Annotated in this window: 55 protein-coding genes (1 of these 55 only partly in view); 26 read left to right on the plus strand and 29 right to left on the minus strand. The window is 71.8% G+C overall.

Annotated features, from left to right (window positions below):
* Positions 1-89 precede the first annotated feature (89 nt).
* Positions 90-962 carry a phosphotransferase gene (locus AB0J74_RS34360; protein ID WP_363455868.1) on the minus strand — a complete coding sequence of 291 codons (873 nt, stop codon included), beginning with the start codon at positions 960-962 and terminating at the stop codon, positions 90-92.
* A gap of 299 nt (positions 963-1261) precedes the next feature.
* On the opposite strand from AB0J74_RS34360, the gene AB0J74_RS34365 reads away from it, so the two are divergent.
* The gene (locus AB0J74_RS34365; protein ID WP_116074968.1) at positions 1262-1954 is read left to right on the plus strand and encodes a Crp/Fnr family transcriptional regulator; all 693 of its coding nucleotides are present in this window, start codon (positions 1262-1264) and stop codon (positions 1952-1954) included.
* A 53-nt stretch (positions 1955-2007) separates the two neighbouring features.
* On the opposite strand, the gene AB0J74_RS34370 is transcribed toward AB0J74_RS34365, so the two are convergent.
* Positions 2008-2316 (minus strand): hypothetical protein, encoded by a 309-nt coding sequence (locus AB0J74_RS34370; protein ID WP_363455872.1) that lies wholly within the window; start codon positions 2314-2316, stop codon positions 2008-2010.
* Between the two features lie 132 nt (positions 2317-2448).
* Here AB0J74_RS34370 and AB0J74_RS34375 point away from each other — a divergent pair, with 132 nt between their 5' ends.
* Positions 2449-6003, plus strand: a complete 3555-nt coding sequence (locus AB0J74_RS34375) for an adenylate/guanylate cyclase domain-containing protein (RefSeq protein ID WP_363455875.1) — start codon at positions 2449-2451, stop codon at positions 6001-6003.
* A 2-nt stretch (positions 6004-6005) separates the two neighbouring features.
* Here the strand turns inward: AB0J74_RS34375 and AB0J74_RS34380 are convergent, their stop codons facing one another.
* A complete protein-coding gene (locus tag AB0J74_RS34380; RefSeq protein ID WP_363455878.1) occupies positions 6006-6725 on the minus strand; it encodes a lysophospholipid acyltransferase family protein in 720 nt (239 codons plus the stop codon).
* Positions 6726-6888: 163 nt separating this feature from the next.
* Between AB0J74_RS34380 and AB0J74_RS34385 the strand changes: the two genes are divergently transcribed.
* Together AB0J74_RS34385 and AB0J74_RS34390 are read left to right on the plus strand one after the other, a co-directional pair.
* Complete coding sequence (locus AB0J74_RS34385; protein WP_363455880.1) at positions 6889-7734, plus strand: DUF308 domain-containing protein; 846 nt, start codon at positions 6889-6891, stop codon at positions 7732-7734.
* Positions 7735-8251: 517 nt separating this feature from the next.
* Positions 8252-9664 carry a trehalose-6-phosphate synthase gene (locus AB0J74_RS34390; protein ID WP_363455883.1) on the plus strand — a complete coding sequence of 471 codons (1413 nt, stop codon included), beginning with the start codon at positions 8252-8254 and terminating at the stop codon, positions 9662-9664.
* Here AB0J74_RS34390 and AB0J74_RS34395 read toward each other — a convergent pair.
* Positions 9661-11019, minus strand: coding sequence for a GH1 family beta-glucosidase (locus AB0J74_RS34395; protein WP_363455886.1), 1359 nt, complete (start codon positions 11017-11019; stop codon positions 9661-9663). The genes AB0J74_RS34390 and AB0J74_RS34395 overlap by 4 nt on opposite strands.
* A 171-nt stretch (positions 11020-11190) precedes the next feature.
* Between AB0J74_RS34395 and AB0J74_RS34400 the strand changes: the two genes are divergently transcribed.
* The gene (locus AB0J74_RS34400) at positions 11191-14589 is read left to right on the plus strand and encodes a discoidin domain-containing protein (protein WP_363455889.1); all 3399 of its coding nucleotides are present in this window, start codon (positions 11191-11193) and stop codon (positions 14587-14589) included.
* Between the two features lie 20 nt (positions 14590-14609).
* Here AB0J74_RS34400 and AB0J74_RS34405 read toward each other — a convergent pair whose 3' ends face one another.
* From AB0J74_RS34405 to AB0J74_RS34430, 6 genes are read right to left on the minus strand one after another with little or no spacing between them, the layout of a single operon-like run.
* Positions 14610-15419, minus strand: coding sequence for an alpha/beta fold hydrolase (locus AB0J74_RS34405; RefSeq protein WP_363455892.1), 810 nt, complete (start codon positions 15417-15419; stop codon positions 14610-14612).
* Entirely contained in the window at positions 15416-16837 is a 1422-nt protein-coding gene (locus tag AB0J74_RS34410; RefSeq protein ID WP_363455895.1) for an NAD(P)-binding domain-containing protein, read from the minus strand. Before AB0J74_RS34410 ends, AB0J74_RS34405 begins: the two co-directional genes overlap by 4 nt.
* Before the next feature lie 33 nt (positions 16838-16870).
* Complete coding sequence (locus AB0J74_RS34415) at positions 16871-17539, minus strand: endonuclease/exonuclease/phosphatase family protein (RefSeq protein ID WP_363455898.1); 669 nt, start codon at positions 17537-17539, stop codon at positions 16871-16873.
* Positions 17536-18483, minus strand: coding sequence for an ROK family glucokinase (locus AB0J74_RS34420; RefSeq protein ID WP_363455901.1), 948 nt, complete (start codon positions 18481-18483; stop codon positions 17536-17538). The genes AB0J74_RS34415 and AB0J74_RS34420 overlap by 4 nt, the downstream gene beginning before the upstream one ends.
* Positions 18484-18526: 43 nt before the next feature.
* A complete protein-coding gene (locus AB0J74_RS34425) occupies positions 18527-19144 on the minus strand; it encodes a hypothetical protein (protein WP_363455904.1) in 618 nt (205 codons plus the stop codon).
* Between the two features lie 11 nt (positions 19145-19155).
* Positions 19156-19611 (minus strand): SRPBCC family protein, encoded by a 456-nt coding sequence (locus tag AB0J74_RS34430; protein ID WP_363455907.1) that lies wholly within the window; start codon positions 19609-19611, stop codon positions 19156-19158.
* 122 nt (positions 19612-19733) lie between these two features.
* Between AB0J74_RS34430 and AB0J74_RS34435 the strand changes: the two genes are divergently transcribed.
* The 3 genes from AB0J74_RS34435 to AB0J74_RS34445 all read left to right on the plus strand — a co-directional run bounded on the left by AB0J74_RS34435 (position 19734) and on the right by AB0J74_RS34445 (position 23903).
* A complete protein-coding gene (locus AB0J74_RS34435) occupies positions 19734-21527 on the plus strand; it encodes a long-chain fatty acid--CoA ligase (RefSeq protein WP_363455910.1) in 1794 nt (597 codons plus the stop codon).
* A 65-nt stretch (positions 21528-21592) separates the two neighbouring features.
* On the plus strand, positions 21593-23227 hold the full coding sequence (locus AB0J74_RS34440) for a GAF domain-containing sensor histidine kinase (protein WP_363456067.1): 1635 nt from the start codon (positions 21593-21595) through the stop codon (positions 23225-23227).
* A gap of 7 nt (positions 23228-23234) precedes the next feature.
* Positions 23235-23903, plus strand: a complete 669-nt coding sequence (locus AB0J74_RS34445; RefSeq protein WP_203711293.1) for a response regulator transcription factor — start codon at positions 23235-23237, stop codon at positions 23901-23903.
* Here the strand turns inward: AB0J74_RS34445 and AB0J74_RS34450 are convergent.
* Positions 23900-24346, minus strand: a complete 447-nt coding sequence (locus tag AB0J74_RS34450; protein WP_363455914.1) for a DUF4395 domain-containing protein — start codon at positions 24344-24346, stop codon at positions 23900-23902. The two genes, AB0J74_RS34445 and AB0J74_RS34450, sit on opposite strands and share 4 nt — an antisense overlap.
* A gap of 117 nt (positions 24347-24463) precedes the next feature.
* Positions 24464-24970 (minus strand): thioredoxin family protein, encoded by a 507-nt coding sequence (locus tag AB0J74_RS34455; RefSeq protein ID WP_363455917.1) that lies wholly within the window; start codon positions 24968-24970, stop codon positions 24464-24466.
* Between the two features lie 130 nt (positions 24971-25100).
* Between AB0J74_RS34455 and AB0J74_RS34460 the strand changes: the two genes are divergently transcribed.
* Positions 25101-25658, plus strand: coding sequence for a class I SAM-dependent methyltransferase (locus AB0J74_RS34460; protein WP_363455919.1), 558 nt, complete (start codon positions 25101-25103; stop codon positions 25656-25658).
* 522 nt (positions 25659-26180) lie between these two features.
* On the opposite strand, the gene AB0J74_RS34465 is transcribed toward AB0J74_RS34460, so the two are convergent.
* The 4 genes from AB0J74_RS34465 to AB0J74_RS34480 all read right to left on the minus strand — a co-directional run bounded on the left by AB0J74_RS34465 (position 26181) and on the right by AB0J74_RS34480 (position 30279).
* On the minus strand, positions 26181-27305 hold the full coding sequence (locus AB0J74_RS34465) for a glycosyltransferase family 4 protein (protein ID WP_363455922.1): 1125 nt from the start codon (positions 27303-27305) through the stop codon (positions 26181-26183).
* A 5-nt stretch (positions 27306-27310) separates the two neighbouring features.
* Positions 27311-28567 carry a M48 family metallopeptidase gene (locus tag AB0J74_RS34470; RefSeq protein WP_363455925.1) on the minus strand — a complete coding sequence of 419 codons (1257 nt, stop codon included), beginning with the start codon at positions 28565-28567 and terminating at the stop codon, positions 27311-27313.
* Between the two features lie 40 nt (positions 28568-28607).
* Positions 28608-28829 (minus strand): hypothetical protein, encoded by a 222-nt coding sequence (locus tag AB0J74_RS34475; RefSeq protein ID WP_363455928.1) that lies wholly within the window; start codon positions 28827-28829, stop codon positions 28608-28610.
* Positions 28830-28902: 73 nt separating this feature from the next.
* The gene (locus tag AB0J74_RS34480) at positions 28903-30279 is read right to left on the minus strand and encodes an NYN domain-containing protein (RefSeq protein WP_363455931.1); all 1377 of its coding nucleotides are present in this window, start codon (positions 30277-30279) and stop codon (positions 28903-28905) included.
* A gap of 126 nt (positions 30280-30405) precedes the next feature.
* Between AB0J74_RS34480 and AB0J74_RS34485 the strand changes: the two genes are divergently transcribed.
* The 7 genes from AB0J74_RS34485 (at position 30406) to AB0J74_RS34515 (ending at position 37362) form a co-directional block, all read left to right on the plus strand.
* The gene (locus AB0J74_RS34485) at positions 30406-32121 is read left to right on the plus strand and encodes a DEDD exonuclease domain-containing protein (RefSeq protein ID WP_363455935.1); all 1716 of its coding nucleotides are present in this window, start codon (positions 30406-30408) and stop codon (positions 32119-32121) included.
* Between the two features lie 188 nt (positions 32122-32309).
* The gene (locus AB0J74_RS34490; protein WP_363455938.1) at positions 32310-34088 is read left to right on the plus strand and encodes a RelA/SpoT family protein; all 1779 of its coding nucleotides are present in this window, start codon (positions 32310-32312) and stop codon (positions 34086-34088) included.
* Positions 34089-34153: 65 nt separating this feature from the next.
* Positions 34154-34732, plus strand: coding sequence for an NUDIX domain-containing protein (locus AB0J74_RS34495; protein ID WP_363455941.1), 579 nt, complete (start codon positions 34154-34156; stop codon positions 34730-34732).
* Positions 34725-35540, plus strand: coding sequence for a sugar phosphate nucleotidyltransferase (locus AB0J74_RS34500; RefSeq protein ID WP_363455944.1), 816 nt, complete (start codon positions 34725-34727; stop codon positions 35538-35540). The genes AB0J74_RS34495 and AB0J74_RS34500 overlap by 8 nt, the downstream gene beginning before the upstream one ends.
* Before the next feature lie 33 nt (positions 35541-35573).
* Complete coding sequence (locus AB0J74_RS34505; RefSeq protein ID WP_363455946.1) at positions 35574-35861, plus strand: Lrp/AsnC ligand binding domain-containing protein; 288 nt, start codon at positions 35574-35576, stop codon at positions 35859-35861.
* Positions 35848-36684, plus strand: coding sequence for an alpha/beta fold hydrolase (locus AB0J74_RS34510; protein ID WP_363455949.1), 837 nt, complete (start codon positions 35848-35850; stop codon positions 36682-36684). Before AB0J74_RS34505 ends, AB0J74_RS34510 begins: the two co-directional genes overlap by 14 nt.
* A 144-nt stretch (positions 36685-36828) precedes the next feature.
* A complete protein-coding gene (locus AB0J74_RS34515) occupies positions 36829-37362 on the plus strand; it encodes an SRPBCC family protein (RefSeq protein ID WP_363455952.1) in 534 nt (177 codons plus the stop codon).
* Here the strand turns inward: AB0J74_RS34515 and AB0J74_RS34520 are convergent.
* The 5 genes from AB0J74_RS34520 to AB0J74_RS34540 all read right to left on the minus strand — a co-directional run bounded on the left by AB0J74_RS34520 (position 37359) and on the right by AB0J74_RS34540 (position 41946).
* Positions 37359-37541: a hypothetical protein gene (locus AB0J74_RS34520; RefSeq protein ID WP_363455954.1), complete on the minus strand. Its 183-nt coding sequence runs from the start codon at positions 37539-37541 to the stop codon at positions 37359-37361. The genes AB0J74_RS34515 and AB0J74_RS34520 overlap by 4 nt on opposite strands.
* A gap of 167 nt (positions 37542-37708) precedes the next feature.
* Positions 37709-39313 (minus strand): ubiquinol-cytochrome c reductase cytochrome b subunit, encoded by a 1605-nt coding sequence (locus AB0J74_RS34525; RefSeq protein WP_363455957.1) that lies wholly within the window; start codon positions 39311-39313, stop codon positions 37709-37711.
* On the minus strand, positions 39310-40446 hold the full coding sequence (locus tag AB0J74_RS34530) for a Rieske 2Fe-2S domain-containing protein (RefSeq protein ID WP_363455960.1): 1137 nt from the start codon (positions 40444-40446) through the stop codon (positions 39310-39312). The genes AB0J74_RS34525 and AB0J74_RS34530 overlap by 4 nt, the downstream gene beginning before the upstream one ends.
* Positions 40443-41273, minus strand: coding sequence for a c-type cytochrome (locus AB0J74_RS34535; RefSeq protein WP_363455962.1), 831 nt, complete (start codon positions 41271-41273; stop codon positions 40443-40445). Before AB0J74_RS34535 ends, AB0J74_RS34530 begins: the two co-directional genes overlap by 4 nt.
* Positions 41274-41346: 73 nt before the next feature.
* The gene (locus AB0J74_RS34540; RefSeq protein ID WP_363455965.1) at positions 41347-41946 is read right to left on the minus strand and encodes a heme-copper oxidase subunit III; all 600 of its coding nucleotides are present in this window, start codon (positions 41944-41946) and stop codon (positions 41347-41349) included.
* A 103-nt stretch (positions 41947-42049) separates the two neighbouring features.
* On the opposite strand from AB0J74_RS34540, the gene AB0J74_RS34545 reads away from it, so the two are divergent.
* From AB0J74_RS34545 to trpD, 3 genes are read left to right on the plus strand one after another with little or no spacing between them, the layout of a single operon-like run.
* Positions 42050-42973 (plus strand): cytochrome c oxidase assembly protein, encoded by a 924-nt coding sequence (locus AB0J74_RS34545; RefSeq protein ID WP_363455968.1) that lies wholly within the window; start codon positions 42050-42052, stop codon positions 42971-42973.
* Positions 42974-42991: 18 nt separating this feature from the next.
* A complete protein-coding gene (locus AB0J74_RS34550; protein ID WP_363455970.1) occupies positions 42992-43408 on the plus strand; it encodes a hypothetical protein in 417 nt (138 codons plus the stop codon).
* Positions 43409-43460: 52 nt separating this feature from the next.
* Entirely contained in the window at positions 43461-44522 is a 1062-nt protein-coding gene (trpD, locus tag AB0J74_RS34555; RefSeq protein WP_363455973.1) for an anthranilate phosphoribosyltransferase, read from the plus strand.
* Positions 44523-44683: 161 nt separating this feature from the next.
* Here trpD and AB0J74_RS34560 read toward each other — a convergent pair whose 3' ends face one another.
* Together AB0J74_RS34560 and coxB are read right to left on the minus strand one after the other, a co-directional pair.
* Positions 44684-45112: a cytochrome c oxidase subunit 4 gene (locus AB0J74_RS34560; protein ID WP_363455976.1), complete on the minus strand. Its 429-nt coding sequence runs from the start codon at positions 45110-45112 to the stop codon at positions 44684-44686.
* Positions 45113-45121: 9 nt separating this feature from the next.
* A complete protein-coding gene (gene coxB, locus AB0J74_RS34565) occupies positions 45122-46045 on the minus strand; it encodes a cytochrome c oxidase subunit II (RefSeq protein WP_363455979.1) in 924 nt (307 codons plus the stop codon).
* Between the two features lie 111 nt (positions 46046-46156).
* On the opposite strand from coxB, the gene AB0J74_RS34570 reads away from it, so the two are divergent.
* Together AB0J74_RS34570 and AB0J74_RS34575 are read left to right on the plus strand one after the other, a co-directional pair.
* Complete coding sequence (locus AB0J74_RS34570) at positions 46157-47296, plus strand: aminotransferase class V-fold PLP-dependent enzyme (RefSeq protein WP_363455982.1); 1140 nt, start codon at positions 46157-46159, stop codon at positions 47294-47296.
* 2 nt (positions 47297-47298) lie between these two features.
* On the plus strand, positions 47299-47511 hold the full coding sequence (locus AB0J74_RS34575) for a sulfurtransferase TusA family protein (RefSeq protein WP_363456070.1): 213 nt from the start codon (positions 47299-47301) through the stop codon (positions 47509-47511).
* Here the strand turns inward: AB0J74_RS34575 and AB0J74_RS34580 are convergent.
* The 4 genes from AB0J74_RS34580 to AB0J74_RS34595 all read right to left on the minus strand — a co-directional run bounded on the left by AB0J74_RS34580 (position 47508) and on the right by AB0J74_RS34595 (position 50759).
* Positions 47508-48011: an AAA family ATPase gene (locus tag AB0J74_RS34580; RefSeq protein ID WP_363455985.1), complete on the minus strand. Its 504-nt coding sequence runs from the start codon at positions 48009-48011 to the stop codon at positions 47508-47510. The two genes, AB0J74_RS34575 and AB0J74_RS34580, sit on opposite strands and share 4 nt — an antisense overlap.
* The gene (locus AB0J74_RS34585) at positions 48008-48985 is read right to left on the minus strand and encodes a carbohydrate kinase family protein (protein ID WP_363455987.1); all 978 of its coding nucleotides are present in this window, start codon (positions 48983-48985) and stop codon (positions 48008-48010) included. Before AB0J74_RS34585 ends, AB0J74_RS34580 begins: the two co-directional genes overlap by 4 nt.
* Positions 48986-49117: 132 nt before the next feature.
* On the minus strand, positions 49118-49483 hold the full coding sequence (gene erpA / locus AB0J74_RS34590; protein ID WP_363455989.1) for an iron-sulfur cluster insertion protein ErpA: 366 nt from the start codon (positions 49481-49483) through the stop codon (positions 49118-49120).
* Between the two features lie 148 nt (positions 49484-49631).
* Positions 49632-50759, minus strand: coding sequence for a glycerate kinase (locus tag AB0J74_RS34595; RefSeq protein ID WP_363455992.1), 1128 nt, complete (start codon positions 50757-50759; stop codon positions 49632-49634).
* A 68-nt stretch (positions 50760-50827) separates the two neighbouring features.
* On the opposite strand from AB0J74_RS34595, the gene nadA reads away from it, so the two are divergent.
* The 5 genes from nadA to AB0J74_RS34620 all read left to right on the plus strand — a co-directional run bounded on the left by nadA (position 50828) and on the right by AB0J74_RS34620 (position 55776).
* A complete protein-coding gene (gene nadA / locus AB0J74_RS34600) occupies positions 50828-51997 on the plus strand; it encodes a quinolinate synthase NadA (protein ID WP_363455995.1) in 1170 nt (389 codons plus the stop codon).
* Positions 51998-52183: 186 nt separating this feature from the next.
* Positions 52184-53539, plus strand: a complete 1356-nt coding sequence (gene murA / locus AB0J74_RS34605; RefSeq protein ID WP_363455998.1) for a UDP-N-acetylglucosamine 1-carboxyvinyltransferase — start codon at positions 52184-52186, stop codon at positions 53537-53539.
* A 106-nt stretch (positions 53540-53645) separates the two neighbouring features.
* Positions 53646-54236: a DUF3043 domain-containing protein gene (locus AB0J74_RS34610; RefSeq protein ID WP_363456001.1), complete on the plus strand. Its 591-nt coding sequence runs from the start codon at positions 53646-53648 to the stop codon at positions 54234-54236.
* Positions 54237-54697: 461 nt separating this feature from the next.
* A complete protein-coding gene (locus AB0J74_RS34615) occupies positions 54698-55108 on the plus strand; it encodes an IS110 family transposase (RefSeq protein ID WP_363456003.1) in 411 nt (136 codons plus the stop codon).
* A gap of 14 nt (positions 55109-55122) precedes the next feature.
* Complete coding sequence (locus tag AB0J74_RS34620) at positions 55123-55776, plus strand: transposase (RefSeq protein WP_363456006.1); 654 nt, start codon at positions 55123-55125, stop codon at positions 55774-55776.
* A gap of 483 nt (positions 55777-56259) precedes the next feature.
* On the opposite strand, the gene AB0J74_RS34625 is transcribed toward AB0J74_RS34620, so the two are convergent.
* Both AB0J74_RS34625 and AB0J74_RS34630 read right to left on the minus strand, forming a co-directional pair.
* Positions 56260-56568, minus strand: coding sequence for an AzlD domain-containing protein (locus AB0J74_RS34625; protein WP_363456009.1), 309 nt, complete (start codon positions 56566-56568; stop codon positions 56260-56262).
* Positions 56565-57120, minus strand: partial view of an AzlC family ABC transporter permease gene (locus AB0J74_RS34630; protein ID WP_363456012.1) — the 3' portion only. 140 nt of this gene lie beyond the right edge of the window; 556 of the gene's 696 nt are visible here — the last part of the coding sequence; the start codon falls outside the window, past its right edge; its stop codon occupies positions 56565-56567. Before AB0J74_RS34630 ends, AB0J74_RS34625 begins: the two co-directional genes overlap by 4 nt.

Consider the following 57120-nt stretch of genomic DNA (forward strand, 5'->3'; position numbering starts at 1 on the left):
CTCCATCACTACAATCACCACCGGCCCCACACCGCCGTCGGCGGCCGGCCACCCATCACCAGGTTGACCAACGTCCCTGGGCAGTACACCTAGGCAGTGAGCGGCGCGCGGGCGGCGGTCAGCGTCGCCCGCGCGGCACCGTCCGAGGGCACCGCGGCCAGCCTGCGGGCGGCGGCGTCGGCCCTGGCCGCCCAGTGGAAGCGGAGCAGCACCGGCAGCGCCGCGTCGATCTCGTCGCGGGACACCGCGCCGGCCGCGGCGTAGCCCTCGACGAGTTCGGTGGTGGGCTCGTCGCGCGCGTGGGTGACCGCGGCCGCGAGGTCGGCGACCAGCGGCCCGGTCGCCGCCGGCCCCCAGCAGAGCACCGCGGTGCGGCCGGTCGCCGGGTCGAGGCGGAACGCCGCGGCGCGCGGCCGGCCGTGCAGCACCCCGTAGCTGAGCCGGTCGGTGACGGTCAGCCGGGTCAGCGCGGCGCAGGCGGTCGCGACCGCGGGGCGCAGCCAGGGTTCGGCGTCGAGGTGCGGCGCGTCGGCCCGGACCCGGTGCCAGGGCGCGAGGCCGGCGTGCGCAAAGCCGTCCATCCCGGCGTGCAACCGGGCCAGTGCGTCGCCCCACCACTGCTGGTCGATCGGGTCGCGCGGGACCAGCGGACGGCCGGGCGGGCAACGGACCATGGCGTACGCGGCGCCGGCGTGCTCGGCGACCAGCGCGCCGGAGAGCGTGCGGACCGGCTCACCCGCGGGCAGCCCCCGCTCGGCGAGATACTGCACGGCGGCGAGCCCGGCCTCGAGCCGCAGCCGCTTGCCGAGCGGCACCCGGGTCACCAGGTGACAGGCGCCGGCGACGGTGGCCACCCAGGTGGTCGCCGCGGTGCCGCCGAGCGACACCGGATCGAGGCGGGACGGCACGTGTTGCCATCCACCGCGCAGGGCTGCGAGCGCAACCGCGTCGTCGTCTGCCACGGTGCGGAATTATGCGCCGCTGGTGGTCGCGCGGTCCGGGAAATGAGCGAACGGCCGGAAGAGACACCCCCCAGTGATCTCCTCCGACCGGTCCGCCCCCACCCCCTGCCGGCCCGCCGTTCCCCCGTATTGGCCCCCACCAGCAGCGGGTCTAGCAGTCAGCCTGCCCGAACGGACAACACGGGACTGTCACGGAAGCGATTTGAGGGGTGTACAGCACGCGACAGGAACGACATGATCTGATGTGTTGCCGGCCAATGGGCCGGTCACTGGGATGTGTCCTAGGGAGGGGTCAGGCCGTGGAGGGTCGCCTGCCAGATCCTGGCGACGCTCTGACGGGGGTCGAGCTGTTCGCCGGGCTCGAGCCCGAGGTGCGGCAGCGGGTCATCGCGGCCGCTGTTCCCCGCACGTATCGCAAGGGTCAGCTGCTGTTCGTCGAGAACGACCCGGGTGAGTCGCTGATCATCCTGCGCCGGGGTGCCGTCGCGGTGTTCGTCACCGCCCCGACCGGCGAGCGGGCCGTGCTCTCCGTCGTCCGTCCACCCGGGACGCTCGGCGAGGTGTCCCTGTTGGACGCTTCGACCCGGTCGACCTCGGCCGAGGCGATCGAAGACTGCACCGCGCTCGCGCTGTCCCGCTCGGCGTTCATGGAGTTGGTGCATTCCAACCCGCGGATCCTCGACGCGGTGATGCGCTCGCTGGGCGCGCTGATCCGCCGGCTCACCGAGCAGAACGCCGACCACGTCTTCCTCGACCTGCCCGGCCGGGTGGCCAAGACGCTGGTCCGGCTGGCCGGCGAGAGCCAGGCGCCGATGATCACCATCGAGCTCAACCAGAGCCAGCTCGCCGAGATGGCCGGCGGCTCGCGGCAGAGCGTCAACCAGGCGATCGGCTCGTTCGCCAACCGCGGCTGGCTGCGCACCGAGGGCCGGCGGATCGTCGTCACCGACGTGGCCGCCCTCCGCCGCCGCGCCGGGATGCCCGACCGCTGAGTCACCGAAGCCCCCGGCGAGCGTGTCGCCAGGGGCCCCGGGCCGCGGATCGGTCAGGCGTCGGTGCCGGTCGGGCCGACCCAGCCCTGCGGCTTGGTGTCCGCCGGCGGCGCCGTCGGCCCCACCCAGCCCTGCGCCTTCACGTCTTCGGGCGGCGCCGTCGGGCCGACCCAGCCCTGCGCCTTCACGTCTTCCGGCGACGACGTCGGGCCGACCCAGCCCTGCGCCTCGGCACCGTCGCCCACGATCCCCTTGGCCTGCAGCTGGGCCAGGGTGGCGGCGTCGACGTCGACGCTCGCCCCCGCGGCGTGCTCGACACCGGAACTGTCGGTCCAGTCTTTCTCCAACCGGACGAAAACCATCGCAGCACTCCTTCATGAGTCGATCTCGGCCGCGCCGACTCTACCCACGGCCAGCCGATATGGACTGTCCACTAGCCAACAGGACAGTTCCTGACAGTCACCTCCGCTCGGTACGCTGCGAGCCCTTGACCGATGGAATCGCGAGGGAGTTCCGCCATCTCCGCTGCCTGCTCCCGGTGCGGCCGGACCCCCGCCGAGAACGACCGGTTCTGTGGCGGTTGCGGTGCCGAGCTGGCTCCGCCGTGCCGTCAGTGCGGCCGCCCGATCAACGCCGACGCCTCGTTCTGCACCAACTGCGGCACGCCGCGCGACGGCGGCCCGCGGGGTGAGACGCGCAGCGAGCAACAGGAGGACCGGCGCCGGGTCAGCGTCCTTTTCGTCGACCTGATCGACTTCACGCCCTACGCCGAGCGGGCCGACCCCGAGCAGGTCCGGGCCATGCAGAACGGCTTCTTCTCGGCCGCCCGCCGGGTGGTCGGGCAATACGGCGGCGTGGTCGAGAAATACATCGGCGACGCGGTGATGGCGCTGTTCGGCGCCCCGGTCGCCACCGAGACCGACCCGCTGCGCTGCGTCCGCGCCGGCCTCGAGCTGCAACGGGTGCTGGCCCGGTTCGCGCCCGACGGCGCCGACGCGGTCGGCATGCGCTTCCGGGTCGGCGTGGCCACCGGCGAGGCGCTGGTCGACGTGGCCGCGGCCCGCGACGGCGGCCAGGCCATCGTCGCCGGCGACGTGGTCAACACGGCGTCCCGGCTGCAGTCGGCGGCACCGCCCGGCGGCGTGCTGGTCTGTGGCAGCACCTACGCGCTGACCAAGGACGCGGTCCGCTACCAGGACCAGCCCGCGGTCACCCTGCGCGGCCGGTCCACGCCGACCGAGGTCTGGCTGGCCGTGGCGCCGCGCCGCCGGCAACACGTCGACAAGGAACCCGACTCGACCCCGCTGGTCGACCGCGAGCACGAGCTCGGGCTGCTGGTCAACGCGTTGCACCGGTCACTGCGCGACAAGCTGCCGCAGGTGGTCACGGTGTTCGGCCGGGCCGGCATCGGCAAGAGCCGGCTGGTCCGCGAGCTGCTCAAGCACGCCGAGCGGCTGATCGACGACCCGGTCACCTGGCGCACCGGTCGCTGCCCGCCGTTCGGGGAGAACGTGGCGTTCGCCGCGCTGGCCGACATCGTCAAGGCCGAGGCCGGCATCCTCGACACCGACCCGGCCGAGGCGGCGGCGCAGCGGCTCACCAAGGCCGTCACCGACCTGGTCGGCGCCGGCGAGGCCGAGCGGCTGATCGACGCGCTGCGCCCGCTGGTCGGGCTGCCCGCCAACCGGCTCGCGGCCGAGGAGGCCGAGTCCGCCTGGCGGCGGTTCCTGGTGGCGCTGGCCGCGCGCCGGCCGACCGTGCTCGTCTTCGAAGACCTGCACTGGGCCGACGAGAGCATGCTGCGTTTCGTCGAGTTGCTCGGCGCGTCCTCCCGCGACGTACCCCTGCTGATCCTCTGCACCGCACGGCCCGAACTGGCCGACCGCGACCCGGGCTGGGCGGGGTCGCTCGGCGGCTCGCTGACCATCACCCTGCCGCCGTTGCGGGCCACCGGCATCGCGACCCTCTACGCGCACATGTTCGGCCAGGCCGCGTTCTCCGCCGACATGCTCAGCCCGCTGGTCGAGCTCGCCGACGGCAACCCGCTCTACGCACACGAATACGTGCGGATGCTGATCGAGCAGGGCGCGTTGCGGCAGTCCGGCCGGGGCTGGTCGCTGGAGAAGCGGCTCGACCTGCCGATGCCCGACAGCGTGCACGCGGTCATCGCCAACCGCGTCGACCTGCTCGACCCGAAGGACCGCACGGTGCTGTTCGCCGCCTCGGTCGTCGGCATGGTCTTCTGGCCGGGCGCGGTCGCCGCGGCGCTGGGCCGCAACGTCGAGTCGGTCGAGCGGTCGCTGCGCCGGCTGGAGCAGCGCGACTTCGTGCACGAGCAGTCGACGTCCACGATGGCCGGTCAGCCCGAGTTCCGGTTCGGCCACGTGCTGGTCCGCGACGTCTGCTACCAGCGGCTGCCGCGCACCGAGCGGGTCGCCCGGCACGAACGGACCGCCGACTGGCTCGACGCGCTGTCCCGCAGCCGCGACACCGACCTGGCCGAGGTGCTGGCCCACCACCGCTGGGCCGCCCACGAGATCGCCCGCACGCTCGGCGTCGACCCGAGCCCGTTCGCGCCGCCGGCCCGCGAGGCGCTGCACCGGGCCGCCCGCCGGGCCTACGCCCTGCACGCGCTCGACGCCGGCGCCAACCACGTGGAGCGCGCGCTGTCCCTGGCCGACCAGTCCGATCCGGTCGGCCGCCTCCAGCTCGAGCTGCTGCGCACCGAGATCACCTTCTACCGCGACCGCGCCGAGTTCCTCACCGGCGGCGGGCCCGACCAGCTCGTCACGCTGGCCGACCGGCTCTACGCGGAAAAGGACGCGGCCAGCGCGGCCCGGGCCTGGACCCTGCTCGGCCAGGCGGCCTGGTTGCGCACCGACCGGCGGGCGGCACTGTCCTGCCTGGACCGGGCGGTCGAGCTGTTCGACGGTGTCCCCGACAGCACCGAGAAGGCCGACGCCTACGCCGAGCTGGGCCGGCTGCACATGCTCAACTACGAGCGCGACCCGGCGATCGCCGCGGCCGGCGCGGCCGCCGACATCGCCGAGCGGCTGGGCAGCGTGGAGACCCGCACCAACGCCCGGATCACCGTCGCGATGTCGCTCTACCAGGCCGGCGACCGGGGGGCGCTGGCCGAGCTCTACGCGGTGACCGAGTTCTGCCGGGCACACGGGCTGCTGGCGCTCAACCGGGCGATCCAGAACCTGGCCTACGCGCTCAGTGAAGAGGGCGACTGGGTGCGCTCCAAGGAGCTGCTCTCCGAGGCGGCCAGCAACGTGCAGGGCGGGCACACGCTCAACACCGGCTTCTCGGGCGAGGCCATGCGGGCCTACTTCGCCGGCGAGTTCGACCGGCTGCTCGCGGCCGCCGACGCGTTCGTCGACACCCCCGACGGGCGCTGGGACATCCAGGTCCGCGGCCTGCGCGCCTGCCTGCGGGTGCTGCGCGACCAGCCGGTGCCGACCGTCGGCGACACCGACGACGTCGGCGATGCGCTGGAGACCGCGCGCACCGGCGGCTTCTACCGGCCGCGCTGGACCACCCTCGGGTTGACCGCCCAGGTCCGCGCATTGCAGGGCCGCACCGAGGAGGCCGGCGAGCTGCTCGACGAGCTGGCCGAGTCGTGGTCGACAGTGCCGGCGCTGGCCAGCGGCGAGTGGGTCTCGGCGGCGGCGTTCGCGGCGGCGCTGACCGGCCGGGCCGCGGCCGTGCGGGTGCGCGGCATGCTCGACCGGGTCAGCCACCGCACCCCGTGGGCCGAGGCGGCGCTGCGGATCGTCAGCGCGGCGCTGGCCGCGGCCGGTGACGACCCCGGCCGGGCCGGCCAGCTCTACGCCGCGGCGGCCGGCATCTACGGGCAGATCCCCGACGTGACCGACCGGATGCTGGCCCTGGCGCTGGCCGCCCGCAGCTTCCTGGTCGCCGGCGAGAGCGCCGCGGCCGAAGTGGCGCTGACCGAAGTGCGGGCGTTCGCCAGCCGCAACCGGGCGCCCGGGCTGCTCAGGTTGACCGGCAGCCCGACGCCGGAGGCGACGCTGGCCAGCTAGGCCTACGCCGCGACGGCCGTCGGTTTCTCGGCCGGCGCCGGCACCCGCGCGGCCAGGTTCTTCGCCTTCTGCGCGTAGATGTCGACGTACTCGCGGCCGGAGAGCTCCATCAGCTCGTACATGATCTCGTCTGTCACCGCCCGTTCGACGAACCGGTCACCGGACATGCCCGCGTAGCGGGAGAAGTCGATCGGCTCGCCGAACCGGATGCGTACCCGCTTGATCTTGGGAAGCACCTTGCCGGGTGGCTGGATCTCGTCTGCGTTGAGCATCACAACCGGAATCACCGGGGCGCCGCTGAGCAGCGCGAGCCGCGCCACACCGGTCTTGCCGCGGTAGAGGCGGCCGTCGGGCGAACGGGTGCCCTCGGGATAGATGCCGGCCAGATTGCCGGCGCGCAGCACCCGGAGTTGGGTGTCGAGCGCGGCCTGGGCGGCCCGGCCACCGGAGCGGTCGACCGGGATCGTGCCGGTGCCGACGAAGAACATCTTGACCAGCCAGCCCTTGATCCCTTTGCCGGTGAAATACTCGGCTTTCGCCACGAAAGTGACTTTTCGCCGAACCTCCAACGGCATGAAGATCGAGTCGGAGAACGACAGGTGGTTGCTGGCGATGATCGCGGGACCGGTCGCCGGGACGTTGTCACGCCCCTCGACCACCGGGCGGAAGACCAGTCGTAGCCACGGGCCGAGGATCACGTACTTCAGCAGCCAGTAGAGCAACTGATGTCCTTCCCCCTCGAGCCCACCGACCTGACGCTACGACATTGAGCCTACGAAGCGCGTACGCCATGCCACAACGGACTACTGGAACCGGCGGCGCGCGTGTCACGATTGGCGGCACGGCGCGCGGGCGATCCCCGGCGCGCAGTCAGGAGGGGATGCGGTGTCTGCGGGTGGCGCCCGCCGTGGCCGGCGGGACAACGGTCTCGACGCGGCCGACTTCGCCGTTGCCGGCGACGTCGACCCACGAGTCGGAGAGCACCTCCTCGACGTGCTGGGTGCCGGCGGCATCGCCGCCTACCTCCAACCGTCGTCCGACCTCAACCCGGTGACCCGCACCACGACCATGCCGCCCAGGCCGGTCGACCGCCTCTACGTCGACAGCGCCCACCTCGAGACCGCCCGCGGCTACCTGGCCAAGCTGGCCTCCGAGGAAGAGCCGCCGCAACGGACGAACGGCCACGACCCCGACGTCGAGGCCGCTTGGGCCAAAATCATCGCCGGCTACGACCAGGAACCCGAGCCTGCCGCGGCCCCGCCATGGCCGGCCGCCGAAAACCTCCCCGACCCGACCGCCGGCACCCTGACCGTCCAGGCCGACCCGACCCGCCCGGCCGACCCGCCCCCGTCGCCACCGGCCCGCCGCCCGTCGGCCACCGACTTCTCCGGCGTGTCCCTGAGCCCCCGCACCGACGACGGCGGCCCAAGCCTGCTCGACGGCCTCGACACCTTCGGCGACGCCCTGCCCGGTGAGCCGACCGACGACGAGGGCTACACCCCGCCGCCCCCGCCGCCGCTCCCCCGCATCTCCAAGTACGCGGTGGCCGGCCTGCTCGGCATCATCGTCGGCTTCGTCCTGTTCCTGGCCCCCGAGCTGATCCCGATCGACCGCGCGATCGTCACGGTCATCGGGTTCCTGGCCATCCTGGCGGGCTTCATCACCCTGATCTCCCGCCTGCGCCACGGCAACGACGACGACTACGACCCGTCTGACGGGGCGCGGGTTTAGTCGTCATTCCGTCCCACGATCGGTTCCGGTTTCCTCTTTCGGCTTCTGGCCGTCGGTGGTTGCGGTCACCGGCCGCGAGTGCGGTCACGGTCCGTTGGACACAGTCCATTGGCCGCTCCCCGCGGTGTCACAACCACAAGATCTTCGTGGAGCCCCGTCGGAGGTTCGCCCACCGGGCGCAAAGCCGAAAATCAGCTCACCAACCGGCACCCAGCTCGAACCAATGATCATCTGCGCCACATCGTCGGGCGCATCCGGTTCGACACGGCGCGGCGGAAGCCGACCTGAGCCACCCGGCCACGAATCCTGTGCACAGCTCCAGCGCATGACACCCTCCCCGGACCCAAACCGCAACCAGAGACGGCGCGACCCGTACCCCCGCGTAAACCCTTCATTCTGTATAAATAGGACACTAAGGGTCACCCGCGACACGCCAGGTGGTAATCGTCGCGTAACGTGGCGTCAGTAGGAATGGTGACGAAGCCCCTCGCCACCGCTGAGCGGAGCCTGCTGCCCCATGCGTAGAAGCGCTTTCGTGGTCGTCGCACATCGCCTGCCCGTCGATGACAGCATCGCGCCCGATGGCGCCTGTGAGTGGCGGCGGTCGCCCGGTGGGTTGGTCAGTGCCCTGCATCCGATCCTGCGCCGCAGCCCCGGGACCTGGGTCGGCTGGGCCGGGCAGACCGGGCCGGCACGGCAGGTGCCCGACATCGACGGTGTCCACATGCACTCGGTGCCGCTGAGCACCGACGACATCGCCGAGCACTACGAGGGGTTCGCCAACGCCACGCTCTGGCCGCTCTACCACGACGCGGTCGAGCAGCCCGTCTACCACCGGCGCTGGTGGGAGGCCTACCAGCGGATCAACCAGCGCTACGCCGACGCGGCCGCGGCGCTGGCCGAGCCGGGCGCGGTGGTCTGGGTGCAGGACTACCACCTGCAACTCGTCCCCGGCATCCTGCGCGAGCTGCGGCCCGACCTGACCATCGGGTTCTTCATGCACGTGCCGTTCCCGCCGCCGGAACTGTTCATGCAACTCCCCCGCCGGGCCGAGTTGCTGCGCGGGATGCTCGGCGCCGACCTGGTCGGGTTCCAACGCGCCCAGGCCGCGCACAACTTCGCCCAGCTCTGCGTCAAGGTCCTCGGCCTGCAGGCCAGCGACCGGCGGATCGCGGTCGACGACCGGATCGTGCGGGTCGGCGCGTTCCCGGTCTCGATCGACACGGCCGACATGGAGTCGCTGGCCGCGAGTCCCGCGGTCGTGGCCCGGGCCCGCCGGCTGCGCCGCGATCTGGGCGACCCGAAGCACGTGATCCTGTCGGTCGACCGGATGGATTACACCAAGGGCATCGAGCAGCGGCTCAAGGCCTACAGCGAGCTGCTCGACAGCGGCCAGATCAAGGTCCGCGACGCGGTGCTGGTGCAGGTGGCCGTGCCGAGCCGCGAGCGCGTGGAGCAATACAAGGCGCTGCGCGAACGGGTCGAGCGCGAGGTGGGCCGGATCAACGGCGAATACGGCCGGGTCGGCGAGCCGGCCATCCACTACCTCAACCAGCCGTTCGACCGGGCCGAGCTGGCGGCCCTCTACCGGGTCGCCAACATCATGGCCGTCACCCCACTGCGCGACGGGATGAACCTGGTCGCCAAGGAATACGTGGCGTCCCGCGTCGACGACACCGGCGCGCTCGTGTTGAGCGAGTTCGCCGGCGCGGCGGCCGAGTTCCCGCAGTCCTATCTGTGCAACCCGCACGACCTCGACGGCCTCAAGGCGGTGTTGATGGACGCGATGAAGGCCGGCCCCGACGACGTCGAGGAACGCATGCGCGCGATGCGCGAACACCTGCGGGTGCACGACATCCGCGCCTGGGCCCGCAGCTACCTGCTGGCGCTCGACCGCACCGGCACGCTGGCCGCGCGCCTGACGGCCTAGAGGCCGCCGCGGCGGATGACGTCGCGATACCAGAGCGCGCTGTCCTTCGGGGTGCGGGCAAAGGTCTCATAATCCACGTGTACGAGGCCGAAGCGCTTGCCGTACCCGAACGCCCATTCGAAGTTGTCGAGCAGCGACCAGGCGAAGTAACCGCGCAGGTCGACACCGGCCGAGATCGCCTCGTGCGCGGCGGCCAGGTGGGCCCGCAGATAGTCGATCCGGGCCGGGTCGGCCACCCGCCCGTCGAGCACCGTGTCGACGAAGGCGGCGCCGTTCTCCGTCACGTACAACGGAATCGGTCCGTAGTCGGCGGTCACCCGCACCAGCATGTCGCGCAGGCCCGTCGGGTCGATCGGCCAACCCATGTCGGTCACCGGGCCGGGCACCGGGTGGTGCACCACCTGACCGCCGGTCGGGTAGGGGCTGCCGTCCGCGACCGGCGCGGGCGCCGCGCCGACCAGGTCGGGCTGGTAGTAGTTGACCCCGACCGCGTCGATCGGCGCGCTGATCGTCGCGAGGTCACCGGGCCGGACGAACCCCCAGTCCGTGAACGCCGCCGTGTCCGCCACCACGTCGGCGGGATAGTCGCCGCGCAGCACGGGGTCGAAGAAGATCCGGTTGAGCAGGCCGTCGATCCGGCGGGCGGCGTCGACGTCGGCAGCGGCGTCGGTGACCGGCCGCACCGTTCCCGCGTTGAGCGCGATGCCGACCGTCGAACCGGGCGACGCGCCGCGCAGCACGGGCACCGCCAGCCCGTGGGCCAGCAGCAGGTGGTGTGCGGCCACGAAGGGGTCGTCGCGCCGGCCGGGCGCGTGCACGCCGATGCCGTGGCCGAGGAACGCCGAGCACCACGGCTCGTTGAGGGTGTTCCACATCGCGACGCGGTCACCGAGCCGGGCCGCGACCAGCCCCGCGTACTCGGCGAACAGGTAGGCCGTGTCACGGTTGGCCCAGCCGCCGGCGTCGTCGACCCACTGCGGCAGGTCCCAGTGGTAGAGCGTGGCGACCGGGTGGATCCCGCGTGCGAGCAGGGCGTCAACCAGGCGGTCGTAGAAGTCGAGGTTGGCGGCGCGCGGCCAGGCGACCGAGAACCGGTAGGCGGTCAGCCCCAGCGAGGCCATCAGGTCGACGTCGCCGGCCCACCGGTGATAGTGGTCGGTCGCCTGCTCGCCCGTGTCGCCGCCGGCGATCGTGCCGGGCCGCGCCGCGAACGTGTCCCAGATCGACGGGACCCGGCCGTCTTCGGTCACCGCGCCCTCGATCTGGTAGGCGGCGGTGGCCGCTCCCCACCAGAACGTCGACGGGAACCGCACGCCGGTCCCGGTCGAAGCCGCGGGCGCCGCGATCGTGTCCAAGCCGGACCACCTCTCTGGAGAGCGCTCTCCAATCGCCATCCAGGCTGCGGCACCCCCGCGAACCTGTCAAGACGCATGGCTTGACATCGATGAAATCCGGGCGCGACACTGCACCGACTGGAGAGCGCTCTCCAACGGAGTCCCGTCCCCACTCCGAAAGGCAGGGCACCTGTGAACACCGCCCCGTCCCGCCTCCTCGCGGCCGTCGCGACCCTCGCGCTCGCCGTCACACCGGTGGCGGTCGTCGCGTCCCCGGCCAGCGCCGCCGACGCCGTCATCTCCCAGGGCAAACCCGCTACGGCGTCGTCCACGCAGGGCGCCGACCTCTCCGCCGGCGCCGCGGTCGACGGCAACGCCGGCACGCGCTGGGGCTCGGCCTGGTCGGATCCGCAGTGGATCCAGGTCGACCTCGGCGCGACCGCCACCATCACCCAGATCACCCTCAACTGGGAGGGCGCCTCGGCGAAGGCGTTCCAGATCCAGACCTCGGCCAACGGCACCAGTTGGACCGACGTCTACACCACCACGACCGGGCCGGGCGGCGTGCAGACGCTGCCGGTCACCGGGTCCGGCCGGTACGTCCGGATGTACGGCACCGTCCGCAACAGCGGCTACGGCTACTCGCTGTGGGAGTTCCAGGTGCACGGCAGCTTCGCCGGAAGCCCGAGCGGTTGCGGCACCACCAACGCGGCGCAGGGCCGCCCGGCGACCGCCTCCTCGGTCGAGGGCGCCGGCGTCGCGGCGACCATGGCCGTCGACGGCGACCCCGGCACCCGCTGGTCGAGCCTGTTCGCCGATCCACAGTGGATCAGGGTGGACCTCGGCTCCAGCCAGAGCATCTGCCAGGTCGTGTTGCAGTGGGAGGGGGCGTACGGTCGCGCGTTCCAGATCCAGACCTCGGCCGACGGCAACGCCTGGACCGACATCTACACGACCACGACCGGCGCCGGCGGCACGCAGACGCTGAACGTGACCGGCACCGGCCGCTACCTCCGGATGTACGGCACCGCCCGCGGCTCCGGCTACGGCTACTCGCTGTGGGAGCTCAAGGTGTTCACCACCGGTGGCACCACCACGCCGCCCGACCCCGATCCCGGCACCTGGCAGACCGTCTGGAGCGACGACTTCACCGGGCCGGCCAACACCTCACCGTCGGCGGCCAACTGGCTGCTCCGCACCGGCACGCAGTACCCCGGCGGCGCGGCCAACTGGGGAACCGGCTCGGTCGAGACCGCCAGCGCGTCGACCGCCAACGTCGGCCTCGACGGCGCCGGCCGGCTCTCCATCCGGGCCACCAGGGACGGCGCGGGCAACTGGACCTCCGGCCGGATCGAGACGCAGCGGGCCGACTTCACGCCGCAGGCGGGTCAGCTCACCCGGTTCAGCGCCGTGCTCAAGCAGCCCGACGTGGCCAACGGTCTCGGCTACTGGCCGGCGTTCCGGGCCACCGGCGCCGCGTTCCGCGGCAACTTCACCAACTGGCCGGGCATCGGCGAGACCGACATCATGAGCGGCGTCAACGGCCGCAACCAGTTGTCGCAGACGCTGCATTGCGGCACCGCGCCCGACGGGCCGTGTGCCGAGTACAACGGCCGCACCAGCGGGCTGGCGTCGTGCACCGGGTGCCAGACCGGCTACCACGAGTACAGCCAGGTGGTCGACCGCACCAGGACCGACGAGGAGATCCGGTTCTACCTCGACGGGCGGCAGACCTGGGTGGTGCGGGAGAGCCAGGTGGGCGTCACGGCCTGGAACGCCGCCGTACACCATGGCTTCTACCTGCGCTTCGACCTGGCCATCGGCGGGCTCTACCCGAGCGGGATCGCCGGCTTCACCGTCCCGACGCCGGACACCACCTCGGGCGGCGTGCTCAGCGTCGACTCGGTGACCGTCGCCCGGGCCACCGGCACGACACCGCCGGCGATGACCGACCCGCCGGTGCCGGCCGGGCCCAGCGTCGTGCAGGTCACCGGCACGCAGGGCAACTGGCAGCTCCAGGTCAACGGGGCGCCGTGGGAGGTGCGCGGGCTGACCTACGGCCCGCCGCAGGGCGCCGCCGACGGCTATCTGCGCGACCTGGCCAACGCCGGCGTCAACACCATCCGGACCTGGGGTGTCGACGACGCGCAGACGCCGGTGCTGCTCGACACCGCCGCCCGGCACGGGGTCAAGGTGATCGTCGGGCACTGGCTCAACCAGGGCGCCGACTATGTCAACGACACGGCCTACAAGAACACCGTCAAGGCCGAGATCGTGGCCCGGGTCAACGCGCTCAAGGGCAAGCCGGGCGTGCTCATGTGGGACGTCGGCAACGAGGTCATCCTGACCATGCAGGACCACGGGCTGGCGCCGGACGTGGTGGAGGCGCGGCGGGTGGCGTACGCCAGGTTCGTCAACGAGGTCGCCGTCGCGATCCACGCGGCCGACCCGAACCACCCGGTCACCTCGACCGACGCCTACACGCACGCGTGGACCTACTACAAGCCCTACTCGCCGGCCCTGGACCTGCTCGCGGTCAACTCCTACGGCGCCATCGGCGGCGTCAAGGGCGACTGGATCGCCGGTGGCTACACCAAGCCCTACATCGTCACCGAAGCCGGGCCGGACGGCGAGTGGGAGGTGCCCAACGACGTCAACGGCGTGCCCGACGAGCCGACCGACCTGGAGAAGCGCGCCGGCTACGCCGCGAGTTGGGCCGCCATCAGGTCACATCCGGGCGTCGCGCTCGGCGCCACCGAGTTCCACTACGGACTGGAGAACGACTTCGGCGGCGTCTGGCTCAACGTGACCACCGGTGGCTGGCGGCGGCTGGGCTTCCACGCCCTGCGGCAGGCCTACACGGGCCAGCCGTCGGCCAACACGCCGCCGGAGATCACCACCATGACGGTCGGCTCGCAGACGGCCGTGCCGGCGGGCGGCACGTTCCCGGTCTCGGTGGCCGCCACCGACCCGCAGGGCGACCTGATCAGATACAACCTGATGTTCAGCAACAAGTACGTGACCGGCGGCACCGGCTTCTCCAACGTCACGTTCACGGAGACCGGCAACGGCCAGTTCTCGGTGCGCGCGCCGGAGCAACTCGGGGTCTGGAAGGTCTACGTCTACGCGTTCGACGGCCAGGGCAACGTGGGCATCGAGCAGCGCTCGTTCAAGGTCGTGCCGCCGACCGTCCCGGGCACCAACATCGCCCGCGGCCGGCCGGTGACCGCCTCCACCTACCAGCCGACCGGCACCAACGGCCCGCAGCTACCGGCGTACGCCGTCGACGGCGACTACAACACCCGGTGGGCCAGCGAGTGGGTGCCGACGGCCTGGGTGCAGGTCGACCTCGGCTCGGTGCAGTCGTTCAACCGCGTGCGGTTGGCGTGGGAGGCGGCCTACGCCACGGGCTACCAGGTGCAGACCTCGACCGACGGAACGAACTGGACAACGGTGTACGCGACCACGTCCGGCAACGGCGGTTTCGACGACCTCGTGGTCAACGGGACCGGGCGATATATCCGGATGAACGGGCAGACGCGCGCGACGGCGTACGGCTACTCGCTCTGGGAGTTCGGCGTCTACCGCTGAGGTCGGAGGGCGGCCACGGCTCAGTGGTCGCCCTTCTCCAGCCAGTCGAGGATGGCGTCGAGCGGCTCCTGCCAGCGGGCGTCCAGCATCAGGTCGTGGCCCATGCCCGGGAACAGCAGCGGCGCGCCGCCGTAGCGGCGGGCCACCGTGTCGAGCGCGGTGCGCGGCACGACCCGGTCGTCGGGCGTGCCGACCACCAGCACCGGCGGGTCACCGACCGGCTGCTCCGGCGCGCGGGCGCGCAGCAACTCCCACTGCGCGCGGGCGGAGGCGTGGCCGACCCGGCCCAGGTAGCCGCGGGCCGCCGCGTCGGGCAGGTCGCGGCTGAAGAGTTGCCGCCGGGTCAGCCGCAACCGGCCGCCGAACGCCGCCGGCAGGGTGCCGAACGGGTTGTGCTTCAGCGCCAGGCCGAGCGTCGCCCAGCCGCCGAACACCGGGGCTGCCAGCACCCCGGCCCGGGCCGGGTAGCGCGCCAGCGCGTGCGCCACCACCAGCGCGCCGGCGCCGTGGCCGACCAGCACCGCCTGGTGCGGCAGGGACGCCGCGACCTGCACCACGTCGTGGGCGTAGGCCCGTAGCGTCGCGCGCGGTGCCGGCTCGCTGCCGCCGTGGCCGCGCGGGCTGACCGCGTGCACGGCGAAACCGCGGCCGGCGGCGTGCTCGAGCCAGTGCTCCGCGAACGCCCACGCGCCGTGCCCGAAGCCGGGCACGAACAGCACCGGCGGCTTGGTGTCGTCGGGCAACTCCGGCGTCGCGGTGCGCACCTCGCGGCGGGCCGGTGGGACCGGGTCGGCCCAGTCGCGGGTACGGATGATCCGGACCGAGGTCATCGCGCACTCCTTGCCGTCGCGGTCGCCGGTGTGAGCTCGTCGAGAGCGCCCTGCAGGGCCTTCAGGTAGTCGAGGTGGCTGACCTCGAACCAGTGCCGGGTGGAGTCCTTGACCCGGGCCCGGTTCCACCGCTTGCCCACGTCGGCCGACGCGCGCGACCAGAACGCCGCGGCCCGGGTCAGGTCGCGGTCGCGCAGCCGGAGCCAGCGGGCGATCAGCACCGTCTGCCAGTGCACGAGGGGGAAGAGCCCGGAGTCGGGCTGCAGCAGCCCGGCGACGGCGAGCGTCGGATGCTCCCGCGGGAACGCGTGCAGGTAGAGGGTGGGCCGGCCGTGCTCGTCGGCACCGAGGATCTCGGGCGCCAGGAACTCGAAGCGCGGCAGATAGCCGGTGGCGAAGACGACCACGTCGGGCTCGATGTGGCGGCCGTCGGTCAGCTCGACCGAGCCGCGGTGGAAGCGCCGGATGTCGGGCACCGGCGTGATCGTGCCGTGGCCGAGGTGGTAGATCAGCTGGCTGTTGGCGATCGGGTGGGTCTCGAAGACCTTGTGGTCGGGCTTGGGCAGCCCGAACCGGCTCTGGTCGCCGACGGTGAGCCGCAGCGTGCGGGCGGCCAGCCACTGCCGCATCCCGAGCGGGAGCCCGGCCGCCAGCATCCGGTCGTTGACCTGGTCGGTCGGGCGGCCGAGCAGGTATTTCGGCAGGTACCAGTAGCCGCGCCGGGTGGAGTGCCAGGTCTGGCCGGCGGCCGTGGCCGCCTCGACCGCGATGTCGCAGCCGGTGTTGCCGCCGCCGACCACCAGCACCTTGCGGCCGGAAAACGCCTTGGCGTCCTTGTAGGCCGAGGCGTGCAGGGTCTGGCCGCGGAACTCGTCGATGCCCTCGTAGGCCGGCACCTTGGGCGCCCAGTTGTGCCCGTTGGCGACCACCACGGCCAGGTAGCGGTGGGTGCGCTCCGAGCCGTATCCGCCGCTGCTGCGGGTGGTCACGTCCCAGCTGGTGTCGTCGGCCGGCTCGACCTTGACCACCTCGGTGCCGAACCACACGTGCGGCTTGAGGTCGAAGTGGTCGGCGTAGCGCTCCAGGTAGGACAGCAACTGGCTGTGGTGCGGGTAGTCCGGCCAGGCGTCGGGCATCGGAAAGTCGGGGAACTGGGTGAACGGCTTCGACGAGATCAGGTGCGTGCTGGCGTAGACCGGGCTGCGGTCGTGCCGCCAGTTCCACGCCCCGCCGACGCTGGTCTCCCGCTCGTAGCAGTCGACGCCGAACCCGTGCTCGCGCAGGTTCTTGACGGCGGCCAGGCCGCTGGCGCCGGCGCCGACCACGCAGACGGTGTCGCGGCGGTCGTAGACCGGGCGGCCGTCACGCCAGAGGGTGGTCGAAGGGTCGAAGCGGTCGTTGGCCGTGGAGGGGGACACCGTGCGATCCTTCCGACTCCCGGCCGGTTCTGTCTAGTCAGGTACCACCAGATCGACGGCAATCGGCAGATGATCACTGGCCCGCCTGGCCATCGGAGTGTCGACCACCCGGAAGCTGGTCACCTCGACCCGCTTGTCGACGAAGACACCGTCGATCTGTCGCGTCGGGCCCGACGCCGGGTGGGTCGGTGCCATGCCGGCCACGTGCAGGCCGTCGGCCAGCACGCCCCAGGTCGGCTCGCCCGGCTCGGCGTTGAGGTCACCGGCCGCGATCACCGGCAGGTCGTAGCCGCCGATCGCCGCCCGCCAGGCCGCGCCCTGCGTGGGCCGGACCGCGGCGTCGGTGGACAGGTGCGAGCCGGTGACGACGAACCGGGCGCCGGGCACCTCGCAGGTGGCGAACACCGCGCCGCGCATGTGGTGGCCCGGCACCAGCGGGAACCGCAGGTCGCGGGTCTCCAGCACGCGGACCCGCAGCGTGGTCAGCACCAGGTTGCCCAGCGACCACAGGCCGCCGCCGCCGACCACCATCCGCAGCCGGTCGGCCAGGGCCGCGTTCTTCTGCCGCCAGCGGAACCGGCGGGCGCCCTCCTGCACGATCAGCACGTCGGGTGCGAGGTCGGCCACCACCGCGGCGAGCGCGCCGAGATCGTCCTTGAAGCTGTGGATGTTGTAAGAAACGACCCTCAGGCGGGCGCTCACCGGCGGCGGGCCAGGTCGGCGGCGCCCACCATGCCGGCGCTGTTGCCGAGCTTGGCGACCCGCAGGTCGGCGACGGGCCAGCGGCCGCGCTGGGCCAGCGACTCCTGGTAGGACTCGCGGGCCGGGCCCATCAGCAACTCACCGGCGTCGACCACGCCGCCCCCGACGACCAGCACCTGCGGGTCGAGCACCTGGACCATGTCGGCCAGGCCCATGCCCAGCCAGCTGCCGATCTGGGCGAACGCCTCGCGGGAGACGTCGTCGCCGTCGCGGGCCGCCGCGGTGACCATCGGGCCGTTGATCCGGTCCGGCTCGCCGCCGGCCAACCCGAGCAACCGTGGCGCCCGGTGCGGCTCCTGGCGGGCGCCGGCCCGGGCGAACCGGACCAGGGCGTTGCCGCTGGCGTACTGCTCGATGCAGCCGAGCCGGCCGCAGCCGCACTTGTGGCCGCCCGGCACCAGGCCCATGTGGCCGAGTTCGGCCGCGATGCCGTTGGTGCCGCGGACCAGTTCGCCGCCGAGCACGATGGCTCCGCCGACCCCGGTGCCGATGGTGAACATCACCATCGAGTCTTCGGCGTCGTGCGCGGCGCCGTGCCGGAACTCGGCCCAGGCCGCGGCGTTGCCGTCGTTCTCCACGATGACCGGCAGGCCGACCTTGTCGCTGACGTAGTCGCGCAGCGGCTCGTCGCGCCAGGCGATGTTGGGGGCGAACAGCACGGTCGAGCGGGACGCGTCGATCCAGCCGGCCGCGCCGATGCCGACCGCGGTGGCCGGGTGGCTGGCGGCGAGTTCGGCGGCGACCTCGACGATCGTGTCGCGGGTGCGGGCGACGTCGTCGGCCGGGGTGTCCCGCCGGATGGTCGCCACGATCGTGCCGTTCTCGTCGACCACCCCGCCGGCGACCTTTGTGCCGCCGACGTCGACTCCGATGGTCAGCGTCACCGCTGCCGCTCCCCTCTGCTGTGCTTTCCGTCCGGCGACGCGCTCAGGCGTCGTCGTCGGACCGTGGCGCCGGCGGCGCCGTTCGCTTGACGGCCTTGCGGGCCATCGGTTTGGTGGGTTTGGGCGGGGTCTCGACCTCGTCGTCGGCTGCCCCGCCCCCGGCGGTGGCCGCCGCCCATACGTCACCGGCCGCGGAGGCCGGAGCGACATCATCGCGGGTACGGGTGGCCGCGCGCCAGATCTCGTCGTCGGAGAAGCGCGGCGCCGGTGCCGGCGGCGGCTGCTCGCGGACCGCGCTGGAGCTGTTGACCGCTCGCAACAGGCTGGCCACCCCGGCGGCGAAGTCGCCGGCACCCGTCGCCAGCCGCTCGGCGAACTCCGGGCTCGGGTCCCGCAACGCCACGATCACCCGGCAGATCGGGCAGACGCAGCACTCCGGATCACCGGTGGCGACCCGTGGCCCGCCTCCGGTCGTACCCCCGGACGGGTGATGGTTCTGCCCGAACGCCCCGGACAGGACGTCGGTGAGCGAGCCGAGCGCGCCGAGGCCGGCCGCGAGGCCCGGGCCTTCGTTGGCGGCCCGGCGGGCCATGGCGAGCGCGGTCGCGACGAGGCGCTCGGCCTCGCCGCGGGCGGACGATGGGTCGGGTTGCGGTGCCATCCGTGTTCCTGTCAGTCGCGCGGGTAGAGCGACTCCACCCGTCCCTTGAGCTGCTTCAGCGCGGCGTCCATGATCATCTTTTCGGCTTTCTTGCGGAACATGCCAAGCATGCCCACCGCCAGGTCGACCTCGAGCGTGTAGGTGACCTCGCTCGCGTCGTCGCCGACCGGTTCGATGTCGTAGGAGCCGTTCTGCGTCTTCTGCATCTTCGAGGGGGCGACCAGATGCCATTCGATGCGCGAGATGTCCTCGGCGTACTCGTATTGCAGGGTGTATTCGTCCATCAGCACGCCGGCGTCGATCACGAAGCGCACCTGGCTGGCGTAGCCGTCTTCGTATTCCTCGACCACCTCGGCCGACTGCATCGCCGTCGTCCACTGCGGGTAGCGCACGAAGTCGCAAATCACCGCCGCGACCTGCGCCGGGGTGGCGTCGATCTGGATCGACTGGGTGGAGGAGTCCGCCATGTGGGGCAGGCTACCCCTTTGCGCCCGCCCGACCGGCTGACGGCTCGCTGGTCCCGGGGATCGGACTCGATGCCGATACGGGTAGGTTGCATTTAGCTGATCGCGTTCTGCTAGGAGGCCAGGTGCGCGAATTCTCCGTACCCCCGGTCGTGACGATCGGGGACGCGGCCAACCTGACCGATCCGGTGTGGGACAACGCCGCGGTGGCGCCCGACACGGTGCAGTTCCGGCGGTGCCGGGACGGTGCCTGGGCCGACGTCACCTGCGGCCAGTTCCGCGACGAGGTCGTCGCGCTGGCCCGTGGGCTGGTCGCGGCCGGCATCCAGCCCGGCGCGCGGGTGGGGCTGATGAGCCGCACGCGCTACGAGTGGACGCTGATCGACTACGCCATCTGGTCGGTCGGCGCCGTCACCGTGCCGGTCTACGAGACGTCGAGCGCCGAGCAGGTGCGCTGGATCCTCGAAGACTCCGGCGCCGTCGCCGTGTTCGTCGAGACCGACGCGCACGCGCTGCTGGTCGCCGGCGTCCGCGACGACCTGGCGGCGCTGACCGATGTCTGGCACATCGACAACGAGGATCTCGACCTGCTCCGCGAGCGCGGAGCGACCGTCGACGCGGCCGTGATCGACGAGCAGCGGCGCACCTCGACCGCCGACGACATCGCCACGATCATCTACACCAGCGGCACGACCGGCCGCCCCAAGGGCTGCGTGCTGACCCACCGCAACCTGCTCTCCGACATCACCAACGCGGTGCCGGTGCTGCCCGACCTGTTCCACGAGGGCGCCTCGACCCTGTTGTTCCTCCCGCTGGCCCACTCGTTCGCGCGGCTGATCCAGATCGGCATGGTGCAGGCCCGGGCCACGATGGGGCACCTGCCCGACACCAAGACGCTGGTCGACGACCTCAAGCTGTTCCAGCCGACGTTCCTGCTGTCGGTGCCCCGGGTGTTCGAGAAGGTGCACACCGCGGCCAAGCAGCGGGCGGCGGCCGACGGCAAGGGCGGCATCTTCGACAAGGCCGAGCAGGTGGCGATCGCCTACTCGACCGCACTCGAGGGCGACGGCCCCGGCCTGGGGCTGCGGATGCAGCACGCCCTCTACGACAAGCTGGTCTACGGCAAGCTGCGGGCCGCGCTGGGCGGGCACTGCACCCGGGCCATCTCCGGGGGCGCGCCGCTCGGTGCCCGGCTCGCACACTTCTTCCGCGGCGTCGGCGTCACGGTCTACGAGGGCTACGGGCTCACCGAGACTTCCCCCGCGGTCGCCGTCAACCTGGAGAACGCCACCCGGATCGGCACCGTCGGCCGGCCGCTGCCCGGCGTGACCGTGCGGGTCGCCGACGACGGCGAGATCCTGGTCAAGGGGCCGCTGGTGTTCAAGGAATACTGGCGCAACCCCGACGCCACCGCGGAGGTGCTCGACGCCGACGGCTGGTTCAGCAGCGGCGACCTGGGCACCCTCGACGACGACGGTTACCTCACGATCACCGGCCGGAAGAAGGAGATCATCGTCACCGCGGCCGGCAAGAACGTCGCGCCGGCCGTGCTCGAAGACCGGATCCGGGCGCACCCGCTGGTCAGCCAGGCGCTGGTGATCGGTGACCGGGAGCCGTTCATAGCGGCGCTGGTGACCATCGACCCCGAGGCGCTGCCCCGCTGGCTGGATACCCAGGGCCTGCCGGCCGGCACGTCCGTGGCCGACCTGCGCACCGACGAGAAGCTGCGCGCCGAGATCCAGTCCGCGATCGACGACGCCAACAAGGCCGTCTCGCACGCCGAGTGGATAAAGGAGTTCCGCATCCTGCCCGACGACTTCACCGAGGCGACCGGGGAACTGACCCCGTCGCTCAAGGTCAAGCGAGGCGTCGTCGTCAAGGCTCACCAGACCGTGATTGACGAGATCTATCGCCGATGACCTCGGAGGCGCCCACACCCACCCCGATCCGCGCCCACCCGCTCGCCGTGGCCGCGCGGATCGTGATGCTCGCGCTCGTCGCGGTGCTCGTCCTGCTCACCACCCAGGAGCTGGGGCAGCTGTGGTGGATCGGGCTGCTGATCGTCGCCGGGGTGCCCGCCGTGGTCACTCCCCGGCACCCGGTGCTGGCCCCGCTGGGCCGGTTCGCCGAGGTGATCATCGTGGGGTTCGGTGCCGCGCAGGTCGCGGAGCACACCGCCAACACCTCGATCGGCCAGGGCGTCGGTGCGGCCGCTCTGCTGCCCTACCTCTCGGTGCCGCTCACCGTGACCGCGCTGCGCCGGATGTCGCGGGAGAGCGCGGCGCTGCTCAGCGTGGCCACGCTCGCGCTGGTCGCGGGTGGCGCGGTCAGTTCCAGCGACGGCAAGCCGCTGATCTCCGAGCCGGTCTACCTGGTCGTCTCCGCGCAGTGGCTGATCCTGGCCTCGCTCGGCACGCTGGCCGCGTCCACCCTGCAGCGGATCATGCAGCAGCGCGAGAAAGCAGGACGCCCCCAGCCGTACGCGGAGGCGACCCGGCTGTTGACCCAGCTGCGCAGCGTCGCCCGCCAGCTCCCGGGCGCCACGCTCGACCCCGGTGGCATATCGGAGCACCTGGTCGAGGAGCTGCGCGGGGTGGCCCGCGCCGACCGCGCGGCCGTGCTCTCGGCCAGCGGTGGCGGCCGGCTGGTGGTGCTCGCCCAGGCCGGCGTCGACCGGGTCGACTGGGAGACCAGCCTCGACGCCGACTCGGCGATCGCCGAGGCCTGGGCCAGCCAGCAGCCCTACACCGCGAGCCGGTCGCAGGCCCGCTCCCATCGAAGGGGTGACGTTTCCGCCCTGGTGGTGCCGTTGGTGGCGGGCGTCCGTACCGTCGGATTGGTCATCATCGAGGCCGACGTGGCCGGCGCCTACCCGCCGGCCGTGGTGGAGCAGGTGACCGCGCAGACCGGTCCCGCTGCTCTGCGGCTGGAAGCGGCACTGCTCTTCGACGAGGTCCGGTCGTTGGCCACCAACGAGGAACGGCAGCGGCTGGCCCGCGAGATCCACGACGGGGTCGCGCAGGAACTGGTCATGGTCGGCTACGGGATCGACAACGCGCTGGCCACCCTGCCCGACGGGGCCAAGGAGACGGCCGAGGAGCTGCGCACGCTGCGCGGCGAGGTGACCCGGGTGATCACCGAGCTGCGGTTGTCCCTCTTCGAGCTGCGCTCGGAGGTCGACCGGCAGGGCGGGCTGGCGGCGGCGATCTCCGAGTACGCGCGGACCATCGGCGCCTCGGGTGGGCTGCGGGTGCACGTCACGCTCGACGACTCGACCGCCCGGCTGCCCGCCGCCACGGAGGCCGAGCTGCTCCGGATCGCACAGGAAGCGATTACGAACGCCCGAAAGCACGCCGGAGCCACTAACCTGTGGGTCTCGTGTTCCATCGATCCCCCATACGCCCAGATCGAAATCTCCGACGACGGTCAGGGCATCGCCGACCAGCGCCCCGACGGTCGCTACGGCCTTGCGATCATGGCGGAGAGAGCGGAACGTATCCGAGGCCGGTTGGAGATCAGTCCGCGGAGTCCGTCCGGCACGACCGTGGCGGTGGTAGTCGGTACGTCACCGCGCCGCGATAGCGTGCGCGATAGCGTCACCGCATCAGAAGGGGAGTAACCCGAGCATGACGACCAGCCCATCGCCGACCACGCGCACCAAGGTTCTCCTTGTGGATGATCACGACCTGATCCGCAAGGGACTTCGGCACGCGTTCGAGCGCGACCGCCAGTTCGAGGTCGTGGGTGAGGCTGCCACCGCCGCCGAGGGCGTCCGCCAGGCTGGTGCGCTGCAGCCCGATGTCGTGATCATGGATTTGCGGCTGCCCGACGGCAGCGGCCTCGAGGCCACCCGCGCGCTGCGCAAGTCGAGCGCCACGATGGGCATCGTCGTGCTGACCATGTACGCGGGCGACGACCAGCTGTTCGGCGCGCTCGAGGCGGGCGCGAGCGCGTTCGTCCCGAAGACCGCGCCGGCCGACGAGGTGGTGGCCGCCGCCCGGCACGCGGCGTCGTCGCCGTCGGCGTTCACCGCCGCTGATCTCGCCGAGGCGATGAAGCGCCGGCTGGCCCCGTCCGGCCCGCAGCTGTCCCCCCGCGAGGGCCAGGTCCTGCGCCTGCTGGCCGACGGCATGTCGGTGGCCGGCATCGCGAAGCAGCTGTTCGTCAGCGAGTCGACGGCCAAGACCCACATCTCCAAGCTCTACGAGAAGCTGGGCGCCGCCAACCGGGCCCAGGCGCTGATGACAGCGCTGCGGCTGGGCCTGCTCGAAGCGCCCGACGCGCCGAAGTTCTAGTCGTCGGTCTGGATCCGGGCGGCCAGCGGCCGTCCGGTCATCCGCCGCGCCGCGAGGTAGAGCTCGCAGCCCAGGCACAGACCGAACGCGCTGTTGAGGAACGCGGCCGCCAGCCCGAACGCGGCGGCGGTGACGCCGACCGCGGTGCCCGCCGTGCCACCGGCGCCGAACGCGATGGCCGCCGTCAGGGCGAACACGCCGCCGAGGGCCTGCGCGAACCGGACCGGCGCGGCGGGTTCGCGCTCGGTGGGCGGCTTCAGCCGGGGTGCGACGGCGCTGCGGTAGATCAGCGAGTAGGGACCCTTGCGCGGGTCGACGGCGGTGATGGCGAAGACGACGGCCTGGGCGAGGGCCAGCCACCAGGCGCCGGTCGCCAGGATCACGATGAAGACGATCGCGGTCAGGCCGGCGGCGAAGCGCGGGCCACGGGGGTCGAGCAGCATTCTTTCCCACCTCGGGGTGTCGTCGGACCGGGCCTTCTCGACAGCCGGGTCAGCGACAGAGGCTGGCGGCGAGGCGCCCGTGGTCGACGATGCGGCGGCGGGTGAGCTTGTCGTTCATCACGCGGCCCGTTCGAGAATCGGCGCGACGGCGGCGAGCACCTGGGCCTTGGCCGGTACCCCGCTGGCCCGCTGCACGATCCGCCCGCCGGCGACGATCAGCGTGGTCGGCGTGCGCCAGATGTCGAGCGCCCGCACCGCGTCGAGGTGGCTCTCCGCGTCGACCTCGAGGTGGGTGACCCCGTCGACGAGCCCGGCGACGTCGGCCAGCACCCGCCGGGTGACCCGGCACGGCGCGCAGAAGGCCGACGAGAACTGCAGCAGGGTGACCGGCGTCGACGGATCCACCCCGAGACCGCGCAGCGTCTGCCCGTCTTCGGCGTCGTCGGCGGCGGCCAGCGTCGCCGGACCCTCGTCGCTGGGCAGGGCACCCGGGTTGGCAGCCATCTGACCTCCGTCGCCCACGGCCCGCAGCCGACCGTCGCGGCGCTTGTGCCACACGCCGAAGACGGTCGCCACGACGAGCACGGCGACGGCCACGACGATCCCGGTCACAGCGGAGCCCACCGATCTACGGTGCCACGACCACCCCGACCGCCGCCATGACGTGGCCCACGTCTCACCGCGTAGTCTCGGCCGTCATGATCGAACCGGACTTCGTCACCACCAGTTCGCCACCGACCTCCAGGACCACCCGTTGGAACGGGCCCTGCTCACCTGGTTCGCCGAACTGGTCGGCGACGGCCCGGTCCTCGACGTCGGTTGCGGCCCGGGCCGCACAACGGGCTTCCTGCACGAACTCGGCGTCGACATCGCCGGCCTGGACCTCTCCCCCGAGTTCCTGGCGATCGCCCGGGCCGAGAACCCCGGCCTCCGCTTCGACGAGGGCTCGATACTCGCGCTCAACCACCCGCCTTCCACCTTCGCCGGCCTGTTGGCGAACTACTCGCTGATCCACATCCCCGACGAGACGCTGCCGGAGGTCCTGGCCGGCTTCCACCGCGCCCTGCGCCCCGGTGGCCACCTCTGGGTCGCCTTTCAGGTCGGCGACGAGCCCCGAATCATGACGGAGGCCTGGGGCTACGAGGTCGACCTGGTCTTCCGCCGCCGCCGGCCCGACCAGATGGCCACCCTGCTGTCCGCGGCGGGCTTCAACCTGTGCGCCCGCACCATCCGCGAGCCGGAGGCCGAAGAACTGACCCCCCACGCCTTCCTGGTGGCTCGCAAACGCCCCGACTCGGACCTCCTCCTGTAGCCGGGCGGGGGTCTCTCTCCGAGCCAACATGTTTTCGCGTGTACGCACACGCCAAAACATGTCCATCCGAAGAGCACACACCCGTCCCGCGAGGCTCGTCGGCCCCGAGGCTCATCGGCCCATCGGCCCGAGGCTCGTCAGGCCGAGCGCCATCGGGCCCCGACGCTCGTCAGGCCGAGCGCCATCGGCCCCGACGCTCGTCAGGCCGAGCGCCATCGGCCCCGAGGGCCGTCGGCCCGAGGCTCGTCGGTCCCGCCATCCAGCACGGCGTCAAGGGCCGCCGCGCCCACGATTCCCTTCGCAGCCCGCGCAGAGCCCTGCCGCGGCGACCGACCAGCGGACGCGGGCACGTGCCGCGAGATCCAGCCTGACCGCCCGAACCGGGACGTGGCCACCTCCCGCCGCCGGGCGATCCCCGTTGTTGTCCTGATGGACGGCTCTGAACGCGGCGCTCGGCCGGACGCCGGGACCAGCGACAGCGGCGGGTGCGTGGCCTGGCCGCACAGGCACGCCTCGCTCCGGTCAGGGGGTGAGGAGGGCGCGCATGCGGGTGGCTTGGGTCTGCCAGCGCCAGTCGCGTTCGACCCAGGCTCTTCCCGCCTGGCCCATGCGGTGGGCCAGGTCGGCGTCGGCGAGCAGCGTGATCAGGCGGTCGGCGAGTTGGGTGAGGTCGCGGCCGTCGACGACGTAGCCCGTTTCGCCGTCGCGGACCGCGTCTGGTGCGCCGCCGGAGTCGCCGGCCACGACCGGGAGGCCGGTCGCCGAGGCCTCCAGGTAGACGATGCCCAGGCCCTCCACGTCTAAGCCGTGGTTGCGGGTGCGGCAGGGCATCGCGAAGACGTCGCCCGCCGCGTAGTGAGCCGGGAGTTCCTCCCAGGGGACGCCGCGGGTGATGACGACGTGGTCGGCCACGCCCAGGGCCGCGGCCAGCCGGCGGAGGCGGGTGTGGTTGGGGCCGCCGCCGACCAGCAGGAGGAGGGCGTCGGGGATGGACTCGCGGATCGTGGGCAGGGCGCGGATCAGCGCGTCCTGGCCCTTGCGGTGGACCAGGCGGGAGACGCAGACGATGACCCGGCGGTCGCCGATGCCGTGGCGGGCGCGGATCGCGCTGCCGTCGACGCCCGGGTGGAACAGGTCGACGTCGACACCCGGCGCCAGGCGGCGCAGGTCGGTCAGGCCGTGCAGGGCGCGCTCCAACCGCGTGCGCTGGTAGTCGGTCAGGTAGGTCACCACGTCGGACCCGCGTGCGATGCGACGGAGCAGGCCGCGGGCGCCGGGCAGGGCCGCCCAGCCGACCTCGTGGCCGTGGGTCAGGGCGACCACCCGCTCGACACCGGCGCGCCGGCGCAGGCCCTCGGCCAGCAGGCCCAACGGGGCGGCGGCGCCGAACCAGACCGTGTCGCACTCGTGGGCACGGGCCAGTTCGGCGGCGCGGCGGGCGACCGCCGGGGTGGGCAGCAGCACGCCGGTGGACTCGCGGACCACCTCGAAGGGCTGTTCGGCGTCGAACTTTTCGGCGCCGCGCCAGTCGGACGCGTAGACCACGACCGAGCCGGCCGGCTGGCGGACGGCCAGTTGGTGGACGAACTTCTGGATCCCGCCGGGGCGCGGTGGGAAGTCGTTGGTCACGAGCAGCGTGCGGGTCATCGGGCCTATCTCTCGCCGCGGGCGTAGGCGCGGGCCGCCGCCATCCGCTCCACCGTGGACGGATGGGACGCGGCGTAGAGGTATTCCCAGCGCGGTGGGTCGGGGTCGCCCAGGTTGACCGACGACAGCCGGGCCTGCATCGCCTCGAACGTCATCGGATCCTGGGTCAGGGCCAGCGCGTGCGCGTCGGCCCGGGCCTCGGTGTGCCGCGACAGCAGGGCCTGCGCCGGTGACGCGACCACGCCGACGACGGCCGCCACCGCCAGCAGCAGGGCGAACGCGCGCGGCTCGGCGATCGAGGTCACGCCGGCCGCCCGGAGCAGGCTCGTCCAGCCGCCGAGCAGGAACAGGGCGACCACCCCGAGCGCCGCGCCCAGCGCGCCGATCAGGGTGCCGGTCAGCACGTCGCGGTCTTTGGCGTGGCCCAGCTCGTGTGCGACCACGCTGACCACCTCGGGCGGGGCCGCCTCGGTCAGCAGCGTGTCGTAGACGACGATGCGGCGGGTCGGGCCGAGGCCCGACACGTAGGCGTTGACCTGGCGGGTGCGCCGGGACGCGTCGGCCACCAGGACGTCGCGGACCGGGACGCCGTCGGTGCGGGCCAGCTGGATCAGCTCGGTGCGCAGCGGGCCGTCGGCCATCGGGGTGAAGCGGTTGAAGACCGGCTCGACCAGGACCGGCAGCACGAAGGACATGAGCACCACCAGGGCGGCGGCGCCGGCCGCGCCCCAGGCCCACCACCAGCGGGGCGCGAAGTGGGTGATCGCGTAGAAGCCGAGCAGGGCCACCACGCCGATGACGGCGGACACCGCGTAGCCCTTGAGCAGGTCGACCAGCCAGCCGCCCCAGCCCTGGGTGGACAGCTCGTAGCGGACCAGGATGATGTGCCGCCACGCGGCGAACGGCAGGGTGAGCAGGTCGGCGACCAGGACCACCACGATGCCGCCGAGGATCGCCTGGGCGACCCAGTTGCCGCCGAACGGCCGGCCGACGGCCTCGATCAGCCGGGCGCCGAGCGGGGTCAGCCCGAGCGCCAGCGCGATGACCAGACCGATCAGCAGGCTGCCGTAGCCCGCGGGGCGCAGCGCCGAATGGAACGCCCGGCCGGCGGCGACCTGGTCGGCCGGCAGCGTGCGCAGTGCCGCGACCTGATCGGCCCGGGGCGCCGGCGGCCGGTGCAGGGGCACCAGCACCAGGACGGCCACCGCCAGCGCGACGGCGAGCACGCCGAAGACAACCACCGCCCACCCTCGTGGCGTCACCGCGCGCACCTCCCCCGCTGGCGTCGGACCATAGTAAAGGTCAGGCGACCCGGAACCCGGATCGCGATCGGGGCCGGACCATCCGCAGGGCGGCCGGCTGCTGGCTGACCACCTCGACCTCGAACCCGGCCCGCGCGAACACCTCGATCGCACGCACCTCGTCGGGCTCGAGACCCTCGACCGGCGCCTCCAGGAGCGCCGTCACGAGGCACCCCTTGCACGCCGCGCCGCGCACCGCGCAGCTGTCGCAGTCGATGAGCATCACTGGCTCCTCACTCAGGAAGACACCCTCCGTGACGCAAACGCTAGCGAGCGGGTCTGACAAAAATGCCGGCTCAGTTCCGCGACAGGCGCCTGACCAGGGAATCCGCTCCTAGCGGATAAGCACCATGACGGCGTACGCCGTCGGCGACCTCACGGTCTGAACTCACCACCACGACCGGCCGCCCGGACGGCTCGGCGCGGACCAGCCGGCGGATGAGCTCGTCGGCGGTCTCGCCCTTGCGGGAGAAGAGCACCCGCACGCCGCGCGGTGCCGGAGGCAGCCCGTGCACCCGCTCGGCGCCGTCGAAGACCACGGTCACCTCGTCGCCGGTCTGCGCCGCGATCCCGCCCAGGCCGGTGATCAGCCGCTTGCGCTGCTGCTCGAGCGACATCTCGGGGAATCCCCGCTTGGTGACGTTGTAGCCGTCGACGACCAGGTGCGCGCGGGGCAGGGCGAGCAGCTGGTCGAGGCGGGCCGGGTCGTCGGCGTCGAGCGCCCGGGGCGTGGAGGCCGCGGCACCGGGCTGGTCGCCGTGCGCCTCGGCCACGTAGTCGGCCGGTCGACGGTCGGTGGGCTCCAGGGCCAGCTCGCGACGGAGCCCCACGGCGGCCTGGCCGATCGTCTCCAGCAGCAGCCAGAGCCGGGCGTCGTCGACCGAACGGGCCTCCTTGGCCGTCTGCCGGGCGCTGCCGGCGGCGGTCTCGGCCTCAGCCAGCCGGGCCCGCAGCCGGCGCAGCTCCGCGTCGTGGTCGGCGGTGGCCCGGGCGGCCCGGCCCTTCTCGGTGGCCAGCATCTCGGTCGCCTTGCGCTCGCGGGCCTGCGACTCGCGCAGCTGCCGGGCCTGCACCCGCAGCTCCTCGCGCAACTGGCCGAGCTCGGCGCTGACCCGGCTCAGCTCGTCGCGCAGCTTGTCGGCCTCGCTGCGGGCCACCGCGCGGTCGTGCTCGGCCCGGGCGGTGCGCTGCTCGGCGTCGCGGACGAGGCTGGCGATGGCGGCGCTGTCGGCCTCGGCCCGCACCGCCTCGCCGGCGGACTCGACCAGGTCGCGCCAGCCGGCCGGGCGGGCCAGGTAGGCCAGGGCGGCGACCTCGACCGGGTCGGCCGCCGCCGGGCAGATGCCCTCGACCACCGCGGCGCCCAGGTCGCCGACCTCGGCGATCACCCGCGACGAGATCCGCTGGCGGAAGAGCGAGTCGCCGGCGAGCTGCGCCGCGATGGCCGCGCCGCCGAGCCGGGCCCGCCGGTTGGGCGCGAACTTGGCGACCCGGCGCAGCGGCACGGGCTGCTCGTCGAAGGGCAGACCGGGCAGGGCGGAGGCGGCCAGCGCGACCACCCGCAGGCGCACCGGCTCGGGCAGAAGAGGCTCGATCTCCGGCTCCGAACCCGCGGACGACGGCGTGACCGCTTCCTCGGGAAGGCGGCCGTCGCGCGGTTCGGGCTCGGACATGCAGCAAGTCTCCCACCGCTGGCCGCTCCGGCGCCCGTCGATGTAGTCGATCTTTTGCACGGGTACGGCGAAACGCCTGCGACCCGCGTGACAGAAGTGTCGTACCCACGTTCTAACGTCCTGTCCGTGGTGGATCAGCTCTTCGTCCAGGGCACCCTCGACGGCCTCCTGTCGGCCGGCGAGGCGACCGCTCTCGTCGACACGACGTTCGTGGTGGTCGACCTGGAAACCACCGGCGGCGCCCCCGACGGCGGCGGCATCACCGAGATCGGTGCCGTCCGGGTGCGCGGCGGCGAGGAGCTGGGCATCCTGGCCACGCTGGTCAACCCGGGCCAGCCGATCCCGCCGTTCATCACGGTGCTGACCGGCATCACCGAGGCGATGGTGGTGCCGGCACCGCCGATCGAAGAGGTGCTGCCGCCGTTCCTCGAGTTCCTCAAGGGGGCGGTGCTGGTGGCCCACAACGCGCCCTACGACGTGGGCTTCCTCAAGGCCGCGTGTGCCAAGTTCGGCTACACGTGGCCCAACCCGCGGGTGCTCGACACGGCCGCGCTGGCCCGCCGGGTGCTGATCCGCGACGAGGTGCCCAACCGCAAGCTCGGCACCCTGGCCGCGCATTTCCGCACCCCGCGCCAGCCGACACACCGGGCGCTCGACGACGCGCTGGCCACCGTCGACGTGTTGCACGCGATGATCGGCCGGCTGGGCAGCCACAACGTCACGACGATCGGCGACGCGATCGAGTTCGCCAAGGCGGTCACCCCCACCCAGCGGAGCAAGCGGCACCTGGCCGAGGGGCTGCCGCACGTGCCGGGGGTCTACATCTTCCGCGCCGCCGACGGCCGCCCGCTCTACGTCGGCACCTCGGTCGACATCGCGACCCGGGTGCGCAGCTATTTCACGGCGGCCGAGAAGCGCGCCCGGATCTCCGAGATGCTCGCCGCCGCGGAAAAGGTCGACGCGGTCGAGTGCGCGCACGGGCTCGAAGCCGAGATCCGCGAGTTGCGGCTGATCGCGGCGCACGCCCCGCCCTACAATCGCCGGTCCAAGTTCCCCGAGCGGGTGGTCTGGCTCAAGCTCACCGACGAGCCCTACCCCAGGCTGTCGGTGGTCCGCGCGCTGGCCGCCGACGACACCGCCTACCTCGGGCCCTTCACCTCCAAGCGGGCCGCCGACCTGGCCGCCGCGGCGGTGCACGACGCGATCCCGCTCCGGCAGTGCACGCTGCGCCTGTCCACCAAGACCAAGACGCCCGCCTGCGCCCTGGCCGAGCTGGGCAAATGCGCCGCGCCGTGCGAACACAAGATCAGCCGGGAGGCCTATGAGGAGAGCGCGGCGGCCCCGTTCCGCGCGGCGGCCACCGGCGACCCGGGCGTCGTCGTCGACGCGCTGATGGGCCGCATCTCGGTGCTGTCCGACGCCCATCGCTACGAGGACGCGGCGACGGTGCGCGGCCGGCTCGCCGCCGTGCTCCGGGCGGCCGTCCGGATGCAACGGCTCTTCGGGCTGACTGCGATCAGCGAGTTGGTGGCCGCCCGGCGGGCCGGCGACGGGGGCTGGGAGCTGGCCATCGTCCGCCAGGGCCGGCTGGCCGCGGCCGGTAACTCGCCGCCCCGGGTGCATCCACGCGCGACGATCGAGGTGCTGCGCGCGACGGCCGAGACGGTGCTGCCCGGCCACGGCCCGGTGCCGAGCGCGACGGCCGAGGAGACCGAGCGAATCCTGTCCTGGCTGGAACGCCCGGACACCCGCCTGGTGGAAGCGTCGACCGGTTGGGCGTCGCCCGTCCGTGGAGCAGCCCGCTACCGGGAGTTGCTCCGAAAGGCTGAAGCACACAGCTGACAGCCGCGCACCCGTGCTCGCGGCCGTGGGCCGCGGCGAGACTCACCCGTTCGCCCAGAAGCAACTGACCATTTGGACTACGGTACGTGACTTAGTCTGGTAGAGAAATGCACTCGTGACTGTCTCGCCCGATTTCCCGGGCGAAGGCACGGTTCACGGGTGCCGGCCTCGTCAGGAGGTGTGCGGGCGTGGATGTCGACGCCGGTCACGGCGCCGCGCTGGGTCGTGTGGTGCCTGTCCAATCAAGCGACCTGCCCATCTCCCGCCGGCTACGGACGTTCCTGTCCTGGCCAGGCTCCGACGACGACCCGGTCAACCGCCTGGTCCGCACGCATCGCGAGGTGCACGCCGGCGACGCCGGCATGCTCCGCCGGGCCTACGGCATCGCCGAGAGCATGCACCGAGGCCAGTTCCGCAAGAGCGGCGAACCGTTCATCACCCACCCGCTCGCGGTCGCGCAGATCCTCGCCGAGCTGGGGATGGACACCACCACGCTGGTCGCCGCGCTGCTGCACGACACGGTCGAAGACACCCGCTACACGCTCCAGGCGCTCGACGGCGACTTCGGCCCCGAGGTGGCCCACCTGGTCGACGGCGTGACCAAGTTCGACAAGGCGTTCTACGGCAAGGCGGCCGAGGCCGAGACGATCCGCAAGATGCTGGTCGCGGCCGGCAAAGACGTCCGCGTGCTGATCATCAAGCTGGCCGACCGGCTGCACAACATGCGCACGCTCGACGCCCGCTCCCCCGCCTCCCGAGCCCGCATCGCCCGGGCCACGCTCGACGTGCTGGTGCCGCTCTGCGACCGGCTCGGCATCCAACTGCTCAAACGCGAACTCGACGACGTGGTGCTCTACCACCTCGAGCCCGAGGGCTACGCCACGGTCGACGAGCACGTGCACACCCGCACCGGCTGGGACGAATACGTCACCGAGGTGGTGCTGCGGGCCAAGACCACGTTGCGCCGCAACCGGGTGACCGCCAACGTCTCGGCCCGACCCCGGCACTACTACTCGATCTGGAAGGACACGGTCGAGGCCGGCTACCGCGTGCCACACGACCTGCCCCGGATCGCGGTCGTGGTCGACGGCACCGAGACCGACTGCTACGCGGCGCTGGGCGCGATCCACGGCTGTTGGCGGCCGGTCGCGGGCCGGTTCAAAGACTTCATCGCGTCGCCGAAGAACAACCTCTACCGCTCCCTGCACACCACGGTGATCGGCCCCGACGACCGCTCGGTCGAGGTGCTGATCCGCACCGAGGAGATGCACCAACTCGCCGAATACGGCATCGCCGCGCAGTTCCGCTACCCGAAGACGCCGGCCGCGATGGCCGAGTCGCGGATCGAGCAGCTGACCTGGCTCCGCCGGGTGCTCGACTGGGAGCAGGCCACCTCCGACGCCGGCCAGTTCCTCGAGTCGCTGCGCTGCGACCTCGCCGAGGCACAGATCCAGGTCTTCGCCGAGGGCCGCCAGATCGTCCTGCCGTCCGGGTCGACCCCGGTCGACCTGGCCTACGAGTTGGCCACCGAACGCGGCGACCACTGTCTCGCCGCCACCATCAACGGCCGCCTGGCACCCCTGTCGTCCGAGCTCAACGACGGCGACGTAGTCGAGATCTTCACCGAGACCGAGTCGGCGGGCGTGCCGGTCCCCGGCGGGCCGCGCAAGGAGTGGCTCGGCTTCGTCAAGTCGCCGCAGGCCCAGATGCAGATCAACCGCTGGTTCGCCGACCACGACGAGCCCGGCATCAGCATCCCCGACAAGGTCCGCCTCGGCCGCGCGACGATCGGCCTGGCCCTGCGCCGCCACGACCGCGGCCTGGCCAGCGACCGGCCGCTGCGGCAACTCGCCGACGAGATGGGCTACCCCGACCTGGAAACGCTCCTGGTCGCCGTCTTCGACCGCGCCCTCACCCCGGAGACCGTCGTCGACCGCCTGGTCGCCCTCGTCGACCGGCGCGAATAGGGCAGCACCAGCCTGTGTGGGCGGTCCGTGAGTCCTGTTCGGTGGACTGCCTCTAGCCTTGGGGCGTGGAACCCCGCCGCCGCGCGTTGCGCGCCCTTGTCTACGGAGTCTTCTACCGGCTTCCCCATCCGGTGCGCCGGCGACTGGTGCGGGCCTTCGTTCCCAAATACATCGTGGGCGGGGTGACGCTGGTCCGCGACTCCGAGGCGCCGGCACCAGGGCGGTTGTTGCTGCTGCGCCAGCCGCCCGGGCGGGCCTGGGGGCTGCCGGCCGGCCTGCTACGGCGCGGCGAGGCGCCGATCGTCGGTGCGGCGCGGGAACTGGCCGAGGAGTCGGGCATCACGCTCGACCCGCGCGCCCTGACGCCGGCGGCGCCAAACGCGGTCGTACACGCGAAGGGTTGGGTCGACATGGTCTTCGAGGTGGCCGTGCCCGCGTCGACCACCACGCTCGAGGTCGACGGTGCCGAGGTCTACGAGGCCAGCTTCCATCCGCTCGACGACCTGCCCCGGCTGACCACGGCGACCGCGCGCCTGCTCGCCTACTACGGCATCGGGCCCCTGGTGGCGCCGGACGACCCGACGAGCATGGAGCGGCCCAGCGCGCCACGGCAGGGCGGGGCCGCGGACGCCCGCGATGGGTGACCTCTGCGCGGTCGTGCTCGCGGCCGGCGAAGGCCAACGGCTGCGACCGCTGACCGCCCACCTGCCCAAGGCGCTCTGCCCGGTCGGCAACACCCCTCTGCTCGACCTGGCGCTGCGGCGGGTCGCCGGGTTCGGCCTCGTCGGCCCGGCCGACGTGGCGGTCAACGCCAGCTACCTGGGCGAGCAGGTCGTCGCGCACACCGGCGACCGGGCCCACCTCTCGGTCGAGCCCGGCCACCCGCTCGGCACCTCCGGTGGCCTGGGCAAGCTGCGCGACTGGATCGGCGGGCGTGGCGTGCTGGTCGGCAACGCCGACGCCTACCTGGCCGGCGGCGACCCGCGGACGCTGCTCGACGGCTGGGACGGCGAGACCGTGCGGCTGCTGGGCCAACCGGTCGCCGACACCAGCCGATCCGGCCTGTTCGACGGCCACCGCTTCGTCGGCTTCTCGCTGCTGCCCTGGCGCCGGGTGCGCGACCTCGCACCGGCGAAGGCGGAACTGGTGCGCACGGTCTGGCGCCCGGCCGAGGCCGCCGGCGAACTCGAGGTGGTCGGCTTCGACGGCGTCTTCTTCGACACGGGTACGCCGCACGACTACCTGGCCGCCAACCTGCACGCCGCGGGTGGCGGCAACCTCGTCGCGGGCACCGTCACCGGCCGCTGCGTCCGGTCGGTCGTCGGCGCCGGCGCCACCGTCGCGGGCGACGTCACCGACAGCGTGGTGTGGCCCGGCGCGGTGGTCGCGGCCGGCGAACGCCTCGACCACGCGATCAGGGCGGGCCGGCACCTGACCGTCTCGGGCCGCTAGCATTCCTCCAGACATGACGAGAGGAGCCCATCGGTGATCACCGCGATCGTCCTGATCGACTGCGAGGCCGACTCGATCCCCGAGGTCGCCGAGAAGCTCGCCGACCTCGACGGCGTCAGCGAGGTCTACTCCGTCGCCGGCGGCGTCGATCTCATCGCCATCGTCCGGGTCCGCGAGTTCGACCAGATCGCCGACGTGATCGCGGGCCGCATCTCCAAGGTCGACGGTGTCATCAACACCGACTCGCACATCGCGTTCCGGGCCTACTCGCAGCACGACCTCGACGCGGCCTTCGCGATCGGTCTCCGTGAGTCCGACTGACCGGTTCGTCGACCGCGGCACCGACCGGCTCGCGCTGCGCTTCTACCCGGCGCCCTCCGAGACCGCGTCGGTCGCGGTGATCCTGCCCGCGATGGGCGCGGCCGGCCGCTTCTACCGCCCGCTGGCCGAGTCGCTCGGCGCCGCGGGCTTCGCGGTGGTGGTCGCCGACCTGCGCGGCACCGGCGGCAGCACGCCCACACCCAGCCGGGCGTCCGGCTACGGCTACGCCGACCTGGCCGACGACGTGGGCGCGGTCGTCGACGCGCTCAAGGCCGACTACGCCGACCGCCCGGTCGTCCTGGTCGGCCATTCGTTGGGCGGCCAGGCCGGGCTGCTGCACCTGGCCACCGCGCCGGACGCACCGGTCGCCGGCATCGCGCTGGTGGCGGCCGCGGTGCCCTACTGGCGCGCGTACGGCCGGCACAGCCCCACCATCCTGCTCTACACCCAGTGGATCGCCGCCACGGCCGCGCTGCTGCGGATCTGGCCGGGCTGGTCGTTCGGCGGCCGCCAGGCCCGCCGGGTGATGGCCGACTGGGGCCGTTCCGCGCGCACCGGCCGTTTCCCGGTCGCCGGCGCCGAGGCCGCCCTGGCCGAGCTGACCGTCCCGGTGCTGGCGGTCAGCATCGATCACGATGTCTACACCCCGCACGCGGCGGTCGACCACACGGTCGGGAAGCTGCGCCGGGCCGCCGTCCGGCGCGAGCGGATCGCGCGGGTCGAGGCCGAGGGTCGCCCGGCCCATTTCGCGTGGGTACGCGCGCCCGAGGCGGTCACCGCCCTGATCACCGACTGGTTCGCCTCCCTGCCGCCGCACCGCTAGCCGCACACCCACCGTGACCACGGGCCGCACACCAGCCGGCCGCGGGTCGCGCTGCGGCCGAGCGCGTGGCTGGGATCATCCGAACGACCATCGGCAAGATCCAACCAACCGTCCGCCGGGAGATCATTTCGGTGGATCCGGTGTGTGAGCAGGCGCTATACCCTGTGGAGTATGTGGCGGCCCAACAACGTGCAGTTCTGTCTCGACCGGATCGGTGCGTCCGCTCCCGGCTGGTCCACGTTGGTCGTCGCCGGCACCGTCACCACCCGGGCTACCCCGGAGCAGGTCTGGGCCGTCTGGAGCGACCTGGGAGGTTGGCCGCGCTGGTCGCCGCTGCACAAGGCGACCGCCTGGGTCAGCCGGCCCGGCTTCGTGCGGAGCGCCCAGTTCAACCAGACCCTGGCCCTCGGCTTCCCGGCGGGAACGACCACCCGACTCGTCACGCTCGACGACGTCGAGACGCTGCGCCAGGTGAGCTGGTCAAGCGCCGCCGGCGACCTGACGTCGTGCCACTCGTGGAGTTTCACCCCGCAGGCCGACGGCGGCACCCGGATCAGCAACGTGCTGGCGCTCACCGGCCGGGCCATCGGCCTGCTCCGCCCACTGGTCGCCAACCGCTGGAACAGGCAGTTCCAACGGGCCGTCGAGCGCCTCGCCCAGGCCGCGGCCGAGGCCTAGGCGGCGCGGCGCTGCTCGGGGGCGACCCCGCCCTTTCGGCTGGATCGCAGCCACACCGTCACCGGCGTGATGACCAGGGCGGCGCCGCAACCCTCGCAGACCAGGTCTTCGCCGGGCGGCGACACCAGCGGAAGTGCGGTCTGACACACGGCACAGGTGAGTTCCTCTTCGCCACGCATGGCGTCTCCTTTCGAAGAGCGGAACCCCGGAACACGAGCGGCGGTCAGCACCACTCAAGGGCCACGCTGCCACGCGGGTACGCCACACCGTGGGAACCGGGTCGGCGTGTCGCTGATGCACGAAAGGCGAGGATCCGCCCGGGATCCTCGCCTTTCGTGGGGAACAGCTACTTCTTGGCCTCGATCTCGCGCCGTTCCGGCGCGGCCTCGATCGGCGGGTGGCCGGGCGAGACCGGCGCCTCGGCGGGCCGCTCGAGCGGGCGGAAGAAGCCCTTGAGCGACGGGCCCAGCGCACCGAGCCGGTTCATCTTCTTCGGGACGACCCAGCCGGCGTACTCCAGTTCCTCGTGGTCGTGGCCCAGCGGCTGGTGCACCTCGTAGAAGCGCCCGTCGGGAGCCCGGCGGATGATGCCCGTCTCGACGCCGTGCGCCAGCACCTCGCGGTCGTGCTGCTGGAGGCCCAGGCAGATCCGGTAGGCGACCCAGTAGAACAACGGCGGCAGGACCAGCAGGCCGATGCGGCCGGCCCAGGTCATCGCGTTCAAGCTGATGTTGAACTTGTCGGCGATCACGTCGTTGCCACCGGAGAGCACCAGGACGATGAAGAACGTCACCGCCATGGCACCGAGCGCGGTGCGCTGGGGCACGTCGCGAGGGCGCTGGAGCAGGTTGTGGATCCTGTTGTCCCGGTTGAGCCGCGCTTCGATGAACGGATAGAGCATCGGCAGCGTGGTCAGCAGGCCGGGCAGCACCACCGTCGGCCAGAAGATCGGCGGGATCACGTAGCCGTCGCCGATGCCGATGTTGATCTGCCAGGCCGGCATCAGACGGGTCGAGCCGTCGAGGAACATGACGTACCAGTCGGGCTGGGACGCCGCCGACACGACACCGGCCTCGTAGGGGCCGAACAGCCAGATCGGGTTGATCTGCAAAGCGCCCGCGAGGATCGCGATCACGCCGGCCACGGCCATGAAGAAGCCGGCCTGCTTGATCGTGTAGCGCGGGAAGAAGCGCTCGCCGACCACGTTGGAGTTGGTCCGGCCGGGACCGGGCCACTGGGTGTGCTTCTGCTTGAACACCAGGGCGAGGTGCACGGTGATCAGCGCCACCAGGATGGCCGGGATCAGCAGCACGTGGACGATGAAGAACCGGCTGATGATGATGTCGCCCGGGAACTCGCCGTTGAAGATCGACGAGGTGGCCCAGGTGCCGATCAGCGGGATGGAGAGCATGATCGCCGAGGCGATCCGCAGGCCCGTGCCGGACAGCGCGTCGTCGGGGAGCGAGTAGCCGGTGAAGCCCTCGAGGAAAGCGACCCAGAACAGCAGCGAGCCGATGATCCAGTTGAGCTCGCGCGGCTTGCGGAAGGCACCGGTGAAGAAGATGCGCAGCATGTGCACGACGATCGCGGCCACGAAGACCAGCGCCGCCCAGTGGTGCATCTGACGCATGATCAGACCGCCCCGGACGTCGAACGACAGGTCGAGCGACGACGCGTAGGCGGCGGACATGTGCACGCCCCGCAGCGGCGCGTAGCTGCCGTCGTAGACGACCTCCTTGAGCGATGGCTCGAAGAAGAGCGTCAGGAACGTGCCGGTCAGCAGCAGGACGATGAACGAGAACAGCGCGATCTCGCCCAGCAGGAACGACCAGTGGTCCGGGAAGACCTTGTTGATGATGCCGCGCAGCGGCGTGGCTACGCCAAGCCGGTCCTCGACCTCGTTGCCGGCCTTGGCCGGCAGGGTGTTCAGGTCAATCTTTCGGCGCTTCACGGCCGCTCCCAGAAGTCAGGTCCGACAGTGGAAAGATAGTCCGACCTCGCCACGAAGTATCCCTCGTCGTCGACGCCCAGCGGAAGCTGCGGAAGACTCCGGCTCGCGGGGCCGAACACCGGCTTGGCGTTCTCGGTGATTTGGAACTGCGACTGGTGACACGGGCAGAGCAGGCGGTTGGTCTGCTGCTCGTAGAGGCTCGCGGGACAACCCGCGTGGGTGCAGATCTTCGAGAACGCGATGAAGTCGCCGTACATGAAGCCGGCACGGCTGTAGGTGTCGTGCGGCAGGCCCTTGACGTTGCTGGCCCGCGCTACGGCGGCGTCGTCGGGACGCAGGTGGATCAGCAGCGTCGGCGAGTCGGCGTGCGCGTTGGTGGCGCCTTCCGGGATGCCGGGGAAGACCGTCATCTGGCCACCGGCGCTCACGTCGGCCGGGCGGACGGGCGTGCCGTCGTCGCGGGTCATCCGGACCAGCCGGGTGCCGCCGCCGGGCTCCTTGATGGGTGCCCAGCCGGTGGTGAACATCTGGTTGTCGGCGTGCGGGTTCTTGATCAGGCCGCCCAGGATCGGCGCGGCGATGACCACGGCGACCGGCGCGAGACCGGCCGCGGCCGCGAGCCCGAGCAGCGGGCGCCGCTTCACGCCGAGCTCCTCGACCATGTAGGCGAGCGTCTGGCCGACCGCGCGGCGGTCGCCCTCCGGAGAGCCGCCGTCGTGCCGGTCCTGGATCGAGACCTCGCGCGGGAGCAGCTTCTTGCCCCAGGTCAGGATGCCGAAAGCGATGAACATGAACATCAGGCCGAGGGTGATGCCGAGCAGCGGCGTGTAGTACTTGTAGAGCACGTCGCCGGTCTTCCACCGCCACGGCCAGACGATGTAGAGGACCACGAAGGCCGTGCCGAACAGCCCGGTGAGCAGGAAGAACAGCGAGACGGTGCGGTTCATCCGGCGCTCGAGCCTCGAACCCTTCTCCGGGTACTGCGGCTCGTAGTGCACGATCTCGACGCCGTCCTGGCGGGCGGCGGCCTTGACCTTCTCGAAACGCGTCGTACGCGGGTCGTCGTAGTCGATCTCCTCCGGAACGGGCGACCCGTGGCCGTTGCCGTTGGACCCGGTGGTCTGGACTGTCATGACTTCCCCGCAATCCACAGTGCCGTGAAGATCAGCGCGGTGATGCCCACGACGAAGACCGCCAGGCCCTCCGTCGTCGGACCGAGCCGGCCGAGGTTGAAACCGCCCGGATCCCGGTCCTTCAGCGTCTCCTGCACATAGGCGATCACGTCGCGCTTCTGCTCCGGAGTGAGCTGGTTGTCACCGAAGACCGGCATGTTCTGCGGGCCGGAGAGCATCGCGGCCCAGATGACCCGGTCGCTGGTGTCGCTGAGCCGGGGGGCGAACTTGCCCGAGGAGAGCGCGCCGCCCCCGCCGCCGAAGGCGTGGCACGACGAGCAGTTGAGCCGGAAGATCTGGCCACCCGCGGCGACGTCACCGCCGGAGTGCAGGTCAGTGCCTTGCGGCAGGTCGGGACCGCCGCCGAGCTCCTGCACGTACTGCGCGATCTGGCGGGTCTGCTCTTCGTTGAAGACCGGGGGCTTCTCGACCGCCTGCGCGCTCTGTTGGCCGAGCGGCATGCGGCCGGTGCTCACCTGGAACTCGACGGAGGCGGCGCCGACGCCGACCAGGCTCGGGCCGCGGCCCTGGATGCCCTGGGCATTCATGCCATGGCAGCTGATGCAGCTGTTGTCGAACAGCGCCTTGCCCTCCATGGCGGCCGGCGACAGCGGCGCGTCCTCGGCCGAGATCGCCGGTGCGAAAGCGGTGTAGAGGCCGCCGGCCAGCACGAGGGCCGCGATCAGCCGGACGGCCGAGGCCGCACGACGGCGGGCCCGGCTCCGCGGCACGGCGCGCCGACTGCGCATCCGGGCGAGCAGACCGCCGGACCGGTGCGGAGATGTCATCAGGCTTTGTCCTTCACGGGTGTGCGACCTTGTCCCTTGGACGACGCGGGGGTCGGAAACGTGACGCTCATGATCACTGGAGACCGTAGATCATGAGGAAGAGTCCGATCCACACGACGTCGACGAAGTGCCAGTAGTAGGACACGACGATGGCGGTCGTGGCCTGCGCCGGGGTGAAGCGCCCCATCGTCGTTCGGATCATGTAGATGATGAAGGCGAGGAGACCGCCGGCCACGTGAAGGCCGTGGAAGCCGGTGGTCAGGTAGAACATGGACCCGTAGCCATCCCCGTTGATCTTGATGCCCTCGGGGACCAGGTTGTGGTATTCGAAGAGCTGGCCGCACAGGAAGGTCAGACCCATCAGGAAGGTCAAGGTGAACCACTGCCGCAGCTTGAACACGTCACCGCGCTCGGCCGCGAACACGCCCATCTGACAGGTGATCGACGAGAGCACCAGGATGACCGTGAACGTCGTCGCGTAGGGGACGTTCAGCTCGGGCGTATGTTCCGCCCACAGCTGCGGCGCCGCGGCGCGGATCGAGAAGTACATCGCGAACAAAGCCGCGAAGAACATCAGTTCGCTGGAGAGCCAGACGATGGTTCCCACGCTGACCATGTTTGGTCTCGTCAGGGAATGGATCCGGCTCTTGTCGATCGCTGGGGCCGCAGTCACGCGGTCATTATTGCGCCCTACGAGCGAAGACGATCGCGGGGGTGCGCCCGGCGCGTCGCGGCCCGGCAAATTGCCGCAAGCCACCACGGACTAGCCTGACTGCGTGATCCTGGCAGAAACGCCGCCGCCGTTCAGTGTGGCGTCGGTCTTCACGGAGATCCGGCTCAATAGCTGGATCGCGGTCGTGCTGGTCGTGGCGGCCGGTCTCTACCTCTACGGCGTGCACAAGCTGCGGGTGCGCGGCGACCGTTGGCCGCTGTCCCGCACTCTTCTGTTCCTCGTTCCGGGCCTCGGCGGTATCGCCTCGGTTACGGTCAGTGGCCTGCACGCCTACGACGAGACCCTGCTCTCCGTCCACATGGTGCAGCACATGGTGCTCTCCATGGTCGCGCCGATCTTCCTGGCCCTCGGCGCGCCGATGACGCTGGCCCTGCGCACCCTGCACGGCGCGCCGCGCCGCCGGCTGCTGGCCGTCGTGCACAGCCGGGTCGCCAAGGTCCTCACCTTCCCGCTGGTGGCGTTCGGCCTGTTCGTGGCCACGCCGTTCGCGCTCTACTTCACCAGCCTCTACGAGCAGACGCTGCGGCACACCTGGCTGCACGAACTGACCCACGCGCACTTCATCCTGGTCGGCTGCCTGTTCTTCTGGCCGCTGCTCGGCCTCGACCCGCTGCCCGGCCGCTGGCCCTACCCGGCGCGGGCGCTGCTGATGCTGCTCTCGGTGCCGTTCCACACGGTGCTCGGGCTGACCATCATGCAGAGCACCACACTGCTCGGCGGCGGTTACTACCCGTCACTGCACCTGGACTGGGTGAACCCGTTCGACGACCAGCAGGTGGCCGGCGGCATCCTCTGGGCGGGCGGCGAGTTCGTCAGTGTGACGATGATCGCGGTGCTGGTGGTGCAATGGATCAAAGCCTCCGAGCGGGAGGCCCGGCGGATCGACCGGGAGCTCGACCGGCAGGAGGCCCGGGAGCGGGCTCAAGATCAAAACGACGCGACGGTACGATCGGCGGCGCGCGACTAATCACGTGGGAGCCTTTCGATGACCGACCGCACGTACACCGTCCTGCTCTACAGCGACGACCCCAAGGTGCGCGACCGGATGCGCCTGGCCGTGGGCACCCGGCCGGCGGCTGACCTGCTGGTCGAGTTCGTCGAGGCCGACGACTACGACGCCTGCGTCCGCCTGGTCGACGACTACGAGATCGACCTGATGCTGCTCGACGGCGAGGCGACCCCGGCCGGTGGCCTGGGCCTGGCCCGGCAGATCAAGGACGACCGCCCCAACGCCGCCCCGCCCGTGTGCGTGGTGATCGCGCGGGCCGCCGATCGCTGGCTGGCCGCCTACGCGCAGGTCGAGGGCACGCTGATGTTCCCGCTCGACCCGATCGAGACCGGCCGCACCGTGGCGGCGATGCTGCGCTCCTACGCCGCTGGCGGGCCGGTCACCGCCGCCTGACTGTCGGCGACACCCCTTCCACCCACCTCTGGCCCGCCTCGGGAGGCCCGTCATGGGCGATCGGACCTGGCCCCACCTGCTCACCGCACTGCTGCGCGGCGAGGAGCTAGCGACGCCCGACACCGCCTGGGCGATGGGCGAGATCATGGCCGGGGCCGCGACCCCGGCCCAGATCGCCGCGTTCGTCGTGGCGTTGCAGGCCAAGGGTGAGACCCCGGCCGAGCTGGCCGGCCTGGTCGAGGCGATGCTGGCCGCGTCGGTCACCGTCGACCTGCCCGAGGAGATCCGGGCCGACGCGGTCGACGTGGTCGGCACCGGCGGCGACCGGGCCCACACGGTCAACATCTCGACGATGGCGGCCATCGTGGTGGCCGCGACCGGCGTCCGGGTGGTCAAGCACGGCAACCGGGCCGCGTCGTCGCTGTGCGGCACCGCCGACCTTCTCGAACACTTCGGCATCCCGCTCGAGCTGGGCCCGGCCGGGGTGGCCCGCACGGTGACCGAGGCGGGCATCGGCTTCTGCTTCGCGGCCCGGTTCCACCCGGGCATGCGGCACGCCGGCCCGATCCGGCGTGAGATCGGCGTGCCGACCGCCTTCAACTTCCTCGGCCCGCTGACCAACCCGGCGCGCCCCCGCTCCGGCCTGGTGGGCTGCTTCGACGCCCGGATGGCCCCGGTGATGGCGGCGGTCTTCGGCCGCCGCGGCGACTCGGTGCTCGTGGTCCGGGGCGAAGACGGCCTCGACGAGATCAGCACCGAGGCACCCACCCGGGTCTGGGCCGCCCGCGCCGGCACCGTGACCGAGACCCTCCTCGACCCCGTCGACCTGGGTCTCCCCCGCTCCGCACCCGGCGACCTGCGCGGCGGCGACGCGACCTTCAACGCCACGGCCGCCCGCCGCGTGTTCGCCGGCGAGAAGGGCCCGGTCCGCGACGCCACCCTGATCAACGCCGCGGCGGCCCTCGTAGCGCACGCAGGCGGCGCCGACGACCTCACCCAGGCCCTGACAGGGGCCTTGGACCAGGCAGCCACAGCCGTCGACTCAGGAGCCGCGGCAGCCCTCCTGGACCGCTGGGTAGCCGTAGCCCAGGCAGCGAGAGCCGACGGGCTGTAGCCACCACACCCCGACCGGCCACTGACCGGGTCAGGTCCGGGTATCCGAACCGCGACCGAAGGCGGACGCCGATAGTCCGGCGGGAGCGACGGCGCGTCCCCACGACGGACCCGGGAAACGCGAAAAGCCGGCCCGGAGGGGCCGGCCTTCCGCGGAAGGACTCAGTGCTCGGCGGTACGCCGCGTCCCGGTGTAGTACTCGAAGATCAGGCCGCAGGCGGCCATGATGACTGAGATCAACCCGATGGCCAGCAACCAGACCTGCCAGAACACCAGGCCCAGGCCGGCGATCGTGGCCGCCAGGGCGAGCCCGAACGGCCAGTAGCTGCCCGGGCTGAAGAAGCCGATCTCGCCCGCGCCGTCGGCGATCTCACCGTCGGACCGGTCTTCCGGACGGGGCTCGATGCGCCGGCTGACGAACCAGAAGAACCCGCCGCACATCGTCGTGAGCAGGAAGCTCAGCGCGAGCGCGACCGTGCCGACCCAGTCGATGCCGCCCGTGCTCGCGCCGTTGGTCCAGAACGCGTAGACGAACGTGGCCGTGAACAGGAAGGCGGAGATGACGCTGAACAGTTTCCATTCGGTGCGCATGGCGGCCTCTCAGCTCCCCGTGCCGGCGGCGGTGCCGCCCGGGTTGAAGTTCGACAGGTCACGCCGCGTCGGGAAGGGCGACGTGGTCGACGCCAGCGGATCCTGGCCGATCGACTGGAGGGCCTGCTGGGTGCTCTGCCCGGCCTGCTTGGCGGCGAGGAACTTGTCGTAGTCGTCGCCGGAGACGGCGCGCAGCTCGAAGTTCATCATCGAGTGGTAGGTGCCGCAGAGCTCGGCGCAGCGGCCGACGTAGGCGCCCGTCTGGTCGATCGTGACCTCGAAGACGTTGCGCACGTTGCCGGGGAACACGTCGCGCTTGAAGAGCAGCTCCGGCACCCAGAACGAGTGGATGACGTCGCGGCTGGTCTCTTCGAACCGGATCGTGCGGCCGGTCGGCAGCACCAGCACCGGGATGACCTCCGTGGTGCCCAGCGTGGACGTGACGGTCTTGCCCACGCGGCCGTTCTCGGTCGGGCCGTCCTGGTAGTTGAACTGCCAGTTCCACTTGAACGCCTCGACCTCGACGGTCACGGCCGGGTTGGCGGTCTGCTTGTTGACGTCGGTCTGCACGATCGCCGTGTAGTAGAAGAGCACCGAGACGACCAGCACCGGCGCGATCGTGTAGAGGAACTCCATCGGCATGTTGAACCGGGTCTGCACCGGCAGCTTCTCGCCCCGCTTGCGGTAGCGGATCACGCACCAGAAGATCAGGCCCCAGACGAACACGCCGACGATCAGCGCCGCGACGACGGAACCGATCCACAGGTCGTACATCCGCTTGGACTGCTCGGTGATGCCGTTCTGCGGCCAACCGAAACCGTCGACGTGACTGCCGACGTCACAACCGGACAGCAGCACCAGCAGCGCACCGGTGACGCCGAGGGCGGCCAGCCGGACGGCTGTCGGCCGCGCTTTCGAACGCTTAGCGGACACCTTGTGGTCCTGCCCCTCTCGTACCTGCCGTCACCGACGGTCGCAGATTACTCGACCAAGGTCCGCACAGCGCTCCGGGGGTCGGCGCGCCGCCGGGGATAACGTTTGATCGTGGGGGTTACCGAGGCCTACTTCGACACCGCGAGCGCCGCGCCGCTGCATCCGGCCGCACGGCAGGCACTGGCCGCCGCGCTCGACGACGGTTGGGCCGACCCGGCCCGGCTCTACTCGCGCGCCCGGCGGGCCCGCCAACTGCTCGACGCGGCGCGCGGGGCAACGGCCGAGATCCTGGGGGTACGCCCGGACGAGGTGTCGTTCACCGCCGGTGGGACGGCGGCGGCCCACACGGCCGTGCTCGGCGGGCTGGCCGGGCGGGCCCGGGCCGGCACCGGCTTCGCGCACTCGGCGATCGAACACTCCGCGGTGCTGCACGCGGCCGAACTACACGTCGCGGGCGGCGGAAGCGTGCGCGAGGTCGGCGTCGACCGCGCCGGCCGGGTCGACCTGGCGGCGTTCAGGGCGGCCGTGGCCGCGCCCGGCACGGCGCTGGCCGCGCTGATCAGCGCCAGCCACGAGGTCGGCACCGTGCAACCCGTCGCGGCGGCGGCAGAGGCCTGCGGCGAGCACGGCGTGCCGCTCTATGTGGACGCCGCGCAGTCGGTCGGGCGCGTTCCGGTGCCGGACGGCTGGTCGCTGCTCACCGCAAGTGCCCACAAATGGGGCGGACCGCCCGGGATCGGCCTGCTGGTCGTGCGCAAGGGCACCCGATTCCTGCCTCCCGGCCCGGCCGGCGAACGCACCGACCGCACCAACGACCTGCCGGGGGTGGTGGCCGCGGCGGCCGCACTGCGGGCCGCGACGACCGAGGCGGCGGCGCTGGCCGACCGGCACGGCGGGCTGGTCGACCGGATCCGGTCCACGGTGGCCGCGACGGTGCCCGATGTGGAGGTGGTCGGCGACCCGGTCGACCGGCTGCCACACCTGGTGACGTTCTCCTGCCTCTACGTCGATGGCGAGGCGCTGCTGCACGCCCTGGACCGGCGCGGCTTCGCCGTGTCCTCGGGCTCGTCGTGCACGAGTTCGACGCTGACGCCCAGCCACGTGCTGGTCGCGATGGGTGTGCTGTCACACGGCAACGTGCGGATCTCGCTGCACCGGGACAGCACCGACGCTGACGTCGACCGGTTCCTGGCCGAACTGCCGGGCATCGTCGCCGACCTTCGGGCCGAGGCCGGGGTGGTGAGCCTGTGATCTTGGAGACACTCGACTGCCGCGGCCAGCGCTGCCCGCTGCCGGTGATCGCGCTGGCCCGCCGCCTGCCGGACCTGCCGGTCGGTGGCACGCTGCGGGTGCTGGCCGACGATCCGGCCGCGGCGAGCGACATCCCGGCCTGGTGCCGGATGCGCGGCCAGCACTACGCGGGCTCCCCCGCGCCGCACGCCTTCGACGTGCGGCGCGAAAGCTAGTCGCGGATCCAGGACAGGGTGCCGTCCAGCGGGTCGCCGGCGATCGAGGTGTCGACGACCAGGCGGCGGCCGATGTAGGGCTCGTACTCGCCCATCCGGAGCACGACCTGCTCCCAGTTGGGGTTGGTCGGGGCCGCGGCGTGCCGGGCCTCGACGCGGCGCCGGTGCTCGGCCATGTCGGCGCACCAGACCTCGACGACCCGCAGCGCCGCGCCCGTCCGTTCGCAGAGCACCGGCCAGTTGGCGCGCGCCGCGGCGACGCCGTTGACCGCGTCGACGACCACGTCGAGCCCAAGCCCGAGTTGGGCCTCGGCGAGCGCGGCGACGACGCCGTACGCCGCGACGCCGGGCCGCTTCTCGACGATCTCGTGCCCGCGCAGCACCCGATCGACCGCGTCGACGGCGAGCACGGGCGCGCGCAGCGCTCCGCCGACCCGCGCCGCGAGGGTGCTCTTGCCGACCCCGGGCAGGCCGGCGAAGACGACCAGCCGGGGGTTCACCCCTGCAGGTGCGGGCGCACGTCGTCGGCGGCCTCGTGCCCGTAGGAGTCGCCCAGCCGCTTGAGGAAGATCTCGGGGCGCAGTTCGTACTCCTGGCCGCCGGCGCCCTCGAGGACGAGGCCGGCGAGCAGCGAACCGATCTGCGCGGAGCGCTCCAGGTCGAGGCCCCACGACAGGCCGGCGAAGAAACCGGCCCGGAAGCCGTCGCCGACACCGGTCGGGTCGACCGGCTGCACGTCGCGGGCGATCGGGACGTGGATCCGCTCCAGGTTCTTACCGGTGATCTCGACGCCGTTCTTGCCCAGCGTGGTCACCCGCACCTGCACCCGGTCGAGCACCTCGGCGTCGGTCAGGCCGGTCTTGCTCTCCAGCAGCGACTTCTCGTAGTCGTTGGTGAGCAGGTAGGCGGCGCCGTCGATGAGGCCGAGGATGTCGTCGCCGCCCATCCGGGCGAGCTGCTGCGACGGGTCGGCCGCGAACCGGTAGCCGCGGTCACGGCACTCCTGCGAGTGGCGCACCATGCCGGCCGGGTCGTCGGCGCTGATCAGCACCAGGTCGAAGCCGCCGACCCGGTCACTGGCCGGTGCCAGCTCGATGTTGCGGGCCTCGCTCATCGCGCCCGCGTAGAAGGAGGCGATCTGACACATGTCCTCGTCGGTGGTGCAGACGAAGCGCGCCGTGTGCAGCACCTCGGAGACGTGCACCGAGTCGCAGTCGACGCCGTGCCGCTCCAGCCAGGCCCGGTAGTCGTCGAAGTCGGTGCCCACCGCGCCGATCAGCACGGGGTGCAGGCCGAGCCGCGCCATCCCGAACGCGATGTTGGCCGCCACCCCGCCGCGCCGCACCACCAGGTCGTCGATGAGGAACGAGAGCGACACCTTGTGAAGCTGGTCGGCGATCAGCTGGTCGGCGAACCGACCGGGGAAATGCATGAGGTGGTCGGTGGCGATCGAGCCGCTAACGGCGATCTTCATGTGGGCCCTCGGGGTCGGTGGACGGGTTGCAGCGCGGGGTAGCTTACCGGCCGGTCAGACACGACGAACGGGACCGCCAGAAGAAGGCGGCCCCGCTCGATTGTCGGCTAGCTACAGCTGAAGGGTTGCGGCTTAGTGGAAGGAGTCGCCGCAGGCGCAGGAGTTCTGCGCGTTGGGGTTGTCGATCGTGAAGCCCTGCGCGTCGATCCGGTCGGCGAAGTCGATGGTGGCGCCGGCCAGGTAGGGCGCGCTCATCCGGTCGACGACGACCTCGACACCGCCGAAGTCGTTGACGATGTCACCGTCGAGCGAGCGCTCGTCGAAGAAGAGCTGGTAACGCAGGCCGGAACAGCCACCGGGCTGCACGGCCACGCGGAGCCGGAGGTCGTCGCGGCCTTCCTGCTCGATCAGGGCCTTCACCTTCACCGCCGCGAAGTCGGTGAGGACGACGGTCGTAGCCGTGGTCTCGGCCGACCCGGTCTGCGCTGAAGTGGTCACGTGGGATCTCCCTGCTCGCTGCGATCGCCGGTCCCTCGGACCAACGTGGTCTCTGGGACCAACGCTAGCCCGTTGGCCGGGCATTCCCCATCAGGGTCTCCAGCAAATCTTACCGCCGGGGCGGTTCCGGGGCCGGATGAGGGCAATGTCACTGCCTGGACCATTGGCGGGCGAGTCGCGAAGCGAGTTCGCGCAGGCCATCGGCCGGGCGGGCCATCGCCTGGGCCTCGTCGCCGAAGTGGTCGACCAGGCTGTAGGTCTCGGTCACCCCGGCGTTGGCGGCTTCCCGGCGCCCGGTGGTGACCCGGCCGGCCAGCACCACGCAGGGCAGACCCCGGTCGCGGGCGCCGCCGGCCACTCCGGCGACCACCTTGCCGCGCAGCGACTGGTGGTCGAACGAGCCCTCGCCGGTGATCACCAGGTCGGCGGCGTCGAGCGCCGTTTCCAGCCCGATCATCCTGGTCACGAGGCCGATGCCCGATTCGCAGCGGCCGCCGAGGGCGAGGATGGCCGCGCCGAGGCCACCGGCGGCGCCGGCACCGGGCAGCGCCGCGAGGTCCGGCGGACACGCCGGCAGGTCCTTCACGAGTACGCCGGCGAAACGCTCCAGCGCGGCGTCGAGCAGCAGGACGTCGGCGCGGTCGGCGCCCTTCTGCGGTCCGTAGACGCTGGACGCGCCGTGCAGCCCGGTCAGCGGGTTGTCGACGTCGGTGGCCCCGACCAGGGTGGCGCCGCGGGTCATCGGGACGGCGCCGAGCCGGTCGGCGTGTGCCAGCGCGGCACCGCCGTAGGGCAGCGCGGCACCGGTCGCGTCCAGCGGCGCGGCGCCCAGGGCGGCCAGCATGCCGGCGCCGCCGTCGTTGGTGGCCGAGCCGCCGAGGCCGATCACGACGGTCCGGGCGCCGGCCTCGACCGCGGCCAGGATCAGCACGCCCAGGCCGTACGACGTGGTGATTTTGGGGTCCCGCTCGGAGCTTTCGAGCAGATGCAGCCCGCACGCCTGGGCGCTCTCCACGTACGCCGTCCGACGGTCCTGGCTGAGCAGCACCTGCGCGTCGACCGGGCGGCCCAGCGGGTCGGTAGTGCGCACCGGGAGCAGGGTGCCGCCGACCGGCCCGGCCAGCACCTCGACGAACCCCGGGCCGCCGTCGGAGAGCGGGCGCGCGGTCAGTTCGTCGCCGGGCGCCTGCTCCCGCCAGCCGGCGACGACCGCCTCCGCCACCGCGGGTGCGCCGAGCGTGCCGGCGAACTTGTCAGGGCAGACCAGAATCCGCATCAGGGCAGTGTGACAGCCCACAGCGCCCGGTCCATCGAGGGCGGGCGCCGCGGTGGGAAGATTGACAGGTGACGTCGACCTGGACCGAACCCGCCAACACGGCGACCGCCCTGCTGCTGCTGGGGCGTGGCGCCGACCCGTCGTCGGAGAAGGGCGTCGACTGCCCGGGCGAACTGCCCGCGCCGAGCGACCCCGATCTCGTGGCCCGCGCCACCGCCGCCAAGGCGAAGCTCGGGTCGAAGGTTTTCGTCCTCGGCCACCACTACCAGCGTGACGAGGTCATCCAGTTCGCCGATGTGACCGGCGACTCGTTCAAGCTGGCGCGCGAGGCCGCCGCCCGGCCCGACGCCGAATACATCGTGTTCTGCGGCGTGCACTTCATGGCCGAGTCCGCCGACATCCTCACCACCGACGCGCAGAAGGTGATCCTGCCCGACCTGGCCGCGGGTTGCTCGATGGCCGACATGGCACAGCTCCAGCAGGTCGAGGCGGCCTGGGAGGCGCTGGTCGACGCCGGTGTGGCCGACTCGACGGTGCCGGTCACCTACATGAACTCGTCGGCCGACATCAAGGGCTTCGTCGGCCGCCACGGTGGCGTCGTCTGCACCTCGTCCAATGCCAAGACGGCGCTGACCTGGGCGTTCGAGCGCGGCCAGCGGGTGCTCTTCCTGCCCGACCAGCACCTCGGCCGCAACACCGGCGTGCTGGAGATGGGTTTCGACGCCGACGACTGCCTGCTCTACGACCCGCACAAGCCCAGCGGCGGCTTGACCCAGGCCCAGCTCGGCGAGGCCAAGATGCTGCTCTGGCGCGGGCACTGCTCGGTGCACGGGCGGTTCACCAAGTCGTCCGTCGACGAGGTGCGGATGCGGGTGCCGGGCGTCAACGTGCTGGTCCACCCCGAGTGCCGCTACGACGTGGTGACGGCGGCCGACTACGTCGGTTCGACCGAATACATCATCAAGACGATCGAAAACGCGCCGGCCGGCTCGGCGTGGGCGGTCGGCACCGAGCTCAACCTGGTTCGCCGGCTCGGGCTCGCGCACCCCGACAAGCAGATCATGTTCCTCGACCGCACGGTCTGCTACTGCTCGACGATGAACCGCATCGACCTGCCCCACCTGGTGTGGGCGCTCGAGGAGCTCGTCGAGGGCCGGCTGGTCAACCAGATCACGGTCGATCCGAAGACCGCCGCGGAGGCGCGGTCCGCGCTGGACCAGATGCTCGCCCTGCCATAACTGTCAGTGGCGCCCGGCATTACCGGGTGCCACAGTCGTCCTGATTTCGTGCCAGACAACCCGGTGTATGTGGCCCCACGCCCATCACCGAGCGCTATGCTGCCCGGGCGCCACTCCCGATCAACCCGCGATACCGCGCAAGGGTTACGGCCCTCCGACGGATCGCTGCCGCTCCCGGAGGTTGCCTTGCCCGATGACGTCCTGGTCGTACACGGCGGCACGCCCCTGCACGGTCAGATCCGGGTCCGCGGAGCCAAGAACCTCGTCTCCAAGGCGATGGTGGCCGCGCTGCTCGGTGACGAGCCGAGCCGGTTGTTCGACGTGCCCCGGATCCGCGACGTCGAGGTGGTGCGCGGCCTGCTCGGCGTGCACGGCGTGAAGGTGACCGACGGCGCCGAAGACGGCGAGCTGATCCTCGACCCGGCCAACGTCGAGCGCGCGTCGACCGACGAGATCAACGTGCACGCCGGCTCGAGCCGCATCCCGATCCTGTTCTGCGGCCCGCTGCTGCACCGCCTCGGCCACGCGTTCATCCCCGACCTGGGCGGCTGCCACATCGGCCCGCGCCCGATCGACTTCCACATCCAGGCGCTGCGCGAGTTCGGCGCGGTCGTCGACAAGACGCCCGAGGGCATGCACCTGACCGCGCCCGCGGGCCTGCACGGCACCAAGTTCGAGCTGCCCTACCCCAGCGTCGGCGCGACCGAGCAGGTGCTGCTGACCGCGGTGCTCGCCAACGGCGTCACCGAACTGCGCAACGCGGCCGTCGAGCCGGAGATCATCGACCTGATCTGCGTCCTGCAGAAGATGGGCGCGATCATCACGGTGCACACCGACCGGGTGATCGAGATCGAGGGCGTGCCGCGGCTGAGCGGCTACACCCACCGCCCGATCCCCGACCGGATCGAGGCGGCGTCGTGGGCCGCGGCCGCCCTGGCCACCCGCGGCGAGATCGAGGTGCTCGGCGCGGAGCAGGTCGACATGATGACGTTCCTCAACGTCTTCCGCTCGATCGGCGGCGAATACAAGGTGACCGACACGCTGCCGCCGCGGGCCGGTTCGCCGGGCACCGAGGGCGGCATCCGGTTCTGGCACCCGGGCGGCGAGCTGCGCGCGGTGGCGCTGGAGACCGACGTACACCCCGGGTTCATGACCGACTGGCAGCAGCCCCTGGTGGTCGCGCTGACCCAGGCGCGGGGCCTGTCGATCGTCCACGAGACGGTGTACGAGCAGCGCCTGGGCTACACCGAGGCGCTCAACACGATGGGTGCGACGATCCAGGTCTACCGCGACTGCCTGGGCGGCACCCCGTGCCGGTTCGGTCGGCGCAACTTCAAGCACTCCGCGGTGATCGCCGGCCCGTCCAAGCTGCACGCGGCCGACCTGGTCATCCCCGACCTGCGGGCCGGGTTCAGCCACCTGATCGCGGCGCTGGCGGCGGAGGGAACCTCCCGGGTCTACGGAGTCGACCTGATCAACCGGGGCTACGAAGACTTCGAGAACAAGCTGTCGGCGCTCGGGGCGCACGTCGAGCGTCCTTGACGCTTAATTGATTGACGTACGACGAGCCGATCTTGGGGTCGGCTCGTCGTCGTGCGGTGGGCTTGGCTAACCTTCGTGTAAGCGCCGCGCCGCAGAAGGGCATCCCGTGCAGTCGCTGTTTCGCCGCAAGTCCGCTGACGTGGTCCAGGAGACCTCCGGGGCTCCTGAGACGCCGGATTCCTCGCGCCCCAAGGGCTACACGCCGCCGAAGGCCAAGGAGACCCCGAAGCGCCCCAGCGCCGCGCGTCAGCCGGGTGGCAACGCCAAGGCGCTGACCAAGGAAGAGTCCCGGGAGCGCAAGCGCACGCTGCGCCAGGAGGCGGCGGCCGAATACCGGCGTGAGGGCGGTCCGCGCGACCGCGGCCCGGAGCGGTTGCTGGCCCGGAACGTGGTCGACTCCCGCTACACGGCCGGCACCTTCTTCTTCGGCGGTGCCCTGATCGTGCTGATCGGTTCCAACGGGGCGATGCCCGACCTGGTCAGGACGGTCGCGACCTCGCTGTGGGGCGTGCTTCTGCTCGCCGTGATCCTCGACGCGATCCTGATCGCTCGCAAGATCAAGCGGTTGGTGCGGGAGCGGTACCCCAAGACCGACCAGCGGATGGGGTCCCTCTACATGTACGCGATCATGCGGTCGATCACCTTCCGCCGCATGCGCGTTCCCAAGCCGGCCGTCAAGATCGGCGAGAAGGTCTGACGCTGGCCTGGTGGCCGGGAGGCCAGGTCTAGGCCGTTATCGGTTGCGGCTCCGGGCCCTCGTAGGTTGCGGCTCCGGGCCCTCGTAGGTTGCGGCTCCGGGCCCTTGGTGGGGCTCCGGGCCCTTGGTGGGTGCGGCTCCGGGCCGTTGTTGGCTACGCTCAGGTCTCCGGGGCCGCTGCCCCCGGGCCCCGGCCGAGCTGCGGGGACCCGGCGGGACGGGGCGGGTCCCGTTGTCGGTCTTCGCAAGGGCATCAGGATCTTCGGGCGGTGACAAGGTCGTTCCTTAGGGTTTCTGAGTCTGGATGGTGTTTCCGGGCCGCCGGGTTGGCTGGGTGTGGCTCAAGGTCGTTTGCCGTCGATGGCTATGGACGAGCGGCCGCCCAGCCAGTCCTGGACGCCTTGACCGCTGATTGAGATCTGCGAATCGTCGCTTGCTAAGGAACTGCTGGCGGGTCGTCCGTGGTGACCTGGGTCTGGGTCGTTTGGGAGGACGATTTGGCGCAGGTGTGGGTCGGTGTCGACGGCGGCAGGCAGACACACCACGCCGCGGCGGTGGACGTCGCTGGTCGGGTGTTGTGGTCGATGCCGGTGGTCAACGATCAGCAGGCGATCGCGGAGATGCTGGCTCGGGTCAGCGCCGACGATGAGGTGCTGTGGGCGGTTGATCTGATCGGCTGTGAGACCGGGTTGTTGCGGGCCATGCTGGCTGCTGCCGGTCATCGGACGGTCTATGTTCCGGGACGGACGGTCAAGACGATGGCCGAAGGGTTCGCCGGCGAGGCCAAAACCGATGCCCGGGACGCGGTGGTCATCGCGAACACCGCCCGGATGCGGCGTGACTTCCTGCCCGTCACACCCCGACAGAGCTGATCGCGACGCTGTCATTGCTGGTCGCGCATCGCGCTGACCTGGTCGAGGACTGGGTCCGGACCATCAACCGGCTACGCCGTTTAATGGTGGGGATCTCTCCGGTGTTGGAGCGCGCGTTGACCTTCACGAACGTCGCGACGTTGGTCCTGATCAGCGCCTACCAAACTCCCGAGCAGATCCGCGCCGCCGGCCGCGAGCAACTCCTCGCGCATCTGCGTCGGCATCGGGCCCTCAACGCGGTCAAACTCGCCGATCAGGCGTTGGCCGCCGCGGCCTTGCAGGGCCTCGCCCTGCCCGGGCAGGACACCGCCGCCGCCCTCGCCAGCGAGCTCGCCACCCACCTGCTGGACCTGCACAACCGCATAAAGACGACCGACAAGGCCATCGAAGACGCCTTGGACGAACACCCACAGGCCAGCATCATCCGCAGCCTGCCCGGCATGGGCGCACTGGCAGCCGCGGAGTTCACCGTCGCGGTCGGTGACCTGTCAACCTTCGCTAGCCCTGACCACCTCGCCGCCTACGCCGGCCTGGCACCAGCGGCCCGCGACTCCGGCAAACGCAGCGGCAACCTGCGACGCCCACAGCGCTACAACCGCCGACTCCGACACGTGTTCTACATGGCCGCCCTCGCCACCCTGCACCTTGTCACCGCCCGAAGATCCTGATTTGTGGGCTACGCCCGACAACGGGACCCGCCCCTTTTAGGTTGCGGCTGTCTGCCGGTGGTCGGGGTTCGGGTGGCCAGGGGAGACGGAGCTGGGCCGATGTGTCGGGAGCGGTGAACCGCTCCTCGCGGCCGGCCTATCGGGCAGGCGACTGCCTGCCGGCCTGAACGGTCGGGGGCGGCCGCCGCCGAGGTCAGCGCCGCACTTCGTCCTCGGCGGCCGTACACCGAGCCCAGCGAGCAGGTCGGCCACATCCGACGCGCTCCACCAGGCTGTGGCCGGTCTGGTCGGTGCGCTCGCCTACCGGGGGCGCGACCGCGGCCGTCTGCTTGCTCCACCACCGCGAGGCGCGGCTGCTCTGCCTACTCCATGCCCGCGAGGCGGAACAGCGCCGCTTACCCCACGCCCGCTAGGCGGCGCGGCACCACCGCTGCTCCGCTTACGCCACGCCCGCGAGGCGGAGCAGCACCAGCGCTGCTCCGCTTACTCCACTCCCGCGAGGCGGAGCAGGGCGGCGGTTGCCGCCGCCGCGACGACCACCACGACGAAGGGGGCTCGGCGCCAGGCGAGCACCGCGCCTACCGCGACGCCTGCCGGGCGGGCGACGCCGGCGAAGACGCCTGAGTCGGTGAAGGTTGCCGTGGCAGCCAGGGCTGCCAGCAAGGTGGCGGCCGCCATCGGGAGGAGGACCTGGATCCGCTTGGGCAGGGCTACCCGCTCGCGGAGCACCACGCCGGCCAGGCGGAAGGCGTAGGTGCCGATGGCCAGGCCGACGATCACCGCGAGGATCATGATGATGGCTCCGAGGATGGGCGGCGGCGAGGCAGCGCGACCAGCAATAGGCCGCTCAGCGCCATCAGCACCGGTAACCCGGCCGGCAGGATCGGGGTTGTCACCACCGCTACCAACGCCCCGGTCAACGCCACCAGGCGGGTGGTCGGGTCCTTCAGCGTGGGCAGCAGCAGGGCGAACAGGCCGGCCGGGAACGCGGCGTCCAGGCCCAACCGGTCAGGGTCGCCGACGTTGCCGAGCAGCACGCCGAGCACCGCGCCGATGTTCCAGAGGACGAAGAGGGTGCAACCCGTTGCCCAGTAGGCGTGGCGGCGGCGGACCGGGTCGGGCTGGGCCAGCGCGAACGCCACCGACTCGTCGACCAGGAGGTGGGCACCCAGCAATCGCTGCCACCAGCGGGTGCCGATCACCTCGCCGATGGCCAGGCCGAACGGGAGGTGTCTGGCGTTCAGCAGCAGGCCGGCGAAGACGGCCGCGAACGGGTTGCCGGCCGCGATCAGGCCGACCGCCAGGAACTGCGAGCCGCCCGCGAAGACCACCAGCGACATCAGG

It is taken from the genome of Asanoa sp. NPDC049573 (genome assembly GCF_040676615.1).
Lineage (GTDB): Bacteria > Actinomycetota > Actinomycetes > Mycobacteriales > Micromonosporaceae > Asanoa.

Bases quoted from the DNA above. Each gene is read 5' to 3' on its own strand.
- AB0J74_RS34370 (WP_363455872.1), bottom strand. From the start codon at position 2,316: ATGGTTTTCGTCCGGTTGGAGAAAGACTGGACCGACAGTTCCGGTGTC.
- AB0J74_RS34375 (WP_363455875.1), top strand. From the start codon at position 2,449: ATGGAATCGCGAGGGAGTTCCGCCATCTCCGCTGCCTGCTCCCGGTGC.
- AB0J74_RS34390 (WP_363455883.1), top strand. From the start codon at position 8,252: ATGCGTAGAAGCGCTTTCGTGGTCGTCGCACATCGCCTGCCCGTCGAT.
- AB0J74_RS34405 (WP_363455892.1), bottom strand. From the start codon at position 15,419: ATGACCTCGGTCCGGATCATCCGTACCCGCGACTGGGCCGACCCGGTC.
- AB0J74_RS34425 (WP_363455904.1), bottom strand. From the start codon at position 19,144: ATGGCACCGCAACCCGACCCATCGTCCGCCCGCGGCGAGGCCGAGCGC.
- AB0J74_RS34430 (WP_363455907.1), bottom strand. From the start codon at position 19,611: ATGGCGGACTCCTCCACCCAGTCGATCCAGATCGACGCCACCCCGGCG.
- AB0J74_RS34440 (WP_363456067.1), top strand. From the start codon at position 21,593: ATGCTCGCGCTCGTCGCGGTGCTCGTCCTGCTCACCACCCAGGAGCTG.
- AB0J74_RS34445 (WP_203711293.1), top strand. From the start codon at position 23,235: ATGACGACCAGCCCATCGCCGACCACGCGCACCAAGGTTCTCCTTGTG.
- AB0J74_RS34450 (WP_363455914.1), bottom strand. From the start codon at position 24,346: ATGCTGCTCGACCCCCGTGGCCCGCGCTTCGCCGCCGGCCTGACCGCG.
- AB0J74_RS34465 (WP_363455922.1), bottom strand. From the start codon at position 27,305: ATGACCCGCACGCTGCTCGTGACCAACGACTTCCCACCGCGCCCCGGC.
- AB0J74_RS34475 (WP_363455928.1), bottom strand. From the start codon at position 28,829: ATGCTCATCGACTGCGACAGCTGCGCGGTGCGCGGCGCGGCGTGCAAG.
- AB0J74_RS34480 (WP_363455931.1), bottom strand. From the start codon at position 30,279: ATGTCCGAGCCCGAACCGCGCGACGGCCGCCTTCCCGAGGAAGCGGTC.
- AB0J74_RS34500 (WP_363455944.1), top strand. From the start codon at position 34,725: ATGGGTGACCTCTGCGCGGTCGTGCTCGCGGCCGGCGAAGGCCAACGG.
- AB0J74_RS34520 (WP_363455954.1), bottom strand. From the start codon at position 37,541: ATGCGTGGCGAAGAGGAACTCACCTGTGCCGTGTGTCAGACCGCACTT.
- AB0J74_RS34530 (WP_363455960.1), bottom strand. From the start codon at position 40,446: ATGACAGTCCAGACCACCGGGTCCAACGGCAACGGCCACGGGTCGCCC.
- AB0J74_RS34535 (WP_363455962.1), bottom strand. From the start codon at position 41,273: ATGACATCTCCGCACCGGTCCGGCGGTCTGCTCGCCCGGATGCGCAGT.
- AB0J74_RS34550 (WP_363455970.1), top strand. From the start codon at position 42,992: ATGACCGACCGCACGTACACCGTCCTGCTCTACAGCGACGACCCCAAG.
- trpD (WP_363455973.1), top strand. From the start codon at position 43,461: ATGGGCGATCGGACCTGGCCCCACCTGCTCACCGCACTGCTGCGCGGC.
- AB0J74_RS34560 (WP_363455976.1), bottom strand. From the start codon at position 45,112: ATGCGCACCGAATGGAAACTGTTCAGCGTCATCTCCGCCTTCCTGTTC.
- AB0J74_RS34585 (WP_363455987.1), bottom strand. From the start codon at position 48,985: ATGAAGATCGCCGTTAGCGGCTCGATCGCCACCGACCACCTCATGCAT.
- AB0J74_RS34595 (WP_363455992.1), bottom strand. From the start codon at position 50,759: ATGCGGATTCTGGTCTGCCCTGACAAGTTCGCCGGCACGCTCGGCGCA.
- AB0J74_RS34625 (WP_363456009.1), bottom strand. From the start codon at position 56,568: ATGATCCTCGCGGTGATCGTCGGCCTGGCCATCGGCACCTACGCCTTC.